This window comes from Spongiactinospora rosea (assembly GCF_003315795.1).
Taxonomy (GTDB): Bacteria; Actinomycetota; Actinomycetes; order Streptosporangiales; family Streptosporangiaceae; genus Spongiactinospora; species Spongiactinospora rosea.
This window is the reverse complement of the sequence record NZ_QMEY01000020.1, coordinates 112,865-168,959: the sequence shown is the minus strand read 5'-3', so window position 1 is coordinate 168,959 and position 56,095 is coordinate 112,865. Positions and strand designations below refer to the sequence as shown.

The window sequence follows — 56,095 nt, the reverse complement described above, 5'->3', positions numbered from 1 at the left end:
CAACGCATCAGCCAGCTCGAACAACGCATCGGCCCGCCTGGTCAGGCAGGCGTAGACATCATTCCGGAACCGGGACAACACCCTGGAGGACTCGACACCGGCGGCATCGTTCAGCAGACTCACCCTCACGGCCTTGTAGTGATCAGTAGCGACTCGACACCGCACATGATCACTCAAGGCCGTCTTGCTGTCCGCGAAACGATCAACTCACCGCTCAGCACAACAATCCCGAGGATAAAGAGCAAGCTGAAAGGGTGTTTCGATCCCTGAGAGGTTTGTGGTTTGATCTCTCGCTGCAGGCAACCGGGGTGGCCGAGCCGAAGCCGTGGACGGTGATCAAGCCGCTCATCCCGGACACCAGCGCTGAACAGCGTGTGGCAGTGTCTGCGCGAGGTGCACTGGATCGCCTCCGCCCCGCTGCCGTCCAGGCCGACCGGGGCTATGAGCACGACAGGTACTGCCGCATGGCCCGGGCGTTGCGGATCAGTCCGCTGATCGCCCCGCCGTGTCACCGAACATGGCTCCGGCCTGGGCGAACACCGCCACGCTGGAGGCGATTGGCCTCATCGCGTTAGGTGCTCCAGGAGCCGTGTCGGTGGGCGTGGTCCGCCGTCACACCGTCACGCCGGAACGCCACGTCGATCATGTGCACGGGAGTCGCGGACCGTGCCGGTGCTTCCATGTCCTGGCCGCGTTGGCCTGGGAGGCTCACCGGCGATGATGCCCGAGCATGTCCGTGATCTACGAGTACGTTCCGGATCTCGCGCCGGTCCGCCCTGCCGTCGAACCGCGCATCGGAGGCGGGCACCTGTTCGGCGGCCGATGCCATGTTGGTCAACGGCACCTCAACCGGTGAGAGGATCGATCCACGGCAACCGCTGGCCGGGGATCGCCTTGGTCGCGGTGCTGAGGTCGGTCGCGTTGCGGCGTACCAGGTCGGCGCGCTGGGCGTGGCCCACTTCGCGGCGGCGGGCCACGAGGTCGTGGCCAGTGCGCCGCTGCCCGCCGACGACCCGAACCTGTTGTTCGTCAACGCCGGTATGGTCCCGTTCAAGCCGTACCTGCTGGGCCAGGTCACCCCGCCCTACCCGCGCGCGGCCGGCGTGCAGAAGTGCGTCAGGACCCTCGACATCGACGAGGTGGGCAAGACCACCCGGCACGGCACGTTCTTCCAGATGAACGGCAACTTCTCCTTCGGCGACTACTTCAAGGAGGAGGCCGTCCGGCTGGCCTGGTCACTGGTGACCGGGCCGATCGATCAGGGCGGCTACGGCCTGGACGCCGAACGGATCTGGGCCACCGTCTACCACGATGACGACGAGACCCACGAGCTGTGGCGCAAGGTGATCGGCCTGCCCGCCGGGCGCATCGTGCGGCGCGGCAAAAAGGACAACTTCTGGTCCATGGGGGTGCCGGGCCCCTGCGGGCCGTGCTCCGAGTTGTACTACGACCGCGGCCCCGCCCACGGCAAGGAGGGCGGCCCCGAGGTGGACGAGGACCGCTACCTGGAGTTCTGGAACCTGGTCTTCATGCAGTACGAGCGCGGCGAGGGCACCGGTAAGGAGGACTACCCGATCCTGGGCGAACTGCCCTCGCGCAACATCGACACCGGCATTGGCCTGGAGCGGATGGCCGCGCTCCTGCAGGGCGTGGACAACCTGTACGAGATCGACGAGACCCGCCCCGTCCTGGACGCCGCGGCCGAGCTGACCGGCACCCGCTACGGCGCGCGGCCCGCCAGCCATCCGGACGACGTACGCCTGCGCGTGGTCGCCGACCATGCCCGTACCGCGCTCATGCTGATCGCCGACGGCGTCACCCCGGCCAACGAGGGGCGAGGGTACGTCCTGCGGCGCATCCTGCGGCGGGCGATCCGCGCGGTACGGCTGCTCGGCCACGGCGGGCCGGTGCTCCCGGAACTGCTGCCCGTGGCCCGCGACTGCATGGCGCCCTCCTGTCCGGAGGTGGCCGCCGACTTCGACCGGATCGCCTCCTACGCCTACGGCGAGGAGGAGTCCTTCGACGCCACGCTGAAGCAGGGCAACGCCGTCCTGGAACGCGAACTCGGGAAGGCGGCGAGGCGGCTGCCCGGCTCGACCGCGTTCCGGCTCCACGACACCTACGGGTTCCCCATCGACCTGACCGCTGAGATCGTCGCCGAACGTGGCCTGGAGGTGGATCTCGACGGGTTCAGGCGGCTCATGAGCGCGCAGCGGGAACGCGCCAAGCGTGACGCCCAGGCCAAGAAGAGCGGCCACGGCGACACCGCGCTGTACCGGGGGCTGCTCGACACGCACGGCCCCACCGGCTGGCTGGCCTACGAGAGCCTGACGGCGGAGGCGTCGGTGCTGGCGCTCTTCCGCGACGGACGTCCGGTCCAGGCCGCCGGTGAAGGACAGGTCGTGGACGTCGTGCTCGACCGCACCCCCTTCTACGCCGAGTCCGGCGGGCAGGACAGCGACGCGGGGACCTTGACCGGTTCCGGCGTCGCCGCCGAGGTGATCGACGTGCAGCGGCCGGTCAAGGGCTTGATCGTCCACCAGGTACGGGTCACCGGAGGCGAGCTGGCCGCGGGCGCTCGCGTCACCGCGGCGGTGGATGCCGAGTGGCGGCTCGGCGCCCGGCAGGCCCACTCCGGAGGCCGCCAACCTCGCGGTCCGCCGCGACCACCCGGTGACGGCCCGGTACATGCCGCTGGCCGAAGCCCGCGGCCTCGGAGCGCTCGCGCTGTTCGGCGAGACCTACGACGACACCGTCAGGGTCGTGGAGATCGGCGGCGCCTGGTCCCGCGAGCTGTGCGGTGGCACCCACGTCGACCACTCCGCCCAGATCGGCACCCTCGCGGTGACCGCCGAGTCCTCGGTCGGCGCCGGGCAACGCAGGATCGAGGCCGTGACCGGCATCGAGGGCTTCCGCTACCTGGCCAGAGAACGGGACCTGCTCACCCGGCTCCTGGCGCGCGACCCGGGCGTATCGCGATGATGACCCCGGCCCGATTAGGCCCGGTATGGGTGAGTCAGGTCACGGGGGCCGGGGATGTGGTCCTGCGCAGGATGTCGGCGAGGGCGTCGAAGTCGACCTCCTGGCCCTCCTGGATGTCGGCGCATTTGCGTTCGCCGCCGCCCATCGCGCGGAGGAATCCCTTGACGGCGGGAATGTCCGTCGCGTTGAACACCATGAAGGAGACCTTGTTCCGGGCGACGGCGATGACGGCCGCGTGCTCCCCCTCGTGCAGGAAGTGCGGTTTGCCGTACTGAAGCCGCTCCTCGATGCCGGGAACGGTCTCGTGGACCATCGTGCGCAGCCTTTCGCAGACGGCCGCCTGCCACGGGGTGGTCTTGTTGATGTACTGGGTGACTTCGTCGTTCACGTTGTTCTCCGGTATCAGTCGACGAGGGCGCCGCAGGAGATGTTGACCTGCGTGGACGTGATGCTCCTTGCCTGTTCCGAGGCGAGGAACGCCGCTACGCGGCCGACGTCCTCCAGGGTCGCGGCCCTCTTGAGCAGAGTCGCGTCGATCATCTGCTGCTTGAAGGGCGCGGTCTCCGGTACGTCGGGCAGGCTTTCCGGGATCCCGCCGGTGCGCATCGAGATGACGCGGATGGAGCTGGGGCCGAGTTCGCAGGCCCACTGGCGGCGCATCGCCTCGACCAGGTCGCAGCCGATCTGCACGGTGCCCAGGCCGGGGGCGGAGTTGGTGGCGTCCGAGCCGCCGAAGTGCAGGACGACGCCCGAGCCCTGCTTGACCATGTGGCGGGCGGCGGCCTGGGTGGTCAGCAGCAGCGAGCGGGCGAGTTTGTCCAGCGCCTGGCCGAAGGCGGCGATGGGCATGTCGATCATCGGCACGAACAGCGCGTCACGGGAGATGACGTTTACCGAGATGTCGATGCTGCCGGTCTGGGCCGCGATGGAGTCGACCCAGCCGTTGACGGCGCTCTCGTCGAGGGCGTCCACGATCGCGGTCTCGGCCAGGCCGCCCTCGTTCCTGATGGACGCGGCGACGGCGTCGAGCTTGCCGGGGGTACGGCCGGCGAGGAAGACCCGGGCGCCCTCGGCGGCGAAGGCCCGGCCCATCGCGCCGCCGATGGATCCACCGCCTCCGTAGATCACCGCGGTCTTGTTCTCAAGGAGTTTCATGAGGCGAATCTAGGGACGGCACGGCAGGGCGGGCATCGGCCTGATGACTGCTCCCGCTAATGCGCTGATCAGGGCGTACGGCGCGGGCGAAGCCGTACCGGATCTTCCGCCAAGGGCACGCGGGCCGCGGTCAGGAGGTAAGTACGTCGACTGATACGAGCTTGGCCAGCTCCGTCCGGCGGGTCACGCCGATCTTCGGGTAGGCCCGGTAGAGGTGGTGGCCGACGGTACGCGGGCTGAGGTACAACCGCGCCGCGATCTCTCTGTTGCTGTGCCCGGCCGCGGCCAGCCGAACGATCTGGAGTTCCTGCGGGGTGAGCCGCTGGAGCGGGTCGTCGGCCAGGGCGCGGGCCGACGGGCGGTCGCCGAGTACGGCCAGTTCGGCGCGGGCGCGTCCGGCCCACAGGGTCGCGCCGAGCCGGGTGAAGGTGTCATCGGCCCGTGCCAGGGTGGTCCGGGCCTCGGAACGGCGGCGTCTGCGGCGCAGCCACTCGCCGTGCAGGAGGCCGGTCCGCGCGTGTTCGTACGGCCGGTCGGCAGCCAGCGCCAGCGCGGCACGATAGTGCCGGTCGGCCTCGTCGCCGTCGGCGAGCATGGCCCGGCAACGCGCCTCAAGAGCCTTGCCGACGACGTTGTGCCCGGCCCACGCCGCCAGCCGCGGCAGGTGCCGCCCGGCCAGGTCGGCGCGTCCGGTGCGGACGGCGGCCTCGATATGGTCCGGTACGGCTCTGATGAGCACGTCGTGCCGGGCAGGCCCGCCGCAGACCTCGTCGAGCCGATCCAGTGCCTGCTCGAAACGCCCGTCCGCGAGGTCGAGGAGCCCTATGCCCCACATGGCGAGGGCGGCGTTGGTGGGATGCAGGGCCGCGTGCTCGCGTACGTCGGCGGCCAGCGCATGGCACCGAGCAGTGTCACCGGTGACCGCCGCGAGCCACACCGAGATGGCCTTCAGCACGGTCACCTGCATGTCCATGCCGATGTCCGACGCCAGCAGGATCCCCTCGGCGACCTCGCTCTGGGCGTCGCGGAAGTCGCCGCGCAGCAGCCGCCCGATCGCCAGCGGCTCCAGCGCGTAGGGCAGCCAGCCGAGCGAACCCGCCGCCCTGACGTCGGCCGCCAGCGACTCCAGCACCTCGACCGCCGCGTCCTCGTCGCCGGTCAGCAGCCCCAGGAACCCCGCGATCACGCGTTCCTCGAAGCCTTCGACGCTGCCAGCCTTGACCGCATCGACCAGTGCGCGCATCGGCGCGACCGCCGCGCCGGGATCGCCCGCGGCGAGCCTGCCGTATCCGATGAGCGCCGCGGCGACGGGCCTCAGCTCCGCGCCCGCGCCGAGCCGGACGGTCTCCAGCTCGGCGACGGCGCGGCTCACCAGATCGTGGGCGCAGGCGTCACGGGCCGCCCACACCGCCTCGGTCAGCATGGACAGCGCCCGTTCCGGGTGGCTCTTCGTGATCAGCGTGGCCGCCTGCAACGCCAGCGCCGCGTCGGCGGCCGGGGAGGTGCTCTCGTACGCCACCTGCGCCCGGACGTAGATCGCCTCGGCGGCGATGCCGGGCCTGCCGGTCAGGGCGGCGGCTTCGGAGGCCAACCGGGTCGCCCAGTCCGGCCGACCGGCGTCGTAGGCCGAGCGGGCCGCGCGGACGATGCGCCGGGCCTTGCCGTCCTGGTCGGTACTCAGCCGCGCGGCCCGCTCGTACGCCAGAGCCACCGCCACCGCCCCGCCGCGGTTGCGCGCCCGCTCGGCCGTGCGTTCCAGGTCGGCGGCGACGTCCTCGTCCGGGCCGGTGGCCGCGGCCGCCCGGTGCCAGGTACGGCGATCGTCGTCCTCGGCGGGCGGCAGGGCGGCGGCCAGGGCCTGGTGCGCGGCGATGCGCTGATGGTGCGGGGCGCCCTGGTAGACGGCCGAGCGGATGAGCGGATGACGGAACCTGATCCCCTCCGCCGACGTGACGACCAAACGCGCCTTCTCGGCCGGACCGAGATCGACAGGCGACACGCCGAGACTCTCCCCGGCACGCAGGACCACGTCCAGGTCGGACGTACCGTTGGCCGCCGCCAGGAGGAGCAGCAGCCGGGTGGCGGCGGGCAGCTCCTCCAACTGGGCCCGGAAGACGTCCTGGACGCGTCCGGTGATCCGGAGCGGGCCGGGCGCGTCCTGCGGTACGCGGGCCAGCTCGATCAGGGCCAGCGGGTTTCCGCCCGACTCCTCCAGGAGCCGGTCGCGTACCGGATCGGTCAGCTTGGGCGCGCACTGCGCCAGTACCTCCAGCGCCGAGTCGCGATCCAGCCCCTCCAGGTGCATCACCTCGATCCCGGGCGTGGGGAACGGCTGGGCGGCCTCCCGGACCGCGAAGACCATCACGATCGGCTCCGCGTGGAGCCTGCGCGCCGCGAACAGCAGCGCGTCCGATGAGGCCCGGTCCAGCCATTGGGCATCGTCGATCAGGCAGACCAGCGGACGCTGCTCGGCCAGATCCGACAGCAGGGTCAGCGTCGCGGCGCCGATGAGAAAGGGATCGGGAACCGGGGTCTGCGCCAGCCTGAAGACCGACCGCATGGCGGCCGCCTGCTGCTCCGGCAGGACGTCCAGCCGGTCCACGAACGGGTGCAGCAGCAGGTGCAGGCCGCTGAAGGGCAGCTCGGCCTCGGTCTCGATGCCGACTCCCCGAAGCACCTGCATCTCGTGCGCGGCCGACGCCAGATCGTCGAGCAGGGCGGATTTCCCGATCCCCGCCTCGCCCCTGACCACGAGCGCGGCGCTGCGCCCCTCCCGTGCCCGCGCGAGCAGCCGCGCGAGGCGACCGCGCTCCAGGCGACGTCCTTTCAGCATGACGGCACAGTAATACAGCTCGGATTCGGCAGGTTACGGCCACTTCTGAGCCCCTTGGGCCGGATGGGGCGAGAGGTGGAGCGACAGATGCGGGGAGAGGGCGCGCAGGAAGTCCGGGGCGTCGAAGGCCGCGCCCGCCGAGGCGACGCCGGTGGCCATGGTCCGGCCGGTGAGGATGCGCTCGACGGCCTCCACCGCGAGCGGCGCGCTGCCGGCGATGTGCGCCTCGTCCGCCGCCGTCCGGTCGCCCAGTACGGCGGTGACCAGCAGGTCCCCGAGACCGCCGAAGAACGCCATCGCCGGGACCACCATGGTGCCCGAGGCGCGGGCGCGGCCCGCGAAACGCGCGAACATGTCGGCGTTCGCCTCGATCTCCGCCGCCACATCGACGTACGGGACACCGGCGCGCAGCGCCGCCTCGACCAGCGGGGCGGTGGTCCAGGCGAAGGGCCTGCGCCGCCACTTCAGCCGCACGATCGGTGTGCCACCCGACGCCTACCGCCGGACGTTCCGCGGCTGAGGCCGGCCCGATGGTCCCGGCATGAGCGCGGCCCGCAGCGCCGCCACCGACACGTCGGAAACGCCCGCCGATCGGGCCCAGCCGTGGAAGGACCCGTAGTGGGCCTCGATGGAGTCGAGAAGCATCAGTATCGAGGAACTGCGGCATTCATAGACCGATGCGGGCAGCCGGTCCATGTTGTGGCGATATCGGGGCAGACGTCGGAGTCTGTCGACGACGCGGGGCATCGCGGGCCCGCTCAGCATGTAGTCGCGGACGATGTGGTCGCGAGGCGCGCCGGCGAGCCCGAGGGCGAGCGCGACCACCATTCCGGTCCGGTCCTTGCCCGCGGCACAGTGCACGATCGTGGGCCCGTGGGACAGGAACATCGCCAGCAGATCCAGGGCGATGGGGAGGTTCGGGTCGTGCCTGAGGTGCTCGCGGTAGATCCGCCCGAGCAGATCTCCGGGGCCGTGGGGCGGTTCGTGGACGTCGTGCAACGGCACGTTCGCGTAGCGGGTCGCGGGGGCGAGGACGGGCCTTGCGTAGCCGGTGCTCTCCTCCGCCGTTCGCAGGTCCAGTACGGCGGTGATGCCCAGATCCCCGGCCAGCAGGCGGGCGTCGTCCCGGGTGATCATTTGCAGGGTGGCGCTGCGGAACAGGCGTCCGGGGGGCGGGCCGACGTCTCTGAAGTTGTCGGCGCCTTCCAGCGGCGGCAGGTGCGCGTCGGCGGGGGTCACCGGATCGCCGCCGCGAGCCGGGGGATGACGTCGCCGGCCGCGTAGCGTACGGAAAGCACGGACGGGAAGGCCAGGGCGTTGCCGTCGGCCGGGCCGATGGGCAGGTAGGAGCCTCGGCGTACCGAGCCGAGACCGGCGAACAGCGGCCCGCTCTCGTAGGCGCGCCGCTCCTCCTCCGACCGCGTCAGGACGATGGTCACATCGGCGTCGAGCACGTCGACCAGCTCGCCACTGACCGGGGACATGCCCCGCACCTCGGACTCGGGCAGCCGCGCCACGGCGGGGGCGAGGTTCATCCCGTAGGCGGCCAGCCCTCGGGCGATGAGGTCGTCGGGAGAACTCTTCGTCCAGAACCCGCCGGTGCTGGTGTAGGAGCTGTAGGTGAACGTCCTGCCCGCGAGCCTGGGGTACGTCGCGCGGGCGCGCCGTACCGCGCTCTCCGTCTCGGCGACCTGCTGTGCGGCGGTCGCCGCACGGCCGAGCGCGCGCCCGATCCGCAGCGCGGTGTCCTGCCAGGGATCGGTGTTGGGGCCGGTCACGGGCAGGACCACTTCGGCGACCTGTGCGAGCCGATCACGGAATCTCGCGATGGAGTAGTAGCCGGAGGCCAGGATCAGATCGGGCCTGAGGGCGGCGAGGTGTTCGATCGGCGGCTCGGTGTCGAGGTTGAGGTACTCCGGCGGGCTCCCGCCCAGCGATTCGATCGCGGCCCGGGTCCATGGCTCCGGTTCGCGCAGTCCACTCGGCCTGGGCATGGCGATGGGGGTCACTCCGACGGCCAGGGCGGCGTCGGTGTCCTTGACGTAGCCGAGAGCGATGACCCGGGAGGTGCCCGGCTTCGTCCGGGAGGTGGCCGGGCCGCAGGCGCCGAGCGCGAAGGCGGTCGTCAGCGCGCCGGCACCCCGCAGGAACCGGGCTCGCGACATCGCGGCGGCCGGGCCGGATCTCCTTGTGCTGGTGTTGTCCACTGGGATCGTTCCGTTCGGTCGTGATGGTCAGTCGTGGATGGCGACGGTGCCGGCCGAGCCGTCGACGGTGATCACGTCGCCGGTGCGGATGGCGCGCGTCGCGTCACTGACGCCGACGACCGCCGGGATGCCGTACTCCCTCGCGACCGTGGTCCCGTGCGAGGTGAGGCCGCCGGTCTCCGACACCAGCGCCCCGGCGGTGAGGAACAGCGGGGTCCAGCCGGGGTCGGTGGAGGCGACGACCAGGATCTCGCCGGGCTGGAGCCGCGCCGTGTTCGGGTCGTGGACGATACGCGCGGTGGCCGTCGCCACTCCCGTCGCGGCGGCCAGGCCGTGCAGGGCCCTGCCTGCCTCGATGGGACGTCCCCGGGGTTCGAGGGCACGGCCGTCGGACAGGACCAGCGACGGTACCCGTGGCCGCTTGCACTCTCGCTCATAACGGGCCCGCCGCTCGCCGGCGATCGCCCGCAGGTCCGCACCCCGCAGCCCCGCGCGCAGCTCGGAAGGAACGAGGAATATCACGTCCTCGGGCCGGGCGAGCCGATCGTGCCGTACCAGGTCCTCGCCGATGAGCAGGAGCTGTTCGCGGATGTGGGCGAATCCGCGCATGAGGTAGACCTTGCCGTGCTCGCGCAGCCCGCGTAGCGCGCGGGAGCGGCGGAGCATGAACCCGGCCGCCATCGCACGCGGGAGGCGCCACCAGGGCAGTCGCCTGCCGAGTTCGCCGATCAGTCTCTCCGCCGAGCGGGCCGCGTCGGTGAAGAGGCGTTCGGCGTCCTGGGCGGGGTCGGTGGTGAGCAGGTAGTTGGCGAGCATGGCGAAGACCGGCTCGGGGTCGTCCGACCAGCGGGGGACCCCGAGGTCGATCTCCGCGCGGACCCGGGACCCGTACGTCCGCAGGAATCGGGACAGTCCGTGCTGGATCACCTCAGGGAGGGCGCCGTTCGCGTACCTGACGGCCAGTTCCGCGGGTGGGTGCCCGGTGAACAGGGCAGCGGAGGCGGCGTCGTCGCGGATGCGCCGGGACAGCCGCCACAGGGCGAGGTCCATCTCGGTGGTGGGGTTGCCGGGCACTCCGCGAAAGACGGCGTTGATCTCGGCGGCAGCGGCCACACCGGACAGGAGCCGCGAGCCGATCTCGGCCGCGCGCCGGCCGGCGTGCTCGTGCGGCAGGTCCAGCTCGATGCGGGCGACCTTGGGCGCGACCTCTTCGACGAAGTCGAGGCGTTCTTCCGCGCTCGCGTGCACCGGACCGGCGTACGGTCGCACCAGCTCCTCCGACCGGGCCACGATCCTCGCCCGCGCGATCTTGGGAAAGGCGAGCGCGAAGACGGTGCGCGACCGGCTCTCGGTGCTCTTGCGGGGCGGGGCGAAGGCCAGCGGGTCGATTCCCGAGGACGGTCGCAGCTCGTCCGCGTGATCGAGCAGCGCTCGACCGGCAGGGGCGGTGAAGGCGTCGATGAGGTGGGCCAGGCGGGCGCGTCCCTTCTCGCTGTACGCGCCGTCGGTGACGTCCCAGTACAGCCAGCCGTGCACGCCGGGGATCCGTGCGGCGATGCCCGACCCGGCGAGCCCCGGCTGGAACGCCATCTGCCGCAGCCGGATCATGTGCGCGCCCATCGGCGTGAACGGTTGGGTCAGGCCCTGGTAGGCGTTGAGCGACCAGTACACCCGCGGCTGCTCATCGGCCGCCCCGGGTACCGGGAAGAGCGTGGTGATCGGCCGGGACTGGGTGATCCACAGCCGTCCGGAGGCGTCGTACGCCCACTCGACGTCCTGCGGTGAGCCGAAGAACTCCTCCAGGCAGCGGCCCAGTGCCCACAGTTCCCTGAGCTGCCCGCGCCCCAGCGCGCCGCGGCCGTGGACGGTGGCGGCCCCCGGGCCGATCCGGTACTGGTCCGGCCGGGCGGTGCCGGAGACCAGGGCCTCGCCGAGACCCGCCACCGCCTCGACCACCATTTCGGCGCGCCGCTCGCTCGTCGGATCCACGGTGAACAGGACGCCCGCCTGCCGGGCGTCGACCATCAGCTGAACGACCACCGCGATCTCCGCGTCGCGCTGGCCGACGCCGTTCGCCGCCCGGTACAGCACCGCACGGTCGGACCACAACGACGCCCAGCACCTGCGGACGGCGTCCATCACCTCGGCGGCCCCGCTGATGTCGAGGTAGGTGTCGTGCTGCCCGGCGAAGCTCGCCTCGGGCAGATCCTCGGTCGTGGCGGACGACCGTACCGCGACCTTCGCGTCCTTCTCGCCTTCTTCGCCCAGCAGCCGGTAGGCGGCCGCGATGGCCTCGTCAAGGTGCGGTGGCACCGGCGAGTCCATGATCCGGCGGCGCGCATCGCCGGCGAGCCTTACCAGGTCGTCGTCCGAGCTCGCCCGGTCGAACCCGTCCAGGACGTCGTCAAGCGACACGGACTTTCGGTACGCGGCGGTCGAGATGCAGAAGCCGTCGGGCACGGGGAAGTCGGCCGCCATCATCACCCCGAGGCCGACAGCCTTCCCGCCGGCCAGGTCGAACATGTCCGCACCGACGGAACCGAGGCCGATCAGGTCGTCCTCCTGATCGTGATCAGATGCGGGGGCTTGTCCACCCATAACGCCGCCAGTTGTCAACACAGCACCCTCCAAGCCGTCACAGGTATGGTTAGCCAAGCCTTACTTCTCAACTTTGGTTGAGCGCAATTCCGGGTTTCGTCTCATTAGTCGCGGCACAGGAAGTGATCGGAGGGTCAGGGCATGGCGGCCGCTGCCTTGGTACTGCGTGCGGGTGATCGCGTACGGCTGGCGTCGTTGGCCCGCGCCTCCGGCGTCCCCGCGCGGGTCTCGCGGCGGGCCGAGATCATCCTGATGGCGGCCGACGGGGTCGCGAACGGCGCCATCGCCGATCGGCTCGGAGCGAGCAGGAAGACCGTCGTCAAGTGGCGCGGGCGGTATGAGAGATCAGGGGTGGCCGGGCTGGAGGACGGCCCCCGGCAGGGCCGGCCGCGCGAGGTCGACCATGACGCGATCATCGCGGCGACGCTGCGCCCACCACCTGCGGAGCTGGGCGTCCCGCATTGGTCGAGCCGGCGGCTCGCGGCCCACCTCGGCGTCGGATCCGCGACCGTGGCCCGCGCATGGCGGGAGGCCGGTGTCCGTCCCCATGGCCCTGGGAGCTTCACGTTCGCCACGAGCCCCGAACTGGTGGGGAGGATCACCGATGTCGCCGGGCTCTACCTCGGCCCGTCAGGGAACGCGATCGCGCTGCGGGTGGCGGATGGCGCCGGAGAGCCGACCAGCCCCCCGGCAGGTGCCGCCGCCCTCGTCACCGCACTGCAGGGGACGTCGCCCCATCGGGGCGGTGGGCTGTTCGGCTTCCTGGAAGAGGTCGCGGGTGCCTGTCCGGAGGACGGCGGCAGGATCGCGTTGTGCCTGGCGCTCGAACACGACGACCAGGCGGACGAGGTCCGTGCCCTGCTGACGGCTCGTCGCCATGTCCGGGTGCATGTCGTGCCGGTGCGGCGGTGGATCGACCTTGTCGAGATCTGGCTCGGACTGATCGGCAGGGAGGCCGCCGGCCGGGAGATCCGTGCCGCGTCCCGAGATTTCGTGTGGGTGGACCAGCCCCATACGCCGGTCTCGCCCCGGAGACGAATGCCGGACAACGGGGAGATCGTCCCGATCCGGACCGTCGCCGATGGCTTCGCCATCCCGTTCTCGACTTTGCACTACTGGGAGCGCCAGGGACTTGTCGCTCCGCACCGCCTGCAAGGGCAGCGCTTCTACGACGCCGCCCAGATCCGCCGGATCGCGCTGGTGCAGTTGTGGCGTGAGACCGGGATGCTGACGATCGACGACATCGCGACCGTCCTCACCGATCATGAGACGAAGAACTGGCACGACACCGTACGCGATCGGATCGACGCCATCAACGAGCAGGCCGAACGGCTCAGCGCCGCACGGACGTACTTGAGCCACCTGCTCACGTGCCCGCACGAGCCGCTTGAAGAATGTCCGGACTTCAAGGAGATGGTGGCCGCACGGGTGCAGACGTGGTTGGACTGACGCCGGCTTCTCCGGCCAGTCGCATGATCTCCGCGGCCACCGCCCGCGGCTCGCGCAGCATGTGCAGGTGAGCGCCCGGCATGGTCCGCACCGGCCAGCCACGGCTTTGCGCATCGGCCAATTCCTCGGCATAAGTATCACCGAATGCCAAATACGCCGCGGGAATTCGATCCCAGCCGTCCGGCAACTCGACCCGGGCGGTCAGGTAATCGAAGGGCATTCGTCGCTGTTCGGCCTCCACCCTTTTCCTGGTCGCGGTGTCCGGGAACAGGTGGGCGATGTCGTCCTCCGGCCACCAGTTCGTCCAGGGCGGCAGCAGCCCGTCCGCGTCCACCCGGCCGCGCAGTAATTCCCGCAGGCCCTCCGGGGCCACCGGCACATCGCCTTTGGCCGGTGGCAGCACGGCGTCCACAAAGACCACGCCGCGCACCGGCAGCGCGCGGGTCAGCGCGGGCACATAAAGCCCGGCATTGCTGTGCGCCACCAGCAGCAGATCATCCTGCGCCGGCAACGTTTCTTGTAAGGCGGCGAGTATCGCCATAGGGTCGGCGACCGCGGGAACCGGCGCCGGCACCATTGCGGTCACGCCGAATTCGTCATGCAACGATACGGCCACTGGCTCCCAGACGGCCGGGCCGAGAAACGGGCCGGCGAGCAGGGCGGCGGAAAGACTCATACGGTAATTCCTAGCATCCGAATGCCCCGATCGGCCTCAAAGGCAGTTTCCCGCGGGCGAAGCTCGGTTCCGCCGCCGCGATCCCGTGACGCCAACCGGCGTGCTTCCTCCAGGTCGCGCACGCCGGTGCGTAACGAGCGAGCCGCCACGCGCCTCAAGGAGCGGCAGAGCCTCGCGCAGGTCCCCCGTCGCCCCTGCCGGCGAGCCCGCCTTCAGGGCCAGCGAGTGCGGTCCCGCGCGGAACGCGAAATGGGGCCACGACCAGCGACGGAAGCCAGGTTGTTCCCGGAGCCGGAACCCGGCCTCGCGAAACGCCTGACGCACAGCCCGCTCTCGCTCGGTCGGCCGACACGGCTCCGGCGATCTCCGCCGCGAGCGTCGGCTGCCGGTGGTTCGTCACCGGCTGATGTACCTCGGCCAGGGCCCGTCGTGCGACGCTCTCGATGTCGTCGAGTTCGGTCTGGCTCCCACCCACGGCGATCGGCGTCGCCGAGGACGGCCGCGTCAGGGTCGCCTGACCGTACCGGGTTCGGCGTGGACGCGATCAGCGTGGCCCCGGGTGGGACCCCTCCGACCTTGCCCATAGGGTGATTCCGTGTCCGACCCGTCCACATCGGGCACTTTGCCGCCGCGCCGCGCGTTGATCCGGAACTGAGGTTTTCCGCACCCCCGTCCTGGGGTAGCCGCCACGGCGGCGGGGGGTGGGCCTCATTCTCCTGTCACGCCTAGACGAATAGCGTCCTTATTTATGAATGCCGTTGAGATGGGTGGGATCGCCGGGTGGGCGATCGATCTGATGGAACGCCTGGGGGAGCCGGGGGCGGGCATCGCCATCGCCCTGGAAAACCTGTTCCCGCCGTTGCCCAGCGAGGTGATCCTGCCATTGGCCGGTTTCGCCGCCAGCAGAGGCGACCTCAGCCTGGTCGGGGCGGTGGTGTGGACGACGATCGGATCGATCGTGGGCGCCCTGGCGCTGTACGGCGTCGGTGCGCTGTTCGGTCGCGACCGGATCGTGCGGATCGCCGCCCGGCTGCCGCTGGTGAAGGTCGCCGACATCGAGAAGACCGAGGCGTGGTTCGCCCGCCACGGCACCAAGGCGGTGTTCTTCGGGCGGATGATCCCGATCTTCCGCAGCCTCATCTCGGTCCCGGCCGGGGTGGAGCGGATGAAGATCACTACGTTTCTGGCGCTCACCGCGCTCGGCAGCCTGATCTGGAACACCGCGTTCGTGCTGGCCGGCTATGCCCTGGGCGAGAACTGGGGCATCATCGAGCGGTACATGGGAGTGGTGTCCAAGGGCGTCCTGGGCCTGTGCGTGCTGGCCGTGGTCTGGTTCGTGGTGGCCAGGATCATGCGCGGCAGGCGCGAGCGGCAGGGCGGCGGCGGGCGGCACCGGGAGCGGGACCACGAAAGGGTCTGACGGTGGCGAGCGTAGTGCGCGGCTGGCTGCGCACGCTGGCGGGGCTGGTCGTGGGCGGGGTGACCGCCTGGGTGGCGTTCGGCTTCCTGCTGTGGGCCGGGCTCGCCCTGGCGGTGGTCTCGCCGTGGCCGCGGGGCCGGGCCGCCGTGCTCGCTCGCGTCCACGCCAAGGCGCGGCGGCTGGCCGAGAGCGAGCGGCGCCGGGTGATGCGGTTCTTCGACGCCGACCTGGCCGGCGACTACTCCGGCGCGCGGGCCCTGCGCTACCTGGGGGCACGCGGCGCGGTGGGGGTGCTCGGCCACGGCGTACTACTGCTGCTGGCGCTGGGGCTGGCCTCAGTGATCACCATGCTGCTCTCCTGGGCGACCGGGTTCCCATGGGCCCTGATCGAAGACGGAGGGAAGGTGACGTCGGCGACCATCGCGTTCGCGGCCGTACCGGGGGTGCTGTTGTTCTACCTCAACCTGACCGGGATCGCCGGCATCGCCGCCCTTGAGCGCCGGGTGGCCGCCCGCTACCTGGGGCCCTCCACCACCGAGCTGCTGCGGCAGCGCATTACCGAGCTGGCCACCAGCAGGGCGGGCATCGTTCAGGCCGTCGACCAGGAGCGCCGCCGTATCGAGCGCGACCTGCACGACGGCGTGCAGCAGCGGCTGGTCGCGCTCGGCATGCTGCTGGGCCGGGCGCGTCGCCAGGGCGACAGCGAGCTGCTGGCCCAGGCCCATGAGGAGTCCCAGGAGGCGCTGCGCGACCTGCGCGACGTCGCCTGGCGGGTCTACCCGGCCGGGCTGGACGCGGTGGGGCTGCGCGACGCGCTGGCCGCCGTCGCCGAGCGCTCGGCCGTACCGGTGTCCATCGACTACGCCCCGCCCGCCGCGCTGCCCGCGGCCGTGGAGACCGCGGTCTACTTCGTGGTGTGCGAGGCCGTGACCAACGCGGCCAAGCACGCGCGGGCCGGGCGCATCGCCGTGCGGGTCACCGCCCGCGGGCCGGACGTCGAGGTCACCGTCCACGACGACGGCGTGGGCGGCGCCGACCCCTACGGCGGAGGGCTTTCCGGCCTGTCGCGCCGGGTGGCGGCGCTGGACGGCACGTTCGCCGTGCGCAGCCCGCTCGGCGGCCCCACCGTGATCACCGCGGGGCTGCCATGCGAGTGATCCTGGCCGAGGATTCCACGCTGCTGCGCGAAGGTCTGGTACGGCTGCTGGCCGAGGAGGGCCACGACGTCAGGGCCGCGGTCGGCGACGCCGTGGCGCTGCTGGCCGCCGTCGAACGCGACCCCGCCGACATCGTGGTCGTCGACGTGCGGATGCCGCCCACCCACACCGACGAGGGCCTGCGCGCCGCTCTGGAGATCCGCCGCCGGTGGCCCGAGACGTCGGTGCTGGTGCTGTCCCAGTACGTCGAGAAGCGCTACGCCTCCGAGCTGCTCTCGGCCGAGGGCGGGGGCGTGGGCTACCTGCTGAAGGACCGGGTCATGCAGGTGGGGGAGTTCCTGTCGGCGCTGGAGCGGGTCGGCGCGGGTGGGGCGGCCTTCGACCCGGAGGTGGTCCGCCAGCTGCTGGCCCGTACCACCCGCACCGACCCGCTGGCCCGGCTCACCGCCCGCGAACGCGAGGTGCTGTCCCTGATGGCCGAGGGCTACGCCAACCCGGCCGTCGCCGAGCGGCTGCACGTCTCACAGAGCGCGGTGGAGAAACACGTCAACGCCATCTTCGACAAACTGGACATCCACCCATCGAGCGGCTTCAACCGCCGCGTCCTCGCCGTCCTTCGCTTCCTCGAATCCTGACCCCAGCCGCCCAGAGGGCCGCACGCCATACTCCGCCGTGCCACGAAAGTCCTCGTCGCGCGAACGGGATCTCCTTCTCCGGGCCACGGTCGCCCCGGAGCCCATGATGGACACGATCACCCGCGACGTCACCGCGGCCGTCGGCAGGATCGAAGGCGTCCGCGGGGTGACGGTGGAGCTCGACGTGATGAGCGCCGAACAACGCAAGTCGCTCCAGGCCAGGTGGCGGTGGGCGGCAGCGCGATCGGCTCGCTGGTCATCAGGCCGCCCGAGATCACGGGCCTGTGCCCGCAGTTATGCCGTTTCTTCTGGCGCCCGCAGCCAGGGCGGCGGACTCATACGGCGGCAGGCGCTGCCAAGGGGTCAGCGGCCCTCCAGGGCGTCCTGCATGACGCGCAGTTTGCTCTGGGCCTCGGCCAGTTCGGCCGCGGGGTCGGAGTCGGCCATGATGCCGCACCCGGCGAACAGCCGGACATGGGAGCCCTCGATCGAGCCGCAGCGCAGCGCGATGCCCCATTCGCCGTCGCCGCGGGCGTCGATCCAGCCGACCGGGCCCGAGTAGCGGCCGCGGTCCATGCCCTCAAGGCGGCCGATCAGCTCCACGGCGCGGCCGGTGGGGGTGCCGCCCACGGCGGCCGTCGGGTGCATGGCGGCCACCACGTCGAGCACCGAGGCGCCCTCGGAGAGCCGGCCGCTGACCGGGCTGGCCAGGTGCTGGACATTGGAGAGCTTCAGCAGCTCCGGCGCGGCGGGCACGGTCAGGTCCTTGCACAGGGGGGCCAGCGCGTCGCGTACCGAATCGACCGCGCAGGTGTGTTCGTGGCGGTCCTTGTCGGAGGACAGCAGGGCGGCGCCGCGGGCGGCGTCCTCCGCCGGGGTGGCGGCGCGGGCCGTCGTACCCGCCAGTACCAGCGACTCGACGGCCTCGCCCGTGCGGCGGACCAGCAGCTCGGGCGTGGCCCCGACCAGCCCCGCGCAGGAGAAGGTATAGCAGGCCGGATAGCGGCGGGCCAGCCGGGACAGCAGTGCCCGGAGGTCGACCGGGCGCTCGGCGACGGCGTCGAGATCGCGGGCGAGCACGACCTTCTCCAGATCGCCCCGCCGGATGCGCTCCACGGCCAGGGAGACGGCGTGCTGCCATTGGGGCGCGCTCAGGCTGCCGTCGCCGTAGCGGACCGGGCCCACCGGGGTGGCGGCCGGATATGGCGCGGCGGGCGCGAGTGTCGCGGGCACCCGGCCGATGGTGGTGAGCCAGGCCCGGCCGCCGCGGCGGGCCAGCACCGCCGCCGGTACGGCCAGCACCGAGCCGGGTGACGCCGGATCGAAGGTGAAGGACCCGAAGGCGACGGGCCCCGAACCGGGCACCCGCACCTGGTCATCGACGTCGGCCTCGCCCAGGGTCTGGGCCAGCCAGTCGCGGGCCCAGGCGAACCGGCCTGGACCTGGCGGAACGGTGACGCGGGCGGCCTCGCCCCACGCGACCATGCCCTCGCCGTGCCGGACCCAGGCATAGGAGGCCGGGCCTCGCAGATGAGCCATCAGGTCGCCGGGATCGGCGACGGCGACGGTGCGAACCATTAAAGGACGGGTCAACCCGAGCGCGACACTCACTCCACCCACTTTAGGCGGGAACTTGAACGTGTTCGACGGGACCCCTGTTTCTCGTGGACGGCGGGCGTGTCCACGCAGCGTGGCGCGGGGACGCCTGCGAGTACCGGAAAGTCGGCCGTGACGCTACGTGACTGATCCGCTTCGCAGTGGTACACCCGAGTGGGGAAAATGCGATCGTAGTGCGGAGGTGTCATGGTGCGCATGCCGGTGGCCGTGCTGGCCGGTGCGGTGCTGCTCCACCCGGCCATCGGGCTCGGCGGCCCGGCGCGGGCCGAGGCCGGGCGGGCCGGTGCGTGGCGGCCCGGTTCGGTCGTCGCGCTCGGCGATTCCATCAGCGCCGGGTTCAACGCCTGCGGATGGTTCACCTCGTGCGTGTCGCGGTCCTGGTCGACCGGCGACCACGCCACGGTTGAGAGCCACTATCTGCGGCTGCTGGGCGACAACGCGGGGATCGCCGGGCACAACGTCAATCTGGCCGTGCCGGGCACGGTCAGCGCCGAACTGGCCGCGCAGGCCCGCCAGGCCGTCCGGCGCGGGGCCGGCTATGTGACGATTCTCGTCGGCGCACAGGACGCGTGCGTACGGACCGAGCGGCAGATGACCCCCGTGGCCGACTTCGCCACCAACATCGCGAACGCCCTCGACGTGCTTCGCGCCGGACTGCCGCGGGCACGGGTGTTCGTCGCCAGCATCCCCGACGTGCAGCGGCTGTGGCGGGTCGGCAAGGACAACGCGTTCGCCCGTACGTTCTGGTCGGTGGGCAGGCTGTGCCAGTCGATGCTGGCCCGGCCCACCTCCATGGCCAAGGCCGACCGCCAACGCCGAGACCGCGTCCGCGCCCGCGTGATGGACTTCAACGAGGCCCTGGCCCGCGCCTGCGACGCCTACGGCCCGGCCTGCCGCCACGACGGGGGAGCGGTCTTCTCTTATCCCTTCACGCTTTCCCATGTCAGCAAATGGGATTACTTTCATCCCAATACCGAGGGCCAGCGAATAATCGCCGAACGTACCGCGTCCGTCCTTCGCGACTGGGACCTGCCCTTTCCCGCTCCCCAGGAGGCCGCACGCTGACGATCCCGCATAAAGCCGGGCCGCATTTCCATTGCGGACAGGCCGCTGATATTAAGGGCCTGACGGTGCGAACACCGGTGATGGACCGGCGTAGGCGGGCGATGTAGAACGGGGGTGCTCCGGTTCGATACCGGACGGCCTCAGCCCGGTGTACGCCCGGACGGCGCGCCCGGCCCCCCAGGGAGGACCAGTGAAACGCAGCCGATTAGCGGCCTGTCTGCTCGCTCTTCTCATGTCGCTGCTGTCAGCACAGGCAGTACACGGCACCACGGCCTCGGCGGAAAGCAACTCCAGCGCCTGCTACCCGATCATATTTCGCAACATACAGGTGGACTGCTACCCGATCCCGGTCGTGGTGCAGAAATGGTGCCCCTGCCCGCCGCCCCCGTGCCTGACGATGTGCCGCCCAGCGGAGTGGGCGATCAAGTTCCGCACGGACACGGTGCTCCCGGAGAGCCTGCAATTCCAGTACGTCGCGGATGTGACCCGGGGATTCCTCTCGCTGCACGAGGCGGCACGCACCAGCGACGCCGCGGCCAAGGCCAATTTCCGCTTCGCGGCACTGGAATCCTTCCAATCCGGCGCGCGGGCGCTGCTCGGGCGCCGGGTCTGGGCCGAGCGCGTCGGCGTGCTGGATCGGGAAGCCGCCGTCCTCGGCCCGCAGCCTGTTCCATGGTTGGTGGCCGCTGCTTACGACATCGCCGATGGCATGAACATCCTGCTCCGAACCGATGGCACCCCGTCGGGGAACGGGCAGCGGGCCATGCCGGAGTTCGATGAGGCGTACCGGGAGTTCATGACCCAGACCCCCATTGGCGGCTGAAACGCGCGATGGACCGCGGTGACCGCAACGCCGGGGTCCATCGCCGGCCCGGAGGTATCAGCCGATGAGGGCGTCGGCGAGGGTGTGCCACTGCGCGTGCGGGACGGTCTGCGGATCCGTCGGCTGTACGGCGAGGACGACCTGGTCGGCGCCCGCCTCCAGGTGGCGGCGTAGGCGCGCGGCCACGGCGTCGATGTCGCCCCAGGCGACCAGTTCGTCGAGCAGGTGGTCACTGGGCCCGGCGATGTCCGCCTCGGTGAAGCCCATCCGGCGCAGATTCTGCGGATAGCCGCCGACCTTGACCAGGAATCGGATGGATTCGCGAACCGTGTCCCTGGCCACGCGCGGATCGCTTTCGAGGACGACGTACTCCATCACGGCCAGGATCGCCTCATCGCCCAGGATTCGCCGGGCCTGCGCGGTGTACTCGGGGGTGACCAGCAGCGGCAGGGCGCCCGCCGCGCGGTCGCGGGAAAGCTCCAGCATCCGCGGGCCCAGCGCCGAGAGCACGCGAGCCCCAGCCGGGACCGGCGGGTCGGCGGCGTCCAGGCGGTCGAGGTAGGCGTTCATGTCGCGCAGCGGGCGCGGCCCGTGCACCCCGCCCAGCCCGGTGATCAGCCGTCCCGGGGCGGTGGACTCCAGGTCGCGGCGCAACGCGACCACCTCTTCGGCGGCGTACACCTGGGCGGGGATGATCGCGCTGCCGACCCGGACCGTCGAGGTCGCCCGGATGACGTCTCGCAGCGGGTCCAGGGTGGCGAGCCGGCCGCCCGCGATCCAGATCGTCGTGTAGCCGAGCCGCTCCAGCAGGGCGGCGTCGTCGAGGTGCCCGCCGTCGGGGCGCACGTCCAGGGTCACGCCGATGGGTCCCAGGTCACCCCGGCCGAGCTGTGTCATCTGCCTGCTCCTTCAGTGCTGGAGGTCTTTCGCCGGACGACTGCGAGGCTAATTTCCCAACCTGACTTGAGGTCAACCGGAGGCACTAAGGTGTCAAATTGACGCAGATGTGACATCATCATGACGTCAGCATGGTGTCGAACCACTCTTGCCCTCCGAAAGGTGATCGAAATGCTGGAGTACATCCCTGCCGCCAAGCTCGCCCTCGCCCGGGACCCGGGGCGCCCCTTCGACCCGCCCGGGGAGCTGACCCGGATGCGAAACGAGCGCCCTCTGGAGCGGTCGGCCCTCGTCGACGGCTTTCCCATCTGGGTGGTGAGCGACCGCGCGCGGGTCCGCGCGATCTTGGCGGACCCGCGCTTCAGCATCCGCTACGACGTACTGCACCTGCCCGGCGGCGGCACCATGCCGCCCGCCCACCCCGGCGACCTGACCGGCCTGGACGCGCCCGAGCACACCCGCTACCGGCGGCTCCTGACCGGCGAGTTCACCGTGCGGCGGATGCGCAGGCTCACCACCCGCATCGAGGCCGTCACCGAGGAATGCCTGGCCGAGATGGAACGCATCGGCCCCCCGGCCGACCTGGTGCAGACCTTCGCCCGGCCCATTCCGGCGCTGATGATCTGCGAGCTGCTCGGCGTCCCCTACGCCGAGCGGGAGCGGTTCGAGGCCGACGCGATCCTGCTGACCGGCGGCGACCCCGACATCGAGACGATCAACGCGGCGGGCGCCGCCCTGTACGAGTACCTGAGCGGGCTGGTGGCCGCCAAACGGGCGAACCCCGCCGACGACCTGCTCAGCGGCCTGACCAAGAGCGACCTCACCGATGACGAGCTGACCACGATCGGGCTGGTACTACTCGGCGCGGGCCTCGACACCACCGCCAACATGCTCTCGCTGGGCACGTTCGCGCTGCTCCAGCACCCCGCGCAGCTCGCCGCACTGCGCGCGGACCCTAGCATCGCCGGCTCCGCCGTGGAAGAGCTGCTGCGCTACCTCAGCGTGGTCCCGTTCATGACCCGCACCGCGCTGGAGGACGTCGAGATCGACGGCCAGGTGATCAAGGCGGGGGAGAGCGCCCTGCTCATGATCTCCACGGCCAACCGCGACCCCGGGTACTTCCCCGACCCCGACGTCCTCGACCTTCGCCGTCCGGCCGGCGGGCACAACTCCTTCGGCCACGGCATCCACCAGTGCCTGGGCCAGCAGCTCGCCCGCGTGGTGATGCAGGCCGCCTTCCCCGCGCTGGTCACCCGCTTCCCGGGGCTGCGGCCGGCGGTGCCGCCGGAGGAGGTGCCGCTGCGGCACAACGCCGTGATCTTCGGTGTGGAGAGGCTGCCGGTCGAGTGGTGATCGACGAGTGGCCGGTGGCCGCCCCGGCGGGGCTCACGCGGGTCGCCGTCTCACCCGCCGCCCCGGGGCGCGTACATGATCACGGCCATGCCGGTCAGGCAGATCAGCGCGCCGATGACGTCCCACCGGTCGGGCCGGTAGCCGTCGAAGACCATGCCCCAGGCGATCGACCCGCCCACGAAGACCCCGCCGTAGGCGGCGAGGATGCGCCCGAAGTGAAGGTCGTGCTGAAAGGTCGCCACCACGCCGTACAGCCCGAGGGCGATGACGCCCGCGCCGATCCAGATCCAGCCGCGGTGTTCGCGCACCCCCTGCCAGACCAGCCAGGCGCCGCCGATCTCCAGCAGGGCGGCGAGCACGAACAGGGCGACGGAGCGAGCGATCAGCACGGCGCGAACATACCTTTCCGCTGATGCATGGAGTTCAGGCGGGCGGGCCGAACAGCTCGGTGAGCAGGTCCGCGCCGCCCGCGGGGGCCCGTACCTCAAGGCGCAGCACCGGGCCGTCCAGGTGGAGCCGGAAGTCGAAGAACGGGCAGCACCGCTGCTCATCGACCGCGAGCCCGGCCACCGCCGCGGCCCGCTTGCCGGGCAGCGTCACCCGTAGCCCGCCGGGGATGGCCTCCCGCCCGGCGCCTTCGAGGAGCGCCCGCCACCGGGCGAGGCGTTCGGCGGGCGCGTCGCCGGTCAGCGAGCAGGCCACCGGCGGCGACGCCGCGCCCATGCTCGGTGGGGTGAGGAAGGCGCAGCGCGGGTCGCACGGGGCCTCGCGGTCGGGCAGCGCGTCCAGATGCGCGAGCGCGGTACGCAGAAAGCCGGTGAAGGCGGCCAACTCCCCGGCTCGGTCCTCGGCGGCGGTCAGCCGGTCCCGGACCCGCGGCCGCAGGTCGGCCTTGACCTCGGCGCACGATCCGGCCTCCCACACCGTGAGCAGTTCGGCGATCTCCTCCAGCGGCAGCCCCAGACGCTTGGCCTCGCCGATGAACGCCAGCCGGTCCACCGCCTCCTGGCCGTAAATCCGGTACCCGGCCGGGGTGCGCCCGGCGGGCAGCAGCCCGGCGTCCTCGTAGAAGCGCAAGGTGGTGGCCGGGACGCCGGTACACGCCGCGAGCTGGGATATCCGCATGGAGGTCATGGCACCGACGGTAGACCTTCAAGTCGGCTCGAAGGTCAAGCCGTGCGGTCCCCGCCCCGGAAAGTCGTCGCCCGCGATGTCGTATCGGCGGCCCGGCCGATCGTCTATCAGGTGACGACGCGACGACCGCGACAAGGAGCCGAGAATGAAGCCGCGAATGAACACGATCGCCATGGTGGTGTCCGATCTGGATGCCTCGATGGCCTTCTACGCCCGGCTCGGGCTGGAGTTCAAGATCGACCCGCATTCGCCCGAGCACGCCGGATGCGATCTGCCGGGCGGGTTGCATGTGATGCTGGACACCGAGGGGTTTCGCACGCCGTTCCTGCCGGGGTGGAGCGCGCCGAGCGGCGGGCCGCGTACGCTGCTGTGCTTCGAGTTCGAGACCACGGCCGGGGTGGACGCGAAGTACGCCGAGCTGGTCGCGGCGGGCCATCGCGGGATCGCCGAGCCGTTCGACGCGTTCTGGGGGATGCGCTACGCCACGGTGACCGACCCCGACGGCAACGGCGTCGACCTGTACGCCGTGCTCCCGGCACGCTGACCCGCGGAAGGAGAACGACGTGAAGTACGTGCTGATGTTCATCGAGACCGAGCGGTTCGCCCGGGAACTCGCGGCCATGGGCGAGCTGGAACAGCAGGCCGCCTACGAGGCGGTGGGCCGCTGGTTCGCCGACAACGCCGACAAGATCACCCATCACACGCATCTGGCCCCCGTGCACACCGCCACCACCATGCGGCTGGACCAGGCGGAGCCGGTGATCACCGACGGGCCGTACCTGGAGGGCAAGGAGGTGGTCAGCGGGTTCGCCGAGGTCGAGGTGGCCGACCTGGACGAGGCGCTGAAGATCGCCCGCTCCTGGCCGGCCTGCCCGATCGTGGAGATCCGCCCCGCCTCATGAGCGAACCCGTGACCCGGGAGGTGCTGGCCGGCGTGGTCCGCGAGCACGCGGGCCGGCTGGCGGCCTCCCTGGTGTCGCTGCTGGGCGACTTCTCCGCCGCCGAGGACCTGGTCCAGGACGCGGTGGAGACCGCGTTGCGGCGCTGGCCGGTCGAGGGCGTACCGGACCGGCCCGACGCGTGGCTGTTCACCGTGGCCCGCAGACGCGGCCTTGACGTACTGCGCCGCGAGTCGAACTACCGGGCCAAACTGGCCCGGCTCACCTGGCCGGGCCCCGCCCCGCCGGACGACCGGCTACGGCTGATCTTCACCTGCTGCCACCCCGCGCTGTCGCGCGGCGCGCAGATCGCGCTCACTCTGCGGGTGGTGTGCGGGCTGTCGGCGGCGCAGATCGCCGCGGCGTTCATCGTGCCCGAGAGCACGGTCGCCCAGCGCATCACCCGGGCCAAACGGAAGATCGGCGAGGCGGGCATCCCGTACCGGGTGCCGTCCGACGAGGACCTGCCCGCGCGGCTGAGCGAGGTGCTGGCGGTCATCTACCTGCTGTTCAACGAGGGGTACCTGTCCAACACGGCCGAACGGGCGCAGGCGCGCGACCTGGTCGAGGACGCCGAGTGGCTGGCCGCGCTGCTGGCGAACCTCATGCCCAAGGAGCCGGAGGCGGCCGGGTTGCTGGCGTTGATCCGGCTGCACCGGGCCCGGGGCGCGGCCCGCTTCGACGCCCAGGGCCGGTTGGTGCTGCTGGCCGACCAGGACCGCGGCCTGTGGGACCGGCAGGCCATCGCCGCGGCCACGGCGCTGCTGACCCGCGCCGCCCACGCCCACCGCAGGCCGGGGCCCTACCAGCTCCAGGCGGCGATCGTGGCCTGCCACGCCGAGGCGGCGACCTTCGCCGACACCGACTGGGCCCAGATCCTGGTGCTGTACGACATGCTGCTGCACCTGGCGCCCTCACCGGTCACCCGGCTGCACCGGGCCGTCGCCGTGCGCTACACCCAAGGCCCGCGGGCGGCGCTGGCCGAGCTGGACGATCTCGGTACCGCGCTGGACCGCTACGCGCTGTTCCACGCCACCCGGGCCGAACTGCTGCGCGCCCTGGACCGCCACGGCGAGGCACGCGGGGCCGACCGGCGGGCGCTGGAGCTGACCGCGAACCCTGCCCAGCAGGCACTGCTGGAGGAACGCCTGCTGGGCTGGGACTGAGCCGGGGCCCGCGCGGCGTCTTCAGGAGTCGGCGACCCGCCAGGGCGCCCCGGCCCGCGTCGGCTGGCTCTCCGCCTCGACCCGCACCGCGTAGGCGGTGGACGCGGGCGGCAGGGGGCCGGCCTCGACCGGGCCGAGGTAGGTGTGGCCGGTCAGATGGCACCAGGCGGGCAGGTCGATCGGGGCGGCCGGATCACTCGCGATCAGATGGACGACCCGGCCCGGTTCCAGCTCGGCCACCAGGCGGCGCAGCTCGATCAGCAACAGCACACAGCGGCGGTCGCCGCCGTCCAGCACGACCGGCTCGCCGGGCACGACCGGAGGGAACGTGTCATCTGGTTTCGCCTTGCCCATCGGCCCTCCTGGTCCATGAGTTCATGAAATAGCGTACTGGTGTGCGCTACGGAGCCTGGCCGGGCGTGCGGTGGACCACCATCAGCGGGCACGGGGACTCGTGCAGCAGCGCCTGGCTGACCGATCCCATGACCATGCCCGCGAAAGTACCGTGCCCGCGCGAGCCCACCACGAGCAGGTCGGCTCCGGTGGCGGCCTGGCGCAGGGCGCGCACCGGGTGGTCGTGGACGATCTCCTGGATCACGGTGACGTCCGGGTGGCGGTCGCGGTGGCCGGCCATGGGCAGCGGCCCCGTGCCGCTGGGGGCGCGGGGGTCGCCGATCCACGGCTGATTACGGGCATGGACGGCCCGCAGGGTCGCGCCGCGCAGGCCCGCCTCGGTGAACGCGGCCTCCAGCACCGGCCCCGCGGTCGTGGAGCCGTCGATTCCGGCGACCACCTCATCCCTGGGCAGGGCGGGCAGTTCGCGGACCACGACCACATCGCAGGCGGCGTGCCCGGCCACGCCGTAGGCCACGGACCCGACCAGAAGGCCGCGCACCGCGCCGAGCCCGTGGCCGCCGATGACCACCAGCTCGGCCTCCTCGGAGGCCGCGGTCAGGGCGGTGCGGGGATCGCCGGGCAGCAGGGACGTGCTGAGGTCGATCTCCGGGCGTTCGCGGCGGGCCCGGTCGGCGGCGGCGGCGAGCACGCTGTAGCCGCCCTCGCGCATCCAGGCGGCGATCTCGCCGTAGCGGCCGGTGGTGGTGGTGTCGCAGGCCCACTGCGGGATGGCGTGCACGATTTTCAGCGGCGCGGCGCGCAGGGCGGCCTCCCTGGCGGCCCAGCCGGCGGCTTCGAGCCCGGCCCGGGAGCCGTCCACTCCGGCGATGATCATAACCCCTCCTCCCGAAGGCCCTCCATTCACTCATCTGCCCAGCTCAGGGCCTTACCGACGCTCAGGGTCGCACGAGCCTACGCCGATGCCCGCCCGACGGTAGATCACCGGGCCGCCGGAGCCGCGCGGCCATGGTGAACGCTAAGACTTCGCCTTTGTTTCATGGGCTTCGGAGTGGATCGCCGGAGGCGAGGGCAGCATTTCCTGAGCGGTTCCGGGGGGACCGCCCACCGGCTTTGGCTTTACCTCACCACGGGGAATTTCCATGGAAATGCCTGTCATCAACGCATGCGAAGTAGAAGAGTGCGCCTACAACACCGAGGGCGCTTGCCACGCGCTGGCCATCACCGTGGGCGACGTCCGCCATGCCCACTGTGACACCTTCTTCAGGACCCCGGCCAAGGGCGGCGATCCCCTGGGCATCGGCCAGGTCGGGGCGTGCAAGATGGCCGACTGCCGGCACAACAGCCAGTTCGAATGCCATGCCCCGGGCATCAACGTCGGTTATGTGGAGAGCGCGGCGAACTGCCTCACCTATTCACGGGCCTGAACTCCGCCCGGCCTCGCGGATAACACAACACATGCCCGGAGAACACAGTCTATTTCGCTACGTTATGCGCCCTTGACAGCACTTCGCGTCACGGATCATGGTGGACTCGTTCGCCCGGCGCGCCCCCAGAGTCCCGTGTACTCCCGTGGTCGCGGCACGCGCGCCGCCGGGCGGCCACGCACCGTCGCAAATGCACCACAGAAAGTGCTGACCATCTGGCATGGCAGAAGGGACTTTTTCGTGGCGTTATTCCAAAACCCCGTTCCCGGCGGCTGTGGGCAGCGCATCGCGCTGGTCAACGGTAGTTTCGAGCAGCCCGTACTCGATCGCGACATGGCCTTCCTGCCCGACGCCGCACAGAATCAGCCCAACTCGGTGCCGGGCTGGCGCACCACCGCCACCGACCACGTGATCGAGGTATGGCGGGACGGCTTCAACGGGGTGCCCGCCGACGACGGGAAGCAGTTCGCCGAACTCAACGCCCACCAGGTCTCCACGCTCTACCAGGATCTCCCCACCACTCCGGGCACCACGCTGTACTGGAGGCTGTCGCACCGCGGTCGGCTCGGTCCCGACACCATGGCCCTGGACATCGGGAACCCCGAGGACCCGGTGGAACAGGCCCGGATGACCGACGGGAACGACGCCTGGGGCCACTACTCCGGGAAGTACACCGTCCCGCCGGGGCAGACCACCACCCGGTTCGCGTTCCGCTCGGTCTCGGCCACCGGTGGCAACAACAGCGTCGGCAACTTCCTGGACGGCATCGTCTTCGGGACGGCCCCCTGCGTGGTCCTCACCAAGACCGCCGTGCCCGGTGGCGAGCTGGAGGTCGGCGACACGATCACCTACCGTGTCACCGCCAGGAACGAAGGCGGCTCCCCGGCCGCCGGCCTGGTGCTCACCGACACCGTTCCCGAGGGCACCAGCTACGTCCCCGGCAGCCTGCGGATCATCGACGGCCCCAACGCGGGAGGCAAGACCGACCAGCCCGGCGACGACCAGGCGCAGGTCGACGCGGCCACCGGCCGGGTCACCTTCAACCTCGGCGCGGGGGCCACCGGCTCCGCGGGCGGCACCCTCGCCTCCACCCTGGAGGCCCCCGAGGGCACCACCGTGGAGTTCCGGGTGCGGATCGAACGCGCGGCGGCCGGGCGCACGGTCGAGAACCAGGCCATCGCCACCTACGACAACGCCCTCGGCGACGAGGCCGAGCACCTGACCTCCACCTCCAACCCCACGGCCACCCAGATCGCGCCCCTGGCCGAACTCAAGCTGGTCAAGGCCGCCGACCGGGTCAAGGCCACCGTCGGCGAGGCCGTCACCTTCCATGTGGCCGTCACCAACACCGGCCCGTCCGACGCCACCGGGGTCACCGTCACCGACCCACTCCCGGCCGGGCTGGTCCTGATCTCGGCGACGCCCAGCGCCGGTGGCTACGACGCCGCGGACGGCACCTGGAACGTGGGCGCCCTCGGCGTCGGGCAGACCGCCACCCTCGCGCTGCTGGCCAAGGTCACCGAGCCCGGATCGATCCGCAACACCGCCACCGCGACGGCGAACGAGGTCGCCCCGGGCGGCGAGGCGACCGACGAGGTGACGATCTGCGCCGTCCCGGCGGGGCCGTGCCCGCCGCCCGGCGGACACGGCCGTCCCTGCGGTCCCTGCTGAGACCGCTCTCCACCCGCGGACCCGCCCATGGCCGCGGGTGGAGAGCACGGCTCAGGTGGCCAGGCGGGCGAGCGCGGCGGCGCTCGCACCGCCCGGCTGCGCCGTGTAGAGCACCAGCCGCAGATCGGTGCCGGGCACCAGCAACGTCTGGCAGTCCAGGTCGAGTTCGCCCAGCTCGGGGTGGTGCAGGCGCTTGCGCAGCGTCGGTACGGGCCGTACGTCGTGGTCGCGCCAGCTCGCCGCGAACTCCGGGCTGTGCGCGGCGAACTCGTTGACCAGCTCGCCGAGCACGCGTTCGGCCGGGTAGCGGGCCCCGGCCGCGCGCAACTGGGCGGCGGCCTGCCGGGCGAACCCGCCCTCCGCACCGGCCGGGGCCGAGCAGAACGTGCCGCCCAGCCGGATGGACAGCCGCACGGCGTTGCGCTCCTCGGCGGGCAGCCGCCCGAAGTCGATGATCAGCGCGGCCGCCGCCCTGTTCCAGGCCACGATGTCCTGCCGCTCGTCGGTCAGGTAGGCCGGGATCGACCCGAGCCGGTCCAGCAGCATGCGGGCGTCGGCGGGCACCGGCGCGCGATCGGGCTCCCTGGCGGCGGGGCTCTGCCCGGCCAGCCGTGCCAGGTGCTCGCGCTCGGCGGCGGTGAGCCGCAGGGCCGTGCCCAGCGCGGCCAGTACCTGCGCGGACGGGCGCGGCGCGCGGGCCTGCTCCAGCCGTTCGTAGTAGTTGGCCGAGACCCCGGCCAGCGCGGCAACCTCCTCGCGGCGCAGGCCCGGAGTGCGCCGGGCACGCCGGCCCGGTGGGTGGACGGCCGCGGCGGGCATCTGCTCCGGGCGCAACGCCTCCCGCCGTCGGCGCAGGAAGTCGGCCAGTTCGCCTCTGCTCACCCGCCCAGCCTGGCACAGCGGGGTCCGGCCCGGCCACGGACCGCTGGTCCGGGGCTGACCCGTCCGTTCCGCGGCGGCGGCCCCGCGGCCAGCCTGGCAGGGTCACATCCCGCCGGACACCGGAGGACGACCCGTGCCACGCACACCGGAAGAGACCTTCCGCAAACTGCTGGACCTGCTACTGGCCAAGGACATGAACGCCGTCGCCGACCTGTGGGCGCAGGACGGCACCGCCGAGTTCCCGTTCGCCGCGGGGACCTCCCCGGCGCGGCTGGCGGGACGCGAGGCGGTCCGCGGCCACCTGGCCGGATACCCCGGCCTGCTGGACGTACGCGAGATCCCGGCGGTCACCGTGCACCACACGCAACGGCCGGACACCATCGTGGCGGAGTTCACCGCCGCCGGGCGCACGGTGCGGACCGGCGAGCCCTACCGGCTGGACTGCATCGCGGTGATCACCGTCCAGGGCGGCCTGATCGCCCACTACCGCGACTACTGGAGCCCGCCGGCCACCGCCTCGGCGGCCGGGACGTTGCCCGACCTGCTCGGCGCGCTGCACGCGGCGGCCACCCGATGAGCGGCGTGCTGGTCACCGGCGGCACCGGAAAGACCGGCGGCCCGCTGGTGGAACTGCTGCGCGGCACCGGGGCGCAGGTCCGGGTGGCGGTCCGTACCCCACCCGCCGGTGACCCCGGCGCGGTCCGGTTCGACTGGCACGACCCGGCCACCCACCGGGCCGCGCTGCGCGGGATGGACCGGGTCTATCTGGTGCCCCCGGTGAACACCGTCGATCCGATGCCGGTGGTCGGGCCGTTCCTGGCGGAGGCGGAACGGCTCGGCGTGCGCCGGGTGGTGCTGCTCGGCTCGGCCATCGTGCTGCCGGGCGCGCCCGGCGCGCTGGAAATGGCCGCGCGGGTGCGGGCCAGGCCCGGCTGGGTCGTGCTGCGCCCGTCCGGTTTCATGCAGAACTTCCTGCGCCCGCACCCGCTCGGCGATCGGCTCCGCCGGGACGGCGAGATCCGTACCGCCTCCGGTGACGGCCGGCTGGGCTGGATCGACGCGCGGGACATCGCCGCCGCCGCCTGCGCGCTGCTGACCGGCCCCGACGCCGAACCAGGCGACCCGCGCGACCATCTGCTGACCGGGCCGAAGGCGCTGAGCTACCGGGACGCGGCGGCGATCATCACCGCCCGCACCGGGCGGCCGATCCGGGTGGCCGGCATCGACGCCGAAGCGGTGGCGTGCGACTACCGGGCCGCCGGGGTGCCCGCCGGGTTCGCCGCCGCCCTGGCCGCGGTGGACGCCGGTCTCAGGTCCGGCCGGGAGGGCCTGGTCAGCACCGCGGTGCTGGACCTGACCGGCCGCCCGCCCCGCCCGTTCGCCGAGTTCGTCGATGACCACGCGGGCGAGTGGGCGACCCGCGTCACCGACGCGTGAGACCCGGCATCGGGTCGAGGCCGGTCAGGTCGGCGGTGAGGTCCCACACGCGCGCCGCGAGCGCGGTGTCGGCCAGGTGACCGCGGACCGGTTCGCGAACCGGCCGCCCGCGAAACCCGAACACCCGGGGCCCGTACAACTCGCCGCCGCGCACGTCCGGGTCCAGGACGGCACGGACGGCGGGCCAGGCGGCGGCCTCCTTGCCCTGCAGTAGGAGCGCGGCACAGACTCGCCGCCCGATCCGGCACCGGCGAATATTGACGTTTTCTTGACGCCTTGATCGCGCTGTACACACGTATGGGCTCAGTAGCGTGCATTCGTCCTACTTGTGCCAGGAGCGGAGGTGACCCGGTGGCCGACGCGCCCCGGGAGCGAAGGATGCGGCAGTGGCTGCTGAAGGGTCTGAAACGTCCCGAAGGACTGACCAGCGCACCACCCGAAGAGGACGCTCCCGAACATCAGCATTCCTGGTGGCAGGTCATGTGCCTGACCGGCGTGGACTACTTCTCCACGCTGGGGTATCAGCCGGGGATCGCCGCGCTGGCCGCGGGCGCGCTCAGCCCCATCGCCACGCTGGTCCTGGTGGCGCTGACGCTCTTCGGCGCGCTGCCGACGTACCGGGCCGTGGCCGGGCAGAGCCCGCACGGGCTGGGATCGCTGTCGATGCTGGAGCGGCTGCTGCCCGGCTGGCGCGGCAAGCTGCTGGTGCTGTTCCTGCTCGGGTTCGTGGCCACCGCCTTCATCGTGACCATCACCCTGTCGGCGGCCGACGCCACCGCGCACATCCTGCACAACCCGTTCGTGCCGCACTTCCTGGCGGGCTGGCAGGTGCCGATCACGCTGGTGCTGATCGCGGCGCTGGGCGGGGTGTTCCTGGCGGGGTTCAGTGAGGCGATCTCCGTCGCCGTCGTCCTGGTCGCCGTCTACCTGCTGTTCAACCTGATCGTGGTGGGCTCGGCGGTGGCGCACGTACTGACCGCGCCGGAGCGGGTGGCCGGCTGGCAGAACACGCTGAGCACCGACTACACCAGCCCGATCGCGATGGTCGCGGTCTCGCTGTACGTGATGCCGAAACTCGCCCTGGGCCTTTCCGGCTTCGAGACCGGGGTGGCGGTCATGCCGCTGGTCAAGGGCGACATCACCGAGCGGGTCAAGGGCGCGCGCAAGCTGCTGACCACGGCCGCGCTCATCATGAGCGTCTTCCTGATCACCTCCAGCCTGGCCACCACCATCCTCATCCCGCCCGCCGAGTTCGCCGAGGGCGGCTCGGCCAACGGCCGCGCGCTGGCCTACCTGGCCCACCTCTACCTGGGCGACTGGTTCGGCACCGCCTACGACCTGTCCACCATCGCGATCTTGTGGTTCGCGGGCGCGTCGGCGCTGGCCGGGCTGCTCAACATCGTGCCGCGCTACCTGCCCCGGTACGGCATGGCCCCCGACTGGACCCGCGCCTCGCGGCCGATGGTCCTGGTCTTCACCGCCATCGCCTTCGTCATCACCGTGTTCTTCGGCGCGGAGGTGGAGACCCAGGGCGGCGCGTACGCGACCGGCGTGCTGGCCCTCATCCTGTCGGCCGCCGTCGCCGTCACCCTGTCGGCCCTGGTCGGCCGCCGCACCCGGGCCGCGGTGCTGTTCGGGCTGATCACGCTGGTCTTCGGCTACGCCGCCGTGGCCAACATCATCGAACGCCCCGACGGGCTCGTCATCGCCCTGCTGTTCGTCCTCGCCATCGTGGCCGTCTCGCTCATCTCCCGCGCCACGCGCTCCACCGAACTGCGCGTCACCCGCATCAGCCTGGACGACGCCGCCCGCCGCTTCATCAACGAGTCGGCGGAGATCTACCTGATCGCCAACGAGCCGCACGGCCGCGACGCCAAGGAGTACATCGACAAGGCCCGCGAGGCGTGGGAGCTGCACCGGCTGCGCACCGCGGAGGGGCTGCTGTTCCTGGAGGTCACCGTTCCCGACGCCTCGGAGTTCGCGGGCGAGCTGCGGGTCACCGGCGAGGAGCGCCACGGCTTTCGCATCCTGTGCATGCACAGCACCACGGTCGCCAACTCCATCGCCGCCCTGCTGCTGCACCTGCGCGACCTGACCGGCAAGACCCCGCACGTCTACTTCCACTGGGCCGCCGAGGGCAATCCGATCGGCGCGCTGCTGCGCTACCTGGTGTTCGGCGGCGGCGACATCCCGCCGCTGACCCGCGAGGTCCTGCGCCAGGCCGAACCCGACGCCACCTGCCGCCCCATCGTCCATGTCGGCTGAACGGGTGGAGTTGCGAACTTTCCGGCGTCATCAGCCGTCCAACAGGGCATGAGCATGCACATGATCGCCCGTCCCGTCCTGGCCACGGTGGTCGCGGCGGGCCTGGCCACGGCCCTTTCCGCAGGCCCCGCGCACGCGCAGACCGTCCGCCCGGTGTTCGGTCCGGCCGGTTTCGCGGGGGTGAAACTGGGGGTGAGCGCCAAGGCCGCCAAGGCCGGCGGCAAGATCAGGCTCAAGATGGCCGGCGGGCCCGGTTGCAGCGGCTGGGACCTCAAGGCCTATCCCACCGGCCGCGACTCCGTCGGTCTGTACATCTCCAAGAAGCGCGGCGTCGCGGTGATCTTCGCGCCCAAGGGCGTCAAGACCAAGGAGGGCATCGGCCTGGGGTCCACCTACAAGCAGATCAAGAAGGCGTACCCCAAGGTGAAGAAGGCGGCCAGCGGCTATCCGTACGTCACGGTCCCGGGCAACCCGAAGGCGTACTACTCCTTCTTGATCGGCAAGGGGAAGGTCTACGAGATGGCGCTGGGCCTGCACACCCAGGACTGCGTCAACTGACCCACCCCGGGCCGGGGAGGGTCAGACCGTCTCCAAGGCGGTGGTGATCTCCACGCAGCCGCCGATGGTCTTGGCGATGGGGCAGTGCCGGGTGTGCCGGTCGTGGGCGCGTTCCACCTCGGCACGGTCCACGCCCTCGGCCAGGCGCAGCCGGTAGCGCACATGGATGGCGGCGATCCGCAGCACCCCGCCGTCCTTGACGATGGTCCCCTCGGCGTCGGAGGTCAGCGCGCCGCCGGTGGTCGGCTGGCCGAGCGGCGCCAGCATGCCGGACAGCGTGCCGGTCAGGCACCCGGCGGCGGCGCCGACCAGGTAGTCCAGCGTGGTGGCGTGCGGCTCGATGGTGTCCAGCGGCACCTTGTAGTGCTCGGCCACCCCGCCGTGCATGCCCATCGGGACCTGCCCGTCCAGCGGCACGGTGACCAGCTTGGTACGCCCGGGCGCGGCCTGCACGCTGACCCGCGAGATCTCGGCGACGGCACTGCTGTCGATCATGATGCTGCTCCTTGTCGTAGGCGGGGTGCCGGTCAGCCGGCGGCGTTGGACGCCTGGGCGGTCAGCGCGCCGAAGTCGACGGGGCTGCCGTCCAGCGGGACGACGGCCGCCACGTAGCAGTCGGGGCGCACGAGGTAGACCACGTCCTGCTCACCGGCGTAGATGTCCCACATCTCGTCCGACAGCACGGTGAGCACGCCCGGCCCGCTGGTGGCGGGGGCCAGGATGGAGCGGCGGACCCACGCGGGGGCCGCGATGGCGTCGAGTTCGGCGTTCAGCCCGGAGATCAGGCCGTTGCGGCCGGGCACGGCGAGCAGGGTCAGCTCGCCCGCCATCGCGGCGCGCAGCGTGGTGGTACGGCTGCCGTCGACACAGCGCAGGTCGGGCAGCGGCGCACCGGGGCGCACCCGGGGGGCGGGCAGCCGGGCCGGGGCGGTCAGCGCCGAGTCGTGGTAGGGGAACGGCTCGTACAGCTTGCCGCAGTCGACCCGGTGGGCCTGGCCGGGATCCGCGAGGGCCGCCGCGAGGGCGGCGTCGCGCACCTGGCGGCCGGACTCGTCGTCGGGGGTCATGAACTTCATGGACGCCCCGGTCACCGCCAGGTTGTGATCGGCCGCGGCGGCCCGCTCGGCCTCGTAGCTGTCCAGCAGGGCGGGCCCGGCCTTGCCGTTGAGCACGTATCCGAGCTTCCAGGCCAGGTTCTCCGCGTCCTCCATGCCGCTGTTCATGCCGCGCGCCCCGAAGGGTGAGACGACGTGCGCGGCATCGCCGACCAGGAACGCCCGGCCACTGCGGAACGCCGAGGCCCGGCACTGCTGGAAGGTGTAGGTGTTGCTGCGGACCACGCGCACCGGGTGGTCACCGATCACGGTGGCGATCCGCGCCTCCACCCGTCCGGTCTCGGTCAGCTCGTCGGCGTCGGCGTCCAGCGGGATCTGCCAGTCCAGCCGCCACAGCTTCCGGGCCACCCCGTGCATGAGCACGATCCCCTCGGGGTGGAAGGGCGGGTTGAACCACAGCCGCCGCTCCCGCTCGAAGGGCAGCTCGGCCTCGAAGTCGGCGACCAGGAAGCGGCCCTTGGTCTGCCAGCCGTCGAAGGTGATGCCCAGCCGCCGCCGGACGCCGCTGCCGATGCCGTCGGCGGCGACGAGGTAGGCGCCGGCGTAGGTCTCAGGCCCGTTCGGGCCCGCCGCGGTGACCCGCACGCCCGAGTCGTCCTGCTCGATGCCGTCGACGGTGCGCCCCAGCCGGATGTCCACCAGGCCGGTCGCCAGCGCCGCGCCGTAGAGCAGCTCCTCGATGCGGAACTGCGGGAAGTTCACGAACGGCGGATAGATCTCTTCGCCGTGCGGGGGGAACCTGAGCTGGAGTATCTCCTGGTCACCGTAGTATGTGCGACCAAGCGACCAGCTCGCTCCATCATCGATGATCTCATCCGCCAGGCCGAGGCGGTCGTACAGCGCCAGGATGTCCCGCTGCACGGTGACGGCCCGCGACTGGCGGCAACTCGGCTGTTCACGACGTTCCAGCAGCACCGAGCGCACGTTCTGCCGGGCGAGCAGGAGCGCGGTGGCCATGCCTACGGGACCCGCGCCCACGATGACCACGTGGGGGGAAGAACCTGAGTTGTCCGGCAGAACCATCGCCACCTCCGACTTGACCGATATTCGGTTATCACGTCCGGCTATTGGACATAGCGTGCCTTGTTCGTGGCCGGACTTCAAGAGGCGCGGCGCGACTCGTGTTGGCGTAGGGCGGCGCGGTGCGCGATAATCGCTCACAGGCCCCGATTTTCGACAGACAGTAATCCCGTCGTTTCTCCTGGGAGTGAGCCGTGACCGAGGAACCAGCCCGACCTGGCGAGATCGCGCAGACGCTGGATCGGGGGCTGCGCCTGCTGGAGATCCTGGCGGAGGCGGACCCGGACCAGGGTCTCTCGCCGACCGAGGCCGCCGCCCGGCTCGGTGTCCACCGCTCCATCGCCGCCCGGCTGCTGGCGACGCTGCTGCGCCGTGGGTTCGTCCGGCGCACCCGTGAAGGACGGTACCTGCTGGGCATGGGCCTGTTCACGCTGGCGCGCCAGGTGTCACAGAATCTCATGGTCGTGGCGGGGCCGCTGCTCACCGAGATCGCCGAACGGCTCGACGCCACCGCCGTCATGCACGTGGCCGACGGGGATGGCGCCGTCACGCTGGCCTCCGTCGAGCCCAAGCGGGCCAGCTTCCACATCGGCCTGCGCACCGGCTCGCGGCACCCGCTGGGCACCGCCGCCACCGGCATCGCCATCCTGGCCGGCCGCCCGGCCGAGGCCGATGAGCGCGAAAAGGTCACCCAGGGGCGCAAGCAGGGATACGTGGTCACCACCGGCGAACTGGTCCCCAACTTCACCGGCATCGCCGCCCCGATCGTGGTCAACGGCTGGTGCGACGCCAGCGTCGGAGTGGTCATCCCCAAGGAGCGCAAGCATGACGAGAAGGTGCTGGCCAACGAGGTGATCGCGCTGGCCGGAAAGATCGCGATCGGCCTGAGCTGACCCCGCGCCCGCGCCGAGCGCGGGCCCGAAGGCCCCGGAGCCCCGAGCGGGCACCGGGGCCTTTTCGCGTCTCCGGGCGATTGACAAGCGTCCTTCCCGTGCGCGAGGATCGCCGATATACGAACCTTATAACCGATAATAGAACACATATCAGTAAGTCGATCTTGGATTGAGGTGGGCATGGTCTACTACAGGCGTCTGGGAGAGGTACCGCGCAAGCGGCACTCCCAGTTCCGCGGCGCCGACGGCGCCCTCTACCACGAGGAGATGCAGGGCGAGGAGGGGTTCACCTGGACCCAGTCGTTCCTGTACCACCGCAGGATCCCGACCGCCATCACCGCGGCCGAGAGCCACCCCGACGGCGGCGGGCCACTGCTCCCCAACGACCCGCTGCTGCCCCGGCATCTGCGCACCCACGCCTTCAAAGCGGGCGGGGACCCGATCCTGGACCGGCGGGTCCTGATGGGCAACTCCGACGTGACGATCTCCTACGTCGCCGCCGACACCGACAGCCCCCTGTACCGCAACGCGGTCGGCGACGAGCTGGTCTACGTCGAGGCCGGATCGGCCGTCCTGGAGTCCTCCTATGGGCGGATGCCGGTCGGCGACGGCGACTACGTGGTCATCCCCACCTCCACGACGCACCGCTGGCGGCTGCTCGGCGATGAGCTGCGGCTGTTCGTGGTGACCGCGTCCGGAGGCGGGCACATCAGGCCGCCCAAGCGGTTCATGTCGCCGTTCGGGCAGTTCCTGGACGGCTCGCCGTTCAACGAGCGCGACATCCGCGGCCCCGAGGAGCTGACCTCCGCCGAGGGACCGGCCGAGGTGTACGTCAGGCACCGGCGCGGCGTCACCCGCTACGACTACGCCTACCACCCCTTCGACGTGGTCGGCTGGGACGGCTACAACTACCCCTACGCGCTGTCCATCCGCGATTTCACCCCCTCCACCGGCGCGCTGCACCTGCCGCCGCCGACCTACATCACCTTCGAGGGACCGGGCTTCGTCATCTGCTCCTTCGTGCCGCGCATGTTCGACTACCACCCCGACGCGGTGAAGGTCCCCTACAACCACGCCAACGTCGACTCCGACGAGGTGCTGTTCTACTGCGGCGGCGACTTCATGAGCCGCGCGGGCACGGGCATCGGCATGGGGTCCATCTCCCTGCACCCCGCGGGTTACATCCACGGCCCGCAGCCGGGCAGCGCGGAGAAGAGCCTGAAGGTGGCCAGGACCGAGGAGTACGCGGTCATGGTGGACACCTTCCGGCCGCTCGACCTCGGGCCCGGCCTGAGCGAGGCGGAAGACCCCGACTACGCCTGGTCCTGGGCGCGCGGCGCCGGTATCGACGTCGGCGGGTGAACGCCCGGCCCCCGCTTGGGGCCCCGCGACCACGGTCGCGGGGCCCTTCGCCGTCCGGGGAGCCTGCCGGCCTCAGGAGGCCGGTGTGCGCTCGGCGGCCACGGCACGGCGGGGCGTCAGCGCCTTGCGCGCCCGGGTGGCCAGGGCCGCCAGCCCCTTCGGCTCGTAGTACAGGATGAGCACGATCATGCCGCCGTAGAGGATCTGCGCGACATAGGAGGGCCCGAAGTCGGACACCGCGCCGCCCATGCCCGGGATCGCATCGCTGTAGCGCTGCAGCAGCAACGGCAGCGAGGACACGAACGCCGCTCCGGCGATCGCCCCCGCCACCGACGCCTGCCCGCCGATCACCACCATCGCCAGGTACTCCAGCGACAGGAACAGGTCCCAGTACTCCGGCACCACCCGCTCGAACAGCAGCGCCAGCAACACCCCGGCCAGGCCCGCGTACACGCTGGACAGGGTGAAGGCGACCGATCGGTACCTGGCCACCCGCACGCCCAGCGCCGCCGCGTGCACCTCGCCGTCGCGGATCGCGGCGAACGCCCTGCCCACCCGGCTGCGCAGCACCAGCACGGCGAACACCGTGGTCAGCACCAGGATGAGCAGGGTGACGTACCACCCGCGCTCGGCCTGGCGCAGCGGCACCCCGAACACCGACAGCTCCGGCTCGACGCCGAACACCTGGAAGGAGCCGATGGTCAGCTCCGGCACGTTGCGCCCGTTGTAGCCGCCGGTCAGCGGCTCGGCGGTGAACAGCACGTGCTGGCCGATGAACACTAGCGCCAGCGAGGCGACGCCCAGATAGATGCCCTTCAACCGGCCGGCCAGCGGGCTGAAGGCCAGCCCCGCCAGCCCGGCGAGCGCCACCGCGATCACCGCGGCGGGCAGGCTGGGCAACCCGAGGCCCCACGACTCCTCCCCGGCCGGGGAACTGAGCCAGATGTACCCGTAGGCGCCCACGGCCAGGAAGAACGAGTGCGCCAGGGAGAGCTGGCCGACCCGCCCGACCAGGATCATCAGCCCGACCGCGCCGATGGCGGCGGCGAAGGCGAAGGACCCGAGGTTGAGCCAGAACCGGTCGGCGTACACGGGGATCGCGAGCAGGACCACGCCCGCCACGATCGCCACCGGCACCCGCCGGCGGACGCCCGTGCGCCCCTGCGTGGATGAGGTCAACGCCGCCCTAAACACGGACCGCCTCCCGTATCCCGAACAGCCCCGCGGGCCTGGCCAGCAGGATCACCAGCATCAGCACGTACGGCGCGGTCTCCTCGAACCCCTGGCCGAGGAAGGCGAGGTGGTCGCCGTACCCGCGGACCAGGACCTCGCTCAGCCCGACCAGCAGGCCGCCGGCGATGGCGCCGGTGGTGGAGTCCAGCCCGCCGATGATCGCCGCGGGCAGCGCGCGCAGCGCCACGGCCTCCACCGAGGTGTCCAGGCCCGGGCTCGGATAGGCCACGATGAACAGGCCCGCGCACACCGCCAGCGCCCCGGCCACGGCCCACGCCGTCGCCGACACCCGGCCGAGCCGGATGCCCATCAGCGAGGCCGTCTCCGGGTCCTCGGCCGTGGCCCGCATCGCCACGCCGAAGTCGCTGCGGTGCAGCCAGAGCTGGAAGAGCACCAGCAGCAGCACGCTGACGACCAGCGCGGCGATCCGCGCCTCGGCGACGCCGATGCCCAGGAACCGCACCACGTCGTTGCCCCACGGGTCGCCGGTGGTGAGGATCTGCGAGCCGATCCGCCGGTCGACCTCGGTCAGCAGCACCACGTCCAGGCCGATGGTCATGATGCTCGCCGCGACCACCGCCTGCGTCCTGCGGAACCTGGCGACTAGCACCCGGTCGACCAGCACGGCCAGGACCGCGGCGGCGGCGATGCCCAGCGGGAGCGCGGCCCAGAACGACAGCCCGTGCAGGCTGTAGGCGCTGGCCGTCACGTACGTGCCGAACATCAGCAGGCTGGGCTGGGCGAAGTTCACTACGCTGGACGATTTGTAGATGACGACGATGCCCAGGGCGACGAGCGCGTACACGGCACCGAGTGACGCGCCCTCCACCAGCATCGAGAGAAGTTGTGCCATGAAACCGGCTCCTAGGATGGCGGCTCGGACTCGGAACGTTCCTTTTTCGCGGCGCCGGCCCTGCCGAGGTAGGCGGCGATCACCGCGTCGTCCGCGGTGACCTGGTCAGGGGGTCCGGTGAGCACGACCTGGCCGAAGTCGAGCACGGTCACCTGCTCGGAGATGCCCATCACCAGCCCCATGTCGTGCTCGACGAGAAGGACGGTGATCTGCCGCTCGGCGGCGATCCGGCGGATGGTGTCGCGGACCTCGACCTTCTCGTGGGTGTGCATGCCGGCCGCGGGCTCGTCCAGCAGCAGCAGGCGCGGCTCGGTGGCCAGGGCGCGCGCGATGTCCACCCGCTTGGCCTCGCCGTAGGGGAGTTCGGCCGCGGGCAGCGGGAGCAGGTGGTCCACGCCGAGGAATTCGGCGACCTCGCGCACCTTGGCCCTGGCCTCGCGTTCGGAGCGGCGGGCGTACGGCAGGCGCAGCCCGGCCCCGAACACCCCGCCCCTGCCCAGCCGGTGCCGGCCGAGCAGCAGGTTCTCCTCCACGGTGAGCCCGGCGAACATGGACGCGTTCTGGAACGCCCGGCCGACGCCCAGGCCCGTCACCCGGTGCGGCGCGAGCCCGACCAGCTCGCTGCCGTCCACCCGCACGCTGCCCTCGGCGGGCTTGTAGATCCCGGACAGCACGTTGAACAGCGACGACTTGCCCGCGCCGTTGGGGCCGATGACCGCGTGGATGGTGCCGGGCTCGGCGGTGAAGGTGACGCCGGAAAGCGCCGTCACCCCGGCGAACCGGACCGTGACATCGCTGACCTGCAGGCGGGCGCCGGGCGCGGTCATGGCATGCCTCCTCGTACGTCACCGGGGACCGTGGCGGCGATCTCCTCGTCGGGTTCCCCGCCCAGGTACAGGCGGCGGACCCGGTCATCGCCGCGCAGGCGCTCGGCCGGCCCCTCGATCGCCACCTCGCCCACCGCCAGGACGTAGGCGTGCTCGGCGAGCTCCAGCGCGACCGCCGCGTTCTGCTCGACGACGAGCATCGCCGTTCCCTGGCCGTGGATCTCGCGCAGCAGGTCCACGATCCGGTCGATGATCTTCGGGGCGAGGCCCAGGGACGGCTCGTCCAGCAGCAGCAGCCGAGGTTCGGCCATCAGCGCCCGCCCGATGGCGAGCATCTGCTGCTCGCCGCCGGACAGCAGGCCCGCGGCCTGCCTGCGGCGTTCGCCGAGCACGGGGAACAGGTCGTACACCCGCTCCAGGTCGCCGGGCCGCTTGCCTTTCGGGTTGCCGTACCGGCCCGCGCGCAGGTTCTCCTGGACGGTCAGATGGGCGAAGACCCGGCGTCCCTCGGGGACCTGCACGATGCCGGACTTGACCCGGCGCTCGGCGCCCACGCCGTCGATGCGCTCCCCGGCGAACCGGATCTCACCGCCGGTCATCCGCCCGGCCTGGCGGGTCAGCACCCCGGAGATCGCGCGCAGCAGTGTGGACTTGCCGGCGCCGTTGCTGCCGAGTACGGCCACGATGCCGCCCTGCGGGACGTCGACGCTGACGTCTCGCAGGGCGGTCACCGCGTCTCCGTAGCGCACCCCGAGGCCGCGCACGGACAGCAGTGGACCGTCTGTACCCGGTGTGGTCATCGCGCCTGGTACTTCGCCGTGTCCGGACCGGTGTATCCGCTCTTGACCAGTTCCAGGCCGCCCTCGGCGCCCTTGGACGGCTTCAGGATGAAGGTCTCGGTGGAGGGGGAGACGCCCGGCTTGGAGAAGTCCAGCGGCACGGTGGTCTGCTGGGTGTCGTAGGAGCCCTTCTGCCGGAACGCCTTGGACAGGCCCTCCCTGCTGAGGTCCTTGTTCTCGCACGCCTGGGTGATGGCCTGGTCCATCACGCTGGCCGCCGCGTAGCCGAGGGTGACCCAGAGGCTGGGGGTGATCGACTTCTCGCCGGACTTGGCGTACAGGTTCCTGACCTGCTCCGGACCGGCGCCCTCGCCGGCGAACGGCGCGGCCGAGCCGACCACGAGCATGTTCTTCTCCATGGCCGTGCCCGCGCCGGTGGTCAGCGACTCGGGGGAGAAGCCGGGGGCGGCGGCCACGATCGGCACGTCCAGGCCCTCGACGTCGGCGACGGCCGCCGCGGAGGAGACCTGCCGCCCGGACGCGCTCACGAACAGCGCCTTGACGCCCGCGTCGGCCATCTTCTTGACCTGGCCGGAGAGGTCGCTGACCGTCGGGTCGATCTGCTGGCCGACAACGGACATGCCGTTGGCCTCCGCGGCGAAGGTGGCCCCCGCCAGGCCGGGCTCTCCGTAGTCGCCCTTGAGGTAGATGTAACCGATCTTGTCGCCCTTGGCCAGCTTGTTCTCCTCGATCAGGTAGCCGACCGCGTTCACCATCTCGATGTCGTAGGTGGTGCCGGGGATGATGATGGACTCGCTGTCCTTGACGCTGGGGGACCAGCCCATCGACACCGCGAGCACCTTGTCCTGCTCCAGCTTGGGCAGCACGGCCAGGGTGGTCGGCGAGCCGACGGTGATCTGCAGGGCCAGGACCTGCTGGGCCATGTCCGAGTACAGCGACACCGCCTTCTGCGGGTCATAGCCGTGGTCGCGGGTCACCAGGTTGACCTTGCGGCCGTCGCAGACGCCGCCCGCGGCGTTCTTGGCGTCCCAGTAGAGCTTCACCCCGAGGTTCTGCTGCTTGTCGATCGCGGCGAACGGCCCGGTGATGTCGGTGAGCAGGCCCAGGTTGATGCTGGAGGCGTCCACACCGGGCCCCGTGGGCATGCCACCGGAGTCCTCAGCGCTGGTCTCGGCCTTGCTGGAGCAGGCGGCCACGGTGGTGATTGCGAGGGTGGCCACGCTCAGCGCGGCGGCCATACGGAGCGTGCGGGATGGCATGCGTCCCCTTTCGTGCCGGTACGGGTCCGCGTCCCGTCGGAGACGCGTGGCCGCGGGGCAGTAGAGATCACGAGGTGGTCGTGGGGAGAGGGCAACCGGCAACCGATATTCGGTCACACTGTGCGACTATCGTGCTGTGGCCCATCTGGCGTGTCAAGAGGATGGCCGAATGGCAACGGGAATGATGCGGGGGCGGCGAAACGGCCGTTTCGCCGCCCCCGGGGGAGTGGGGAAGGAAGGTCAGTCGGCGGCGGCGCGGATCTCGCGCACGGCGCGCAGGGCTTCGGCGGGTTCCATCCGGGTCCGGTAGTTCATCGTCACGTGCCGGGCGCGCACGATGCCGGAGGTGTCCAGCACGAACGTCGCGGGCACCGGCAGGCTCCACCGGCCGTCGGGCTGCTGGCGGGCGAGCGCGGCGGCGGTGGCGTCCAGCAGGTGCGGCTTGATCTTCTCGGGCAGCTCGAACTTCACCCGGTAAGCCGCCATCACCTCCTGCTCGGCGTCGGACAGCACGTCATAGGCCAGGTCGTGCTTCTCCTGCATGGACAAAGCGTCGTCGGGCAACTGCGGGCTCACCGCCACCAGCCGGGCCCCCGCCTCCCGGAACTCGGGCAGAACCGCCTGGTAGGCGGCCAGCTCAAGGTTGCAGTACGGGCACCAGGAGCCGCGATAGAAGATCAGGACGACCGGCCCCTCCGCGAGCCGGTCGGAAAGCCGTACCTTGGACCCCAGGGCGTTGGGCAGCACGAAGTCGGGGGCCTTCTCCCCGACCTCCACCCCCGGGACGAGACCGGCGGCCTCGATCTCGGCGAACGCCTCGTTGATGGCCTGCTTGGCCTCCTCGGGCCGCTGTACCGAGGCGGCCTTGGCGGCGAGGATCTCGTTGAGCGATTGCACGGCACCATCTCCTTAACCGTTATCCGGTTGCCGTATTCGTAGTTCGAGCGCTTGTGTTAGGCGCATCCTCGGAAGCCACCCGGGCCACTGTCAAGACGCCAAGGGGTGCGCTAGGGTGAAAGTTACCGATATATGGTGAGCTTAACCGTTAATCGAGCGCAGGTGAGGTGGTCGGAACATGGCTGAGCGGGAGCTGCTCACCGTCCCCATCGGGACGGCGGCCGCGGCCTCGGAGGTCTACTCCGGGGTGGCGCGGATGGCCGGGGTCTTGTGGTGCTCGCGGGTACGCGCGAACCCCGGACGGCGTGCCGACACCGCCGTGGTGGTGGTCCATCCCTCCTCCAACTTCCTCGGCCACTACGCCCTGGCCGCGTGGGCCGAGCGCGGCGTGGACGCGGTGGCCATGACGACCCGCTACCTGGGCAACGACTCGGTGCTGCTGCTGGAGAACTGCGTACTCGACATCGCCTCCGTCATCACCCACCTGCGCGCGGAGGGATACGAGAAGGTCGTCCTGGCCGGCAACTCCGGCGGCGGCGGCCTGGTGGCCCTCTACCAGGAGCAGGCCCGCAATCCCAGCATCACTGCCGCGCCCTACGGCGGCGGCCCCGACCTGACCAAGGCCCACCTGCCCCCCGCCGACGCCCTGGTCATGCTGATGGCCCACCCCGGCCGGGCCAACCTGCTGGTCGAATGGCTCGACCCCGCCGTACGCGACGAGGACGACCCCTTCGACCGCGACCCCGAGCTGGACATGTTCGCCGCGCACAACGGCCCCCCGTACGCGGCGGAGTGGCTGGCCCGCTACCGCGCGGCGCAGCGGGCGCGCAACGACCGGATCACCGACACGGTGATCGCCAAGCTGGACGAGCTGGCCGAGCGCAGCGACGGCAAGGTCACCGACCTGCCCATCAGGATCCACGCCACCTGCGCCGACCCGCGCAACGTGGACCTGTCCATCGACCCCTCCGACCGCGCGCCCGGCACGCTGTGGGGCGAGCCGTACGAGGCCAACCTGCGGCCCACCACCCTCGGCCACCTGACCAGCCTGCGCTCATGGCTGTCCCAGTGGTCCATCCGGACCTCGCACGGCGACGGCCCGGCCCGGCTCGCGTCCGTTGACGTCCCCGTCCACGTCATCTACGGCACCGCCGACCAGGCGTGCTTCCCCTCCCACGCCCGCCAGTTGCACGACGCGGTCCCGCACGACAACAAGCTGCTCACCGCGGTGGAGGGCGGCCGGCACTACCTCAACGGCCAGCCGGAGCTGACCGCCGTCATGGCCGACGCCCTGATCGGCTGGATTGGAAAGGTCCTGTGAGCCGTCCGACGATCACCGACCTGAGCACGTCCTGGGTGCGCGTCCCGCTCGGCGCGGGACGCGGCGGCTCCGGCGCCACCCAGGTCGATCTGCTGCACGTCACCCTCACCGACGACGAAGGCGCCACCGGCACCGGCTTCACCTACGCCCTGACCGGGGGCGCCGAGGCCCTGTACGCCCTGCTCACCGGCCTGATCAAGGAGAAGGCCGAGGGCACCGAACTGGACGCCTGGCCGCGCCGCTGGCACGAGATCGCCGCCGCGACCCGCAGGCTGGGCAGGGGGGTGGCGCTGCCCGCGCTGTCGGCCGCCGACATCGCCGTGTGGGACCTGTGCGCCCGCCGCGCCGGCCTGCCCCTCTACCGGTTCATCGGCGCGCACACCGACACCGTCCCGGTGTACGGCAGCGGCCGTTCCACCCACGCGATGTCGGTGGACGAGCTGATCGAGGGCTCGCGCACGTACGTCGCCGAAGGCTACGACGCGGTCAAGCTGCGGGTGGGCGCCCGCCGCGCGGAGGAGGACGTGGCCCGGGTACGGGCCGTGCGCGAGGCGCTGGGCGACGGCCTGCGGATCATGGTCGACTGCAACGAGCGGCTGGACCTGCCCACCGCGGTGTGGCTCGGCCGCCGCCTCGACGACCTGGGCGTCTACTGGATGGAAGAGCCGCTGCCCGCCGATGACCTGGCCGGGCACGCCCAGCTCGCCACCCGCCAGGGCGTCCCCGTCGCGGTCGGCGAGCACCTGCACGGCCGCCACGAGTTCGCGAACTACCTGCGCGAGGGCGCCGCGTCCGTGCTGCAACCCGACGTGCCGCTGTGCGGCGGCGTCACCGAATGGCTGCGGATCAGCGCGGTGGCCGAGGTCTTCGGCGCCGTGCTCACCCCGCACTTCCTGCCGGAACTGCACGTCAACCTGGCGGCGGCCGTCCCCAACTGCGCCTACATCGAGCACTTCCCGCTGATCGACGAAGTGCTCGCCGAGACGCTGCCGATCAGCGGAGGCGTGGCGGCCCCGCCGGACCGTCCCGGCCACGGCATGCTGTGGGACACCGCCGCGCTGGACCGCCTGCGGCACGCCTGAGCGACCACCACCAAGACGAGGAGCACACAAGTGTCCAAGCCATTCGCCTCCACCGCCGACACCGAGGAGAAGCCGGAGATCCTGGAGGTCCTGGCCGACGGCGTATACGCCCTGACCACGGGCGGCGACCCCAACGTGGGCGCCATCGAGGGAGAGGACTTCCTGGTCTGCTTCGAGGCCCGCGCCACCCCGGTGATGGCCGAGCGCTGGCTTGAGCGGCTGCGCGAGCACACCGACAAGCCGGTCAGGTACCTGGTCCTTTCGCACTACCACGCGGTACGTGTGCTCGGGGCCGCCGGATTCGACGCGCAGGAGATCATCACGCACACCGAGACCAGGCGGCTCATCACCGAGCGCGGCAAGGAGGACTGGGACGTCGAGTTCGGCCGGATGCCGCGGCTGTTCGCCGGGCACGAGACCATCCCCGGCCTCACCTGGCCCACCGTCACCTTCGACGACCACCTGTCGATCGAGCTGGGCGGCGACCGCGGCACCGTCGAACTGGCCTGGGCGGGCAACGGGCACACCTCCGGCGACATCTACGCCTACGTGCCCAAGTCCAAGGTCCTGTTCGCCGGCGACCTGGTGGAGAACGGCTCGGCCGTCTACACCGGCGACGCCTACCACCAGGAGTGGATGACCACCACCCTGGACCGGGTCAAGGCGCTGGACGTGGACATCCTCGTCGGCGGCCGTGGCGAGATCGCCCACGACCGCGCCGCCTCCCAGCGGGCCATCGAGCTGACCCGCGACTTCCTCAGCACGCTGCTGGGCGCGGTGGAGAAGATCAAGACGCGTGGCGGCACGGTCGAGCAGGCGTACGTGGCGGCCCGTGAGGCGCTGCTGCCCGTCTACGGCGGCATGCCGGTGTTCGAGCACGCCATGGTCTTCGACACCTGGCGGGCCTGGGAAGAACTCGACGGAAGCGGCCCGGGCATCTGGACCCCGGAGCGCGACCGCGAGGTCTGGGACCGCCTGACCGGCTGAACCCGGCGCGGGTCGCTCAGGGCGTCTGGCGGGGCAGGCCGGGCGGGTTGATCTCCGACCTGGGGATCGCCTCGTTGGCCAGCCCCCAGCGGTCGAGCACCTGCGCGTACTTCCCGTTCTTGATGACCGTGGCCAGCGCCTCCTGCAGCGGCCCGACCAGCCCGTTGTCCTTCTTGGTCATGGCGGCGATGAGCCCCTGCAGGTCCGGCCCGGCCCCGGAGAATGTGCCCACCAGCCGGGAGTCGCCGCTGACGGCGACGTTGTAGGCGAGCGTCGGGTTGGGCCCGAAGTACGCCTGGACCCGGCCGGACCTCAGCGCCAGCATCACATCACCGTACTTCTCGTAGTAAAGGATCTCCGCGGCCTTGCGGCCGGCCGCCTTGTTCTGCCGGTCCCAGTCCAGCAGCACCTTCTCCTGGTTGGTGCCCGCGCCGACCGAGACGCGCAGCCCGGCGATGTCGGCGGCCTGGGCGATCTTCTTGATCGGGCTGTTGGCGGCGACCTGCCAGGCGAGCTGGTCGATCCGGTAGGTGGCGAAGTCGTAGATGTCCTTGCGCTCCTCGGTGACGGTGACGTTGTTGAACACCGCCTCGTACTTGCCGGACTTGGCCGCCAGGAACAGGTTCTCCCAGGAGGTGGTCTCCGGCGCCAACTCCAGGCCGAGCACGTCGGCCACGAGCTGCGCGATGTCGGTCTCCACGCCGATCACCGTTGTGTCGTCGGTGGCCGGGAACACCAGGGGCGGGGTGCCCTCGCCGTTGAAGCCGACGGCGAGCTTGCCGTCGGCGGCGATGTCCTTGGGCACCTTGGCCGCGATGGCCGCGACCTTCTCGGCGCGGATCCGGTTCTGCTCGGGTCCGAGGTTGATCGCCTTCCCGGAGACCTTGGGGGCGGCGCCGGCCGGGGACTGGACGGTGGGCTCCGCGCCGCACGCGACGGCCGCGGCGAGGAGCAGGAGCGCGGGCGCGGCGAAGACCCGGGCGGGCGGTGTGCGCATGTGTCGTTCCTTCTGGTTCAGAGCAGCTTGCTGCTTTACAGGACCTTGCCGATGAAGGCGCGGGTGCGGTCGTGGACGGGGGAGTCGAGCACCTGGGCGGGCGGGCCGATCTCGACGACCCGCCCAGCGTCCATGAAGGCCACGGTGTCGGCCACCTCGCGGGCGAAGCCGACCTCGTGGGTGACCACGATCATCGTGGTCCCGCCGCGGGCCAGGTCCTTGATCACGTCCAGGACCTCGCCCACCAGTTCGGGGTCGAGCGCGGAGGTCGGCTCGTCGAACAGCAGCAGCTTGGGGGACAGCGCCAGCGCCCTGGCGATGGCCACGCGCTGCTGCTGCCCGCCCGACAGCGTCCTCGGGTAGGCGTCGGCCTTGTCGGCCAGGCCGACCCGCGCCAGCAGCCGCTCGACCAGCGGCTCGACCTCCGAGCGGGGCCGGCGCTGGGCCGAGAGCGGTGCCTCCATCAGGTTCTGCCGTACCGTGAGGTGCGGGAACAGGTTGAACGCCTGGAAGACGAAGCCGATCTGGGTGCGCTGCCGCAGTACCTCCCGCTCGGGCAGCTCGTGCAGCCGGTCACCGGCCTGCCGGTACCCGAGCAGCCGCCCGTCCACCCGGACCGACCCGCTGTCCACCTTCTCCAGGTGGTTGATCGTGCGCAGCAGCGTGGACTTCCCCGATCCCGACGGGCCGAGGATCACCAGGACCTGCCCCTTGTTCACGTCGAGGTCGACGCCGCGCAGCACGTGCAGCGTGCCGAAGCTCTTGTGCACGCCGCGCAGTTCCACCACGGGGCTCATCGGCGTCCCCTTCCGTAGTGGCGCTCGACGTAGTATTGGACGATCGACAGGACGGTGGTCAGCGCCAGGTACCAGATGGCCGCGACCAGCAGCAGGGCCATCACCCGGCCGTTGCGGTTGTAGATCACCTGCACCTGGTAGAACAGCTCGGGCAGCGCCATGATGTAGACCACCGAGGTGCCCTTGACCAGGCCGATGATCTCGTTTCCCGCGTTCGGCACGATGGTCCGCATGGCCTGCGGCAGGATGATCCGGAAGAGCCGCCGCGCCCGCGGCAGCCCCAGCGCCGCCGCCGCCTCCCGCTGCCCGGGATCGACCGACAGCAGTCCGCCGCGGACGATCTCGGCGGCGTAGGCGGCCTGGTGCAGGGCCAGCCCGAGCGCCGCCGCGGTCAGCGGCCCGATCAGGTCCATGGTGCCGAAGTCGAAGAACTCCGGCCCGAACGGCACGCCGACCGACAGCCGCGGGTACAGCAGCGCCAGGTTGTACCAGAACAGCAGTTGCAAGATGAGCGGCACCGACCGGAACAGCCACACGTATCCCCAGGCCACCGAGGACAGCAGCCGGTTGTCCGAGAGCCGCATCAGCGCCAGGACCGTGCCGAGCGCGAAGCCGAGCCCGATGCCCAGCGCGGTCAGTTGCAGGGTGACCAGTACCGAGCGCAGCACCGAGGGCGCGAACAGGTACAGCCGGACGACTTCCCACTCCCAGGCGGGATTGGTGATGAGGGCGCTGGCGACCATCGCCAGCACCACGAGGACACCGGCCGCGGCCACCCACCGCAGCGGGCGCCGCGCCGTCACCACCACCAAGGGCCGCTCCGGCTCTTGGAGGGAGGGCGTCTTCACCTCGGACAGCGTCACGAGGGGCCTCCAGTAGGGATCACGAAACTCGCTCCTCAGCGCGGAGAACTAGGGTGCCGACCGGGATCTCGTGATCAGTGACATGCACGGACGACGGGGCCGCGGTCTGCGCGCGGGCGTCTGGTCAGGTTCGCGGCCTGGCTCATGACCATGAAGCTACGAGCCCGCTCCCACAAAGTCAATATTTCCTACTTGATATATAGGTTTTCGGTCGAGTCGGACGCCGAGTCGGACCCGGGCCTGCGTGCAGGAATGTTCGTCGCGATACATCGCTTGATGGGTAATGATGTAAGCAGACTTGTGTCGATTCCCCCGAGGAGGGCGGACATGGACGCCTACTCCCAGATCGTCTCCTCCGTCGCCGCCCGGTTGCTGCCCAAGGTGGCCAGTCTGCGCACCGAGCGGGGCAGCGGTTCCGCGGTGGTGTTCACCAGCGACGGGTTCCTTTTGACCAACGCCCACGTGGTCGGGAGAGCACGGGCGGGGACCGTCGCCTTCGCTGACGGCATCTCCGGCGACTTCGCGGTGGTCGGCACCGACCCGCTGTCGGACCTGGCCGTGGTACGGGCCGAGGGCGCGACGCCCGAGCCCGCGGAGCTGGGCGACAGCGACGGCCTCGTCGTCGGGCAGTTGGTGGTGGCGGTCGGCAACCCGCTCGGGCTGACCGGCTCGGTGACCGCGGGCGTGGTGTCGGCGCTCGGGCGCTCGCTGCCCGCGCGCAGCGGCTCGGCCGTACGCCTGATCGAGGACGTCATCCAGACCGACGCCGCGCTCAACCCCGGCAACTCCGGCGGCGCGCTGGCCGACGCCGAGGGCAAGGTGGTCGGGATCAACACCGCGGTGGCGGGCGTCGGGCTGGGGCTGGCCGTGCCGGTGAACACCACCACGCGTTCGATCATCGCCGCGCTGATGCGCGACGGGCGGGTCCGCCGCGCCTACCTGGGACTGGTCACCTCGCCCGCGCCGGTGCCCGACCACCTGCACCGGCACACCGGCCGGAGCACGGCGCTGCGGGTGATGGAGGTGGTGCCGGGCAGCCCGGCCGCGCGGGCCGGGCTGCGTGCGGGCGACCTGGTGCTGAACGCCGGACGGCAGGCGGTCGATGACGCCCAGAGCCTGCAACGGCTGATGTTCGCCGAGGCCATCGGCCGCCCGCTGCCGATCACCGTGCTGCGTAACGGCGCCCTGGTGGACGTGATCGCCGAGCCGGTGGAACTGGGGCCGCTGTCACAGCTCTGAGGCGGCGGGCCCGGCCGGCGTCCGCGGCCGGGAGCGGCCCGCGCCGGACACCGGCTCGGGCCGGAGCTGCTCGGCCGCCGCCGCGCCGGGCTCGGGCCCGAGGTCCGGCGCGGCGGCGGCCCTGCGCGTGTCGAGCAGCTTGGCCAGCAGCTCCTCCCACTGTTCGCCGATCACCGCGCCGTCGTACTTGCGGGCCGTCGCCAGGGCGGCCTGGCCCAGGCGGCGGCGCAGCTCCTCGTCCTCGATGACCTCGCACAGCCGCTCGGCCAGGTTTTCGGGGGTGCGCGGCTTGACCATCAGCGCGTCGTGCCGGTCGGTCAGCATCTCGCGCGGGCCGTGCGGGGAGTCGAAGCTGACAATGGCCAGGCCCTTGCTCATCGCCTCCAGGATCGTCATGGGGAAGCCCTCGTGCCGGGAGGTCATTGCGAAGATCGACGCCTCCTGCAGTGCCGCGCCGACGTCGGAGACCGGGCCCATCAGGAAGGCGCTGTCGCGCAGCCCGCGATCACGGATCTCGGCGGCGAGGTTGTCCTGCTGGTTGCCCGCGCCGTAGATGCGCAGCGTCCAGTCGGGGTGGGTGGCGGAGACCTGCTCCCAGGCGGCCAGCAGCTTGTGGAAGCCCTTGACCCTGGTCAACCGGCCCACCGCCACGACGGTCTTACCGGTGAGCGTGGACGGCCCGCCGGACAGCGGCGGCAGCGCGTTGGGGATGCGGGTCAGCACCCGCGGCTTGCGGCGCAGCGCCGTGCGGTAGTCGGAAAGGTCGGCCTTGGTCAGGGCGACCAGCGCGTCCAGCATGGGGTAGCGCCGCTTGAGCAGCGCCTGCACGGGCTGGGCGTGGCTGCTCAGCCCGACATGCTCCTGCCCGATGGTGATGGCCCCCGGGTGGGCGAAGCGGGCGGTGACGAGATTGAGGCCCGGACGGGTGGCGATCACCACACCGGACGTCTGGTTGCGCAGATAGCGGACCAGGAGCAGGTCGGTCCACATGGTGAAGCGGTGGGAGGCCGCCTCCTCCTTGGGGATCAGCCTGCTCGGCCTGCTGGACAACAGGCGGCGCAGCGGCCCGCCCGGGCCGTCGCCCAGGCGATCGTCGAGATAGCTGATCCGGACCCCCTCCGGAATCTCGAAGAAGGGCTCCTCCGCCTCGCGCAGCACGCTGACGATCTCGACATCGTGCGTGGCGGCGAGCTGTCCCGCCAGGTTGATGACGGTCCTGATGGTCCCGCCCATGCCGTTTGCGTGCAGCAGTAAAATCCGGATGTCACGAATCTGCGGCGGCGGGGCCTTTCGCGCCCGGCGCCTGTCGGACGCCTCCAGCAGACGTACCGCCCCCCGCGCAATAGCTGTGCGCACAGCCGGAAACCCCCTCTGCTCATGGACCACCGCGTTCCTCTTCCGGTACACGGCGGGCTGAAACATCAGCCGGTGGTGATTTCCGTGTCACCACCGCCCTTCCGAAACCCGAAATGCCGGACTAGAACGAGAGCCCCCGATCCGTCCTGCGACCCATTAGACGCTTTGCGGTAGGGAAAACGTTGCTTTGCCGTCACAAAACCTCGCTAGGTGATCAGGCCGGGACGCACGGAGATCATCCATGGGCAGGCGAGAGCCGCCCCCGGCGGGTGCCGGGGGCGCTCAGCGCCAGGTCAGGGCAGGGTCAGGGCAGGGTCAGGGCCGGGTCAGCTGCGCGGGGGCAGCGGCGGGACGGTGAGCCGGGGGCGGTCGGCCGGGTCGGGGGTGTGCGGGGGATGGGCCGCAAGGCGCTCCAGCGCGACCTCGATCGCCTTGTCGAGCTGGGTGTCCACACCGCGGGCGTAGTCCTGCGGGGTGATGTCGATCTCGATGTCGGGGTCGGTCCCGTAGTTCTCCACCCGCCAGCCGACGTCGTCGAAGGCGAAGGAGAACTCCGGCTGGGTGGTGACCGTGCCGTCGGCCAGCCAGTGGCGCGGCCAGATCCCGATGACCCCGCCCCAGGTCCGCTTGCCGATCAGGGGGCCGAGGCCGAGCAGCTTGAAGGTGTGGCTGAAAATGTCGCCGTCCGATCCGGCCCACTCGTTGGTGACGGCGACCAGCACGCCCCTGGGGGACTCGCGCGGGTAGGGCTCGGGCACCCCCCAGCGCGGATAGTCGTAGCCGATCCGGCGGCGGGCCAGCTTCTCCAGCAGTAGTGCCGAGACGTTGCCGCCGCCGTTGAAGCGCACGTCCACGATCAGGCCCTCGCGGTCGAACTCGGCCAGGAACCCGCGATGGAACTCGGCGTACCCTTCGGCGCCCATGTCCGGGATGTGCAGGTAGCCGATCCGCCCGCCGGTGCGCTCGTGGGTGCGGGCCCGGTTGGCGGTCACCCAGTCGCGGTAGCGGCCGGGCTGCTCGTACGACAGCGCCTTGACGGTGACCGTGCGCGGAGACTCCTCGCCGCGGCGGACGGTGAGCTGCACCTCCTCGCCCGCCTGGTTGACCAGCCGCTCGGCCGGGGTGGCCGCGGGGCCCACCGGCTGGCCGTTGACCGCCAGCACGGCATCGCCCGGACGCAGATTGACACCAGGGCGGTTGAGCGGAGAGGTGGCCTCGGCGTCCCACGGGTCGCCGTCCACGATGGCGGCGATGCGGTAGACGCCGTCGTCGTAGGTCCAGTCCACGCCGAGCTTGCCCTGCCAGTAGTGCGGGCGGCTGCGGTACTCGCCGCCCATCTCGTAGGCGTGTGAGGTGCCCAGCTCGCCGAGCAGTTCCCACAGCAGGTCGGAGAACTCCCCGCGGGTGCCGATCCGGTCCACCAGCGGCAGGTAACGGTCATAGACGCCGTCCCAGTCGACCCCGGCCATGTCCTCGGTCCAGAAGTGCTCGCGCTGCAGCCGCCACGCCTCGCGGAACATCTGCCGCCATTCGGCCCCGGGGCGGATCGAGACCTTGACGCGGGACAGGTCGATCCAGCCCGCCGAGCGGGTCGCGCCCTCTCCGCCGGAGGGCTCCTCACCGGCCTTGACCACGCGCAACCGGCGGCCTGCCCGGTAGAGCAGGGTGGTGTTGTCCCGGCCCAGCAGGAAACCGCTGAGGTCCCTGGTCAAGACCTCGCTCGTCTGCTTCTCGAAGTCGTAGACGTGCAGGGTGCCGGAGGTGGACTCGGCGAACTCGTCGCCGCGGCGGCCCTCGACGGGGTACGAGGCGAAGATCGCCTTGCCGCTGATCCCGGCGATCTGGGTGTACCGGGCCTCCGGCACGGGGAAGGCGATGATCCGGCGGTCCAGGCCCTCGGTGTCGATGGTCAGCGTCTCCTTGGCGGCCTCCTTGGCGGGCTCCTCGGCGGGCTCCTCGGCGGGCTCCTCGGCGGGCTCCTCGGCGGGCTCGGGCTGGGAGTCGGGCTTGCCCTCCTCTTTGGTCTCGTCCTTCGATTCGTCCTTGGCCTCGTCCTTGTTCTCGTCCTTGCCGCCGTCGCCCTTGCCGAGCGGGCGCGGCTCGGGCACGAACGGTGAGCCCACGTCGGAGCGCAGCGCGATCGCGTACGGCCGGCGGCCGAGCGGGAACCCCAGGTCGAAGTGGAGCGAATCGCGTACCGGGTTGAACACCCGGTAGCCGATGAAGTAGAGGTAGCGCCCCTCGGGGTCGAAGGACGGGCTGGTGTCGTAGAGCACCGGCCGGGTGGCGGCGAACGACTGCCCGCTTTGCGTGTCGTACAGCTTGATGGCGCTGGTCTGCGGGCCCGCCGGGCAGGAGTAGGCCAGCCAGCGCCCGTCGGCCGACCAGGCCGGGTCCTCGATCCGGTCGAAGGCGTTGCGCTCGATGGTGGTCAGCGCGGGCTCCTCGCCGGTCAGGTCGATCAGCAGCAGCTCGTTGCGGTGGTTGGTGAGCGC

The 56,095-nt window shown here is 71.4% G+C and carries 52 protein-coding genes and 1 pseudogene (1 of these 53 only partly in view); 24 read left to right on the top strand and 29 right to left on the bottom strand.

Annotated features, from left to right (window positions below; all coding sequences use genetic code 11):
- Both DP939_RS48180 and alaS read left to right on the top strand, forming a co-directional pair.
- A partial coding sequence (locus DP939_RS48180; RefSeq protein WP_225878664.1) for a hypothetical protein occupies window positions 1-270 on the top strand: 270 nt, incomplete at its 5' end.
- Between the two features lie 674 nt (window positions 271-944).
- Window positions 945-2,847: pseudogene (alaS, locus tag DP939_RS33570) on the top strand (alanine--tRNA ligase); the annotation flags it as partial.
- 169 nt (window positions 2,848-3,016) lie between these two features.
- On the opposite strand, the gene DP939_RS49425 reads toward alaS, so the two are convergent.
- The 7 genes from DP939_RS49425 to DP939_RS33535 form a co-directional block, all read right to left on the bottom strand.
- On the bottom strand, window positions 3,017-3,295 hold the full coding sequence (locus DP939_RS49425; RefSeq protein ID WP_404828619.1) for a DUF1801 domain-containing protein: 279 nt from the start codon (window positions 3,293-3,295) through the stop codon (window positions 3,017-3,019).
- Window positions 3,296-3,384: 89 nt separating this feature from the next.
- Window positions 3,385-4,137: an SDR family NAD(P)-dependent oxidoreductase gene (locus DP939_RS33560; RefSeq protein ID WP_113984856.1), complete on the bottom strand. Its 753-nt coding sequence runs from the start codon at window positions 4,135-4,137 to the stop codon at window positions 3,385-3,387.
- A 130-nt stretch (window positions 4,138-4,267) separates the two neighbouring features.
- Entirely contained in the window at window positions 4,268-6,970 is a 2,703-nt protein-coding gene (locus DP939_RS33555; RefSeq protein ID WP_113984855.1) for an AAA family ATPase, read from the bottom strand.
- Window positions 6,971-7,003: 33 nt separating this feature from the next.
- A complete protein-coding gene (locus DP939_RS33550) occupies window positions 7,004-7,444 on the bottom strand; it encodes a saccharopine dehydrogenase family protein (RefSeq protein WP_225878663.1) in 441 nt (146 codons plus the stop codon).
- A 21-nt stretch (window positions 7,445-7,465) separates the two neighbouring features.
- The gene (locus tag DP939_RS33545) at window positions 7,466-8,209 is read right to left on the bottom strand and encodes a tyrosine-protein phosphatase (RefSeq protein ID WP_113984854.1); all 744 of its coding nucleotides are present in this window, start codon (window positions 8,207-8,209) and stop codon (window positions 7,466-7,468) included.
- Window positions 8,206-9,177: an ABC transporter substrate-binding protein gene (locus tag DP939_RS33540; protein WP_113984853.1), complete on the bottom strand. Its 972-nt coding sequence runs from the start codon at window positions 9,175-9,177 to the stop codon at window positions 8,206-8,208. Before DP939_RS33540 ends, DP939_RS33545 begins: the two co-directional genes overlap by 4 nt.
- A 27-nt stretch (window positions 9,178-9,204) precedes the next feature.
- Window positions 9,205-11,700 (bottom strand): PEP/pyruvate-binding domain-containing protein, encoded by a 2,496-nt coding sequence (locus DP939_RS33535; protein ID WP_158578839.1) that lies wholly within the window; start codon window positions 11,698-11,700, stop codon window positions 9,205-9,207.
- Between the two features lie 216 nt (window positions 11,701-11,916).
- Between DP939_RS33535 and DP939_RS33530 the strand changes: the two genes are divergently transcribed.
- The gene (locus DP939_RS33530; protein ID WP_113984851.1) at window positions 11,917-13,224 is read left to right on the top strand and encodes a helix-turn-helix domain-containing protein; all 1,308 of its coding nucleotides are present in this window, start codon (window positions 11,917-11,919) and stop codon (window positions 13,222-13,224) included.
- On the opposite strand, the gene DP939_RS33525 is transcribed toward DP939_RS33530, so the two are convergent.
- A complete protein-coding gene (locus DP939_RS33525) occupies window positions 13,181-13,900 on the bottom strand; it encodes an alpha/beta hydrolase (RefSeq protein WP_113984850.1) in 720 nt (239 codons plus the stop codon). The two genes, DP939_RS33530 and DP939_RS33525, sit on opposite strands and share 44 nt — an antisense overlap.
- A gap of 748 nt (window positions 13,901-14,648) precedes the next feature.
- Here DP939_RS33525 and DP939_RS33515 point away from each other — a divergent pair.
- Genes DP939_RS33515 through DP939_RS33505 form a run of 3 tightly spaced genes read left to right on the top strand, consistent with a single transcriptional unit; the run spans window position 14,649 to window position 17,112 of the window.
- The gene (locus tag DP939_RS33515) at window positions 14,649-15,320 is read left to right on the top strand and encodes a DedA family protein (protein WP_113984849.1); all 672 of its coding nucleotides are present in this window, start codon (window positions 14,649-14,651) and stop codon (window positions 15,318-15,320) included.
- A gap of 2 nt (window positions 15,321-15,322) precedes the next feature.
- Entirely contained in the window at window positions 15,323-16,477 is a 1,155-nt protein-coding gene (locus DP939_RS33510) for a sensor histidine kinase (RefSeq protein WP_225878662.1), read from the top strand.
- Window positions 16,468-17,112, top strand: a complete 645-nt coding sequence (locus DP939_RS33505) for a response regulator (RefSeq protein WP_113984848.1) — start codon at window positions 16,468-16,470, stop codon at window positions 17,110-17,112. Before DP939_RS33510 ends, DP939_RS33505 begins: the two co-directional genes overlap by 10 nt.
- A gap of 363 nt (window positions 17,113-17,475) precedes the next feature.
- Here DP939_RS33505 and DP939_RS33500 read toward each other — a convergent pair whose 3' ends face one another.
- On the bottom strand, window positions 17,476-18,723 hold the full coding sequence (locus DP939_RS33500) for an isochorismate synthase (protein ID WP_225878661.1): 1,248 nt from the start codon (window positions 18,721-18,723) through the stop codon (window positions 17,476-17,478).
- Between the two features lie 192 nt (window positions 18,724-18,915).
- Between DP939_RS33500 and DP939_RS33495 the strand changes: the two genes are divergently transcribed.
- The gene (locus tag DP939_RS33495) at window positions 18,916-19,794 is read left to right on the top strand and encodes an SGNH/GDSL hydrolase family protein (RefSeq protein ID WP_113984846.1); all 879 of its coding nucleotides are present in this window, start codon (window positions 18,916-18,918) and stop codon (window positions 19,792-19,794) included.
- Between the two features lie 190 nt (window positions 19,795-19,984).
- On the top strand, window positions 19,985-20,617 hold the full coding sequence (locus DP939_RS33490; RefSeq protein ID WP_147268238.1) for a hypothetical protein: 633 nt from the start codon (window positions 19,985-19,987) through the stop codon (window positions 20,615-20,617).
- A gap of 57 nt (window positions 20,618-20,674) precedes the next feature.
- On the opposite strand, the gene DP939_RS33485 is transcribed toward DP939_RS33490, so the two are convergent.
- Window positions 20,675-21,514: a TIGR03620 family F420-dependent LLM class oxidoreductase gene (locus DP939_RS33485; RefSeq protein ID WP_113984844.1), complete on the bottom strand. Its 840-nt coding sequence runs from the start codon at window positions 21,512-21,514 to the stop codon at window positions 20,675-20,677.
- Window positions 21,515-21,685: 171 nt separating this feature from the next.
- On the opposite strand from DP939_RS33485, the gene DP939_RS33480 reads away from it, so the two are divergent.
- Complete coding sequence (locus DP939_RS33480; protein ID WP_113984843.1) at window positions 21,686-22,867, top strand: cytochrome P450; 1,182 nt, start codon at window positions 21,686-21,688, stop codon at window positions 22,865-22,867.
- 50 nt (window positions 22,868-22,917) lie between these two features.
- Here the strand turns inward: DP939_RS33480 and DP939_RS33475 are convergent, their stop codons facing one another.
- Both DP939_RS33475 and DP939_RS33470 read right to left on the bottom strand, forming a co-directional pair.
- A complete protein-coding gene (locus tag DP939_RS33475) occupies window positions 22,918-23,256 on the bottom strand; it encodes a YnfA family protein (RefSeq protein ID WP_113984842.1) in 339 nt (112 codons plus the stop codon).
- Window positions 23,257-23,290: 34 nt separating this feature from the next.
- Window positions 23,291-24,001, bottom strand: coding sequence for a MerR family transcriptional regulator (locus DP939_RS33470; RefSeq protein WP_113984841.1), 711 nt, complete (start codon window positions 23,999-24,001; stop codon window positions 23,291-23,293).
- A gap of 145 nt (window positions 24,002-24,146) precedes the next feature.
- On the opposite strand from DP939_RS33470, the gene DP939_RS33465 reads away from it, so the two are divergent.
- Genes DP939_RS33465 through DP939_RS33455 form a run of 3 tightly spaced genes read left to right on the top strand, consistent with a single transcriptional unit; the run spans window position 24,147 to window position 26,105 of the window.
- Window positions 24,147-24,545, top strand: a complete 399-nt coding sequence (locus DP939_RS33465; protein ID WP_113984840.1) for a VOC family protein — start codon at window positions 24,147-24,149, stop codon at window positions 24,543-24,545.
- Window positions 24,546-24,564: 19 nt separating this feature from the next.
- Window positions 24,565-24,903 (top strand): YciI family protein, encoded by a 339-nt coding sequence (locus DP939_RS33460; protein WP_225878660.1) that lies wholly within the window; start codon window positions 24,565-24,567, stop codon window positions 24,901-24,903.
- Complete coding sequence (locus tag DP939_RS33455) at window positions 24,900-26,105, top strand: RNA polymerase sigma factor (protein ID WP_113984839.1); 1,206 nt, start codon at window positions 24,900-24,902, stop codon at window positions 26,103-26,105. The genes DP939_RS33460 and DP939_RS33455 overlap by 4 nt, the downstream gene beginning before the upstream one ends.
- A gap of 21 nt (window positions 26,106-26,126) precedes the next feature.
- Here DP939_RS33455 and DP939_RS33450 read toward each other — a convergent pair whose 3' ends face one another.
- Together DP939_RS33450 and DP939_RS33445 are read right to left on the bottom strand one after the other, a co-directional pair.
- Complete coding sequence (locus DP939_RS33450) at window positions 26,127-26,459, bottom strand: sulfurtransferase TusA family protein (protein ID WP_113984838.1); 333 nt, start codon at window positions 26,457-26,459, stop codon at window positions 26,127-26,129.
- Between the two features lie 46 nt (window positions 26,460-26,505).
- Window positions 26,506-27,336: a universal stress protein gene (locus DP939_RS33445; protein WP_113984837.1), complete on the bottom strand. Its 831-nt coding sequence runs from the start codon at window positions 27,334-27,336 to the stop codon at window positions 26,506-26,508.
- A gap of 265 nt (window positions 27,337-27,601) precedes the next feature.
- On the opposite strand from DP939_RS33445, the gene DP939_RS33440 reads away from it, so the two are divergent.
- Both DP939_RS33440 and DP939_RS33435 read left to right on the top strand, forming a co-directional pair.
- Window positions 27,602-27,886: a DUF1540 domain-containing protein gene (locus tag DP939_RS33440; protein WP_113984836.1), complete on the top strand. Its 285-nt coding sequence runs from the start codon at window positions 27,602-27,604 to the stop codon at window positions 27,884-27,886.
- A 240-nt stretch (window positions 27,887-28,126) separates the two neighbouring features.
- Window positions 28,127-29,557 (top strand): DUF7507 domain-containing protein, encoded by a 1,431-nt coding sequence (locus DP939_RS33435; RefSeq protein WP_199565584.1) that lies wholly within the window; start codon window positions 28,127-28,129, stop codon window positions 29,555-29,557.
- A 51-nt stretch (window positions 29,558-29,608) separates the two neighbouring features.
- On the opposite strand, the gene DP939_RS33430 is transcribed toward DP939_RS33435, so the two are convergent.
- Complete coding sequence (locus tag DP939_RS33430; protein ID WP_113984834.1) at window positions 29,609-30,439, bottom strand: helix-turn-helix transcriptional regulator; 831 nt, start codon at window positions 30,437-30,439, stop codon at window positions 29,609-29,611.
- Between the two features lie 133 nt (window positions 30,440-30,572).
- Here DP939_RS33430 and DP939_RS33425 point away from each other — a divergent pair, with 133 nt between their 5' ends.
- On the top strand, window positions 30,573-31,016 hold the full coding sequence (locus DP939_RS33425; RefSeq protein ID WP_113984833.1) for a nuclear transport factor 2 family protein: 444 nt from the start codon (window positions 30,573-30,575) through the stop codon (window positions 31,014-31,016).
- The gene (locus tag DP939_RS33420; RefSeq protein ID WP_113984832.1) at window positions 31,013-31,876 is read left to right on the top strand and encodes an NAD(P)H-binding protein; all 864 of its coding nucleotides are present in this window, start codon (window positions 31,013-31,015) and stop codon (window positions 31,874-31,876) included. The genes DP939_RS33425 and DP939_RS33420 overlap by 4 nt, the downstream gene beginning before the upstream one ends.
- Here the strand turns inward: DP939_RS33420 and DP939_RS33415 are convergent.
- Window positions 31,863-32,171 (bottom strand): Rossmann-fold NAD(P)-binding domain-containing protein, encoded by a 309-nt coding sequence (locus DP939_RS33415; RefSeq protein WP_199565583.1) that lies wholly within the window; start codon window positions 32,169-32,171, stop codon window positions 31,863-31,865. The two genes, DP939_RS33420 and DP939_RS33415, sit on opposite strands and share 14 nt — an antisense overlap.
- A gap of 56 nt (window positions 32,172-32,227) precedes the next feature.
- Here DP939_RS33415 and DP939_RS33410 point away from each other — a divergent pair, with 56 nt between their 5' ends.
- Complete coding sequence (locus DP939_RS33410) at window positions 32,228-34,141, top strand: APC family permease (protein ID WP_225878659.1); 1,914 nt, start codon at window positions 32,228-32,230, stop codon at window positions 34,139-34,141.
- 60 nt (window positions 34,142-34,201) lie between these two features.
- Window positions 34,202-34,699 (top strand): hypothetical protein, encoded by a 498-nt coding sequence (locus DP939_RS33405; RefSeq protein WP_225878658.1) that lies wholly within the window; start codon window positions 34,202-34,204, stop codon window positions 34,697-34,699.
- A gap of 21 nt (window positions 34,700-34,720) precedes the next feature.
- Here DP939_RS33405 and DP939_RS33400 read toward each other — a convergent pair whose 3' ends face one another.
- A complete protein-coding gene (locus DP939_RS33400; RefSeq protein ID WP_113984830.1) occupies window positions 34,721-35,194 on the bottom strand; it encodes an OsmC family protein in 474 nt (157 codons plus the stop codon).
- A gap of 32 nt (window positions 35,195-35,226) precedes the next feature.
- On the bottom strand, window positions 35,227-36,837 hold the full coding sequence (locus tag DP939_RS33395) for an FAD-dependent monooxygenase (RefSeq protein WP_225878665.1): 1,611 nt from the start codon (window positions 36,835-36,837) through the stop codon (window positions 35,227-35,229).
- 191 nt (window positions 36,838-37,028) lie between these two features.
- On the opposite strand from DP939_RS33395, the gene DP939_RS33390 reads away from it, so the two are divergent.
- The gene (locus tag DP939_RS33390) at window positions 37,029-37,727 is read left to right on the top strand and encodes an IclR family transcriptional regulator (protein WP_113984828.1); all 699 of its coding nucleotides are present in this window, start codon (window positions 37,029-37,031) and stop codon (window positions 37,725-37,727) included.
- A gap of 180 nt (window positions 37,728-37,907) precedes the next feature.
- A complete protein-coding gene (locus DP939_RS33385; protein ID WP_113984827.1) occupies window positions 37,908-39,089 on the top strand; it encodes a homogentisate 1,2-dioxygenase in 1,182 nt (393 codons plus the stop codon).
- 72 nt (window positions 39,090-39,161) lie between these two features.
- Here DP939_RS33385 and DP939_RS33380 read toward each other — a convergent pair whose 3' ends face one another.
- From DP939_RS33380 to DP939_RS33355, 6 genes are all read right to left on the bottom strand, one after another.
- Window positions 39,162-40,268 carry a branched-chain amino acid ABC transporter permease gene (locus tag DP939_RS33380; RefSeq protein ID WP_158578835.1) on the bottom strand — a complete coding sequence of 369 codons (1,107 nt, stop codon included), beginning with the start codon at window positions 40,266-40,268 and terminating at the stop codon, window positions 39,162-39,164.
- A 7-nt stretch (window positions 40,269-40,275) separates the two neighbouring features.
- On the bottom strand, window positions 40,276-41,175 hold the full coding sequence (locus DP939_RS33375; RefSeq protein ID WP_113984825.1) for a branched-chain amino acid ABC transporter permease: 900 nt from the start codon (window positions 41,173-41,175) through the stop codon (window positions 40,276-40,278).
- An 11-nt stretch (window positions 41,176-41,186) separates the two neighbouring features.
- On the bottom strand, window positions 41,187-42,002 hold the full coding sequence (locus DP939_RS33370) for an ABC transporter ATP-binding protein (protein ID WP_113984824.1): 816 nt from the start codon (window positions 42,000-42,002) through the stop codon (window positions 41,187-41,189).
- Entirely contained in the window at window positions 41,999-42,733 is a 735-nt protein-coding gene (locus DP939_RS33365) for an ABC transporter ATP-binding protein (RefSeq protein ID WP_225878657.1), read from the bottom strand. The genes DP939_RS33370 and DP939_RS33365 overlap by 4 nt, the downstream gene beginning before the upstream one ends.
- A 65-nt stretch (window positions 42,734-42,798) precedes the next feature.
- The gene (locus tag DP939_RS33360) at window positions 42,799-44,061 is read right to left on the bottom strand and encodes an ABC transporter substrate-binding protein (protein ID WP_113984822.1); all 1,263 of its coding nucleotides are present in this window, start codon (window positions 44,059-44,061) and stop codon (window positions 42,799-42,801) included.
- A 240-nt stretch (window positions 44,062-44,301) separates the two neighbouring features.
- Window positions 44,302-44,958 carry a peroxiredoxin-like family protein gene (locus DP939_RS33355; protein WP_113984821.1) on the bottom strand — a complete coding sequence of 219 codons (657 nt, stop codon included), beginning with the start codon at window positions 44,956-44,958 and terminating at the stop codon, window positions 44,302-44,304.
- Between the two features lie 178 nt (window positions 44,959-45,136).
- Here DP939_RS33355 and DP939_RS33350 point away from each other — a divergent pair, with 178 nt between their 5' ends.
- From DP939_RS33350 to DP939_RS33340, 3 genes are read left to right on the top strand one after another with little or no spacing between them, the layout of a single operon-like run.
- Entirely contained in the window at window positions 45,137-46,279 is a 1,143-nt protein-coding gene (locus DP939_RS33350) for an alpha/beta fold hydrolase (RefSeq protein WP_113984820.1), read from the top strand.
- Window positions 46,276-47,361, top strand: a complete 1,086-nt coding sequence (locus DP939_RS33345; RefSeq protein ID WP_158578833.1) for a mandelate racemase/muconate lactonizing enzyme family protein — start codon at window positions 46,276-46,278, stop codon at window positions 47,359-47,361. The genes DP939_RS33350 and DP939_RS33345 overlap by 4 nt, the downstream gene beginning before the upstream one ends.
- A 30-nt stretch (window positions 47,362-47,391) precedes the next feature.
- The gene (locus DP939_RS33340; protein ID WP_113984818.1) at window positions 47,392-48,348 is read left to right on the top strand and encodes an MBL fold metallo-hydrolase; all 957 of its coding nucleotides are present in this window, start codon (window positions 47,392-47,394) and stop codon (window positions 48,346-48,348) included.
- A 16-nt stretch (window positions 48,349-48,364) separates the two neighbouring features.
- On the opposite strand, the gene DP939_RS33335 is transcribed toward DP939_RS33340, so the two are convergent.
- The 3 genes from DP939_RS33335 to DP939_RS33325 are packed head-to-tail and all read right to left on the bottom strand — an operon-like array spanning window position 48,365 to window position 51,005.
- Window positions 48,365-49,345, bottom strand: a complete 981-nt coding sequence (locus tag DP939_RS33335) for an ABC transporter substrate-binding protein (protein ID WP_113984817.1) — start codon at window positions 49,343-49,345, stop codon at window positions 48,365-48,367.
- Between the two features lie 35 nt (window positions 49,346-49,380).
- The gene (locus DP939_RS33330) at window positions 49,381-50,142 is read right to left on the bottom strand and encodes an amino acid ABC transporter ATP-binding protein (protein ID WP_113984816.1); all 762 of its coding nucleotides are present in this window, start codon (window positions 50,140-50,142) and stop codon (window positions 49,381-49,383) included.
- Window positions 50,139-51,005, bottom strand: a complete 867-nt coding sequence (locus DP939_RS33325; RefSeq protein ID WP_225878656.1) for an amino acid ABC transporter permease — start codon at window positions 51,003-51,005, stop codon at window positions 50,139-50,141. Before DP939_RS33325 ends, DP939_RS33330 begins: the two co-directional genes overlap by 4 nt.
- A gap of 327 nt (window positions 51,006-51,332) precedes the next feature.
- Between DP939_RS33325 and DP939_RS33320 the strand changes: the two genes are divergently transcribed.
- A complete protein-coding gene (locus DP939_RS33320; protein WP_199565582.1) occupies window positions 51,333-52,244 on the top strand; it encodes a S1C family serine protease in 912 nt (303 codons plus the stop codon).
- Here DP939_RS33320 and DP939_RS33315 read toward each other — a convergent pair.
- Both DP939_RS33315 and DP939_RS33310 read right to left on the bottom strand, forming a co-directional pair.
- Entirely contained in the window at window positions 52,233-53,477 is a 1,245-nt protein-coding gene (locus DP939_RS33315) for a glycosyltransferase family 4 protein (RefSeq protein ID WP_225878655.1), read from the bottom strand. The genes DP939_RS33320 and DP939_RS33315 overlap by 12 nt on opposite strands.
- 449 nt (window positions 53,478-53,926) lie before the next feature.
- A protein-coding gene (locus tag DP939_RS33310; RefSeq protein ID WP_225878654.1) for a S41 family peptidase crosses the window boundary here: on the bottom strand, window positions 53,927-56,095 show its 3' portion. The gene runs 1,104 nt beyond the window's last position; the window shows 2,169 of its 3,273 coding nt (coding positions 1,105-3,273); its start codon lies beyond the right edge, outside the window — the gene reads right to left on this strand; its stop codon occupies window positions 53,927-53,929.

Coding starts and splice junctions, on each gene's coding strand:
- DP939_RS33350 (WP_113984820.1), top strand. CDS start 45,137: ATGGCTGAGCGGGAGCTGCTCACCGTCCCCATCGGGACGGCGGCCGCG.
- DP939_RS33515 (WP_113984849.1), top strand. CDS start 14,649: ATGAATGCCGTTGAGATGGGTGGGATCGCCGGGTGGGCGATCGATCTG.
- DP939_RS33375 (WP_113984825.1), bottom strand. CDS start 41,175: ATGGCACAACTTCTCTCGATGCTGGTGGAGGGCGCGTCACTCGGTGCC.
- DP939_RS33485 (WP_113984844.1), bottom strand. CDS start 21,514: ATGACACAGCTCGGCCGGGGTGACCTGGGACCCATCGGCGTGACCCTG.
- DP939_RS33455 (WP_113984839.1), top strand. CDS start 24,900: ATGAGCGAACCCGTGACCCGGGAGGTGCTGGCCGGCGTGGTCCGCGAG.
- DP939_RS33505 (WP_113984848.1), top strand. CDS start 16,468: ATGCGAGTGATCCTGGCCGAGGATTCCACGCTGCTGCGCGAAGGTCTG.
- DP939_RS33330 (WP_113984816.1), bottom strand. CDS start 50,142: ATGAGCCCCGTGGTGGAACTGCGCGGCGTGCACAAGAGCTTCGGCACG.
- DP939_RS33395 (WP_225878665.1), bottom strand. CDS start 36,837: ATGGTTCTGCCGGACAACTCAGGTTCTTCCCCCCACGTGGTCATCGTG.
- DP939_RS33370 (WP_113984824.1), bottom strand. CDS start 42,002: ATGACCGCGCCCGGCGCCCGCCTGCAGGTCAGCGATGTCACGGTCCGG.
- DP939_RS33560 (WP_113984856.1), bottom strand. CDS start 4,137: ATGAAACTCCTTGAGAACAAGACCGCGGTGATCTACGGAGGCGGTGGA.
- DP939_RS33420 (WP_113984832.1), top strand. CDS start 31,013: ATGAGCGGCGTGCTGGTCACCGGCGGCACCGGAAAGACCGGCGGCCCG.
- DP939_RS33385 (WP_113984827.1), top strand. CDS start 37,908: ATGGTCTACTACAGGCGTCTGGGAGAGGTACCGCGCAAGCGGCACTCC.
- DP939_RS33405 (WP_225878658.1), top strand. CDS start 34,202: ATGATCGCCCGTCCCGTCCTGGCCACGGTGGTCGCGGCGGGCCTGGCC.
- DP939_RS33445 (WP_113984837.1), bottom strand. CDS start 27,336: ATGATCATCGCCGGAGTGGACGGCTCCCGGGCCGGGCTCGAAGCCGCC.
- DP939_RS33335 (WP_113984817.1), bottom strand. CDS start 49,345: ATGCGCACACCGCCCGCCCGGGTCTTCGCCGCGCCCGCGCTCCTGCTC.
- DP939_RS33320 (WP_199565582.1), top strand. CDS start 51,333: ATGGACGCCTACTCCCAGATCGTCTCCTCCGTCGCCGCCCGGTTGCTG.
- DP939_RS33530 (WP_113984851.1), top strand. CDS start 11,917: ATGGCGGCCGCTGCCTTGGTACTGCGTGCGGGTGATCGCGTACGGCTG.
- DP939_RS33495 (WP_113984846.1), top strand. CDS start 18,916: ATGGTGCGCATGCCGGTGGCCGTGCTGGCCGGTGCGGTGCTGCTCCAC.
- DP939_RS33470 (WP_113984841.1), bottom strand. CDS start 24,001: ATGACCTCCATGCGGATATCCCAGCTCGCGGCGTGTACCGGCGTCCCG.
- DP939_RS33440 (WP_113984836.1), top strand. CDS start 27,602: ATGGAAATGCCTGTCATCAACGCATGCGAAGTAGAAGAGTGCGCCTAC.
- DP939_RS33480 (WP_113984843.1), top strand. CDS start 21,686: ATGCTGGAGTACATCCCTGCCGCCAAGCTCGCCCTCGCCCGGGACCCG.
- DP939_RS33535 (WP_158578839.1), bottom strand. CDS start 11,700: ATGTTCGACCTGGCCGGCGGGAAGGCTGTCGGCCTCGGGGTGATGATG.
- DP939_RS33465 (WP_113984840.1), top strand. CDS start 24,147: ATGAAGCCGCGAATGAACACGATCGCCATGGTGGTGTCCGATCTGGAT.
- DP939_RS33315 (WP_225878655.1), bottom strand. CDS start 53,477: ATGGGCGGGACCATCAGGACCGTCATCAACCTGGCGGGACAGCTCGCC.
- DP939_RS33555 (WP_113984855.1), bottom strand. CDS start 6,970: ATGCTGAAAGGACGTCGCCTGGAGCGCGGTCGCCTCGCGCGGCTGCTC.
- DP939_RS33400 (WP_113984830.1), bottom strand. CDS start 35,194: ATGATCGACAGCAGTGCCGTCGCCGAGATCTCGCGGGTCAGCGTGCAG.
- DP939_RS49425 (WP_404828619.1), bottom strand. CDS start 3,295: ATGGTCCACGAGACCGTTCCCGGCATCGAGGAGCGGCTTCAGTACGGC.
- DP939_RS33525 (WP_113984850.1), bottom strand. CDS start 13,900: ATGAGTCTTTCCGCCGCCCTGCTCGCCGGCCCGTTTCTCGGCCCGGCC.
- DP939_RS33360 (WP_113984822.1), bottom strand. CDS start 44,061: ATGCCATCCCGCACGCTCCGTATGGCCGCCGCGCTGAGCGTGGCCACC.
- DP939_RS33450 (WP_113984838.1), bottom strand. CDS start 26,459: ATGGGCAAGGCGAAACCAGATGACACGTTCCCTCCGGTCGTGCCCGGC.